We start from the raw sequence: 57,671 nt of genomic DNA on the forward strand, positions 1-57,671 counted from the left end.
GCGCATCCAAGTTATCCCCTAGTGAAGTTCTACGCATCTATGAGCTGTTATTCACTAAACAGGTATGCCAACACACGTTAGCCGAGGAATACGGCGTACACCAGTCCACGATTAGCGACATATGGCGACATAAACGTTGGGGATGGCTTACTGCTCCGCTTCGATACCAGTTAGAGGGGAAAGCAAGCAATGAGTAAGACAGGAAAGACAAGAGCCTATGTATTCACGCTTAAGGTGAAGAAAGCGCGCCTAGTGACGGTACTTAGATTTAAACACCAATGGTTAGCCTACATGGCCATCAAGCATCTGAAAAAGCGATTCTGGTTTGCTGAACTACAGTTTTGGCAAATCACGACTCTTAATGCGCTCTGGTACTTGTTTTTGATAAAGATTGGCTACTATGAAACACTCAAGAAAGCCACCAGCAAAAAGCGACAGAAACTATCTTTAAATGGGTAAAAATCACAAAATGAAATGCAAACTAATATTGTGATGTGTTCGGAATGAGTTTAGTATTGTTCCCATAGGGCAGTGACGGATACGACTTCCTATACGGTGCGCTTGTTTAATAAGGTTGTGCAAGCGTTGTAGGGTAAAACCTACAGGCTCCCAAAGAGGGCAAAGGGTTGATCTTCGAAAGAGGGTCAGCCCTTTGGTCTTCGGTATAGGGTTAATCTTTATCGAAGTCTTCGAGCTCTGCCTCTACACCATTCTCGAACCATTCATAAGTGGCATTATCTGTAGTCTTTAGAATGTCATCGAGGACAATGGCCTTGATAATATCCCTAGGAACACGGTATCTAAAAGCAAGCTTTCCTGACTCGTATGCTGCTCTCTTTATTCCATGCTCCATGCTAGCTACGTACGATGCATATCCAGCAATATAACCTACAGCATAACTCTGAGGTTTTTCGCTCATAGCAAGCCCTGATACAAGCGTTCCAGCTGAGTAACCATCCTTTTTCCCTAGCTCAAACTGTGCGTCGTCCATGCTAAATCCTTAATTGTTTCGGTTGAGATATTAGGCAATGCTATCACTTATCTATTGTTGCACCAATCGAAGTGCAGAGAATACATAATGTTACTCAAAGCATGAAAAGTAAGTAGAGAGGTGCCAATTTCAGCAACAAGCTTGTTTGTAAAGGTCAGCCTGGAAGCAAAATCGCTTGGGTCATTAGGATAATTAAGTATACTGCCCACAATGAGTGCCGTAGAAAAAATAACCTGATAAGCTCACGCTATTAACTAGATGTGGGCTGGTATGCAATGGAATTTTGAATACGTTCGTGCTTATTAAGGTAATGAGAATACAAAGAATAAAATGTGAATTAGCGTTGAAGCTAATTAAACGAGAGAGTCATGTTTTTCAACAAATCGCTTCAGAAAGAAAACCAAAGATTAAAGTAGGATTTACATAGCCTGCAACAGATCCATAGCAGCTTAAATGAGGAAATGCTTTGTTTAACACTCGATGGCAAAGGTTGTATTACTTCAATAAATACTAATTTACAGCAACAAATGCTGTTAAATGATGCTGATGTTTTAAATAAGTGCATTTCAGAATTAGTGCCACCTAACGCGCGAGGTACAGAGCACTTTCATAGGATGAGACGAGCTGTTCAAGATAAAGCGTTTTGGAATGGCGCATTACAGGTTCTTAAAGGTAATGGTGAGGAGTCGTGGCTGAGAGCGGTGATCCAACCTATTTGGGATGAGCATGAAAATGTGGAGAGTATTTTTGTATTTGCGACAGAACTTACACGAACAATTAAGTCATCTCATGAGCAAGTAGATATGCTGAACGCCATAAGTCGCTCTATGTCAGTGATTGAGTTCACATTAGATGGTCATGTCTTAAAGGCGAACGAGAATTTCCTAAAAATAATGGGCTACTCTCTTGAGCAGGTAGTAGGAAAGCACCATCGTATGTTCTGTGAACAAGAGGAAGCTGACTCTGAGTCTTACCGCCAATTTTGGCAGCGGTTAGCTGCTGATCACTTCGTTTCTGAGCGATTCAAGTGGCTCAATCGTTACGGTGACCCCGTATGGTTGGAAGCTTCATATAACCCTATCCATAATGATAGAGGTGAGTTGTATAAGGTCGTTAAGTTCGCTACGGAGATTACTCAACAGGTAATGCAAGAGCAGAAAATGGCGCAGGCTGCACAGTTGGCTAATGATGTTTCCCAAGAGACGGGGATACAAACACAGCAAGGGCAGCAAGTGATAAGATCTACACTCGATAAGATGAAAATACTGTCGGAGCAAATGCGCGAAGCAAACACTGCAATTGATGAATTAAAAGCTCATTCAGCACGTATCAGCGAGCTAGTAAATAGCATTAGTAGTATAGCTGACCAGACTAACCTACTTGCGTTGAATGCGGCGATAGAAGCAGCACGCGCAGGCGATCATGGTAGAGGCTTTGCCGTTGTTGCTGATGAAGTCAGACAGCTTGCTACAAGAACCAATGTAACCACCGATGAAATTGTCACAATGGTAAGTGAAAACTTACAGCGAACGGACAACGCAGTTAAGCTGATTGCAAAATGCCAACAGGAAGCGCTCGACACACTCGAATTATCAGAAAGTGCGGGTGTAGTTATGAATGAGATACAAAATGGAGCGAGACAGGTTGTTGATGCAGTGGAGCAGTTCAACCGAGTGCTGTAGTAATGCCTAGAGTTTGGGGTGTGTTAAATTATCATTCCGAACGTATAATTTTATATTTGGGTAAATTACATGGTTTCCATAGTGGCGGCTGTGTTTTCCTTTAAAAATCTTAGACAACTGTGCTCAAGCGCCTTTGGTTATTCCATTGGCGCTTTTTTCTTGATTTTTCGAGGTAAGTATCAATATAATTGCCTTGTTTTCGTGTGAAGCGTACAGCTTCGGCGAGTGATTCAAAGAAGGTTTGCAAAAGAGAGTTAAAGAGCTGGTAGAAATACTGGCTCTTTTTTTATGTGTCGCGTTTTAATCTATTGAAAAGGCGTTTTGAGTGTCCTATATTTACCTCACTCGCAAGAAAATGGACGTGGATACTCCAAAATATAGATGGCCAATTGATTGGTTATTGAATTACCTGTTATTGACAACTCCTCAAAATCAAAAGGCCACGGTAAAATGTGGCCTTTTTTTATGTAAAAAATGCCATTTTTAAAAAGTCTATTCGGAATTAAAAGGTCGTAAAAAGCCAACTAAAATACATGCTACCGAGAAAATGAATACGCATGTGATTCGCTGGTGGTTCCCCGAAGCGAATAGATTCAAACAGTACCTATCAAATGGGGTAAAAATCGGCACTGGCTGGCGGTTTAACACATCCCCAAGCCAATGCGACACACAACCGCATCCAAATCCACACAGAATCGCACCTAGAATCGTGCTGGTGGCTTTTAACGCCTCAATGAGTACGAATGTCTCCCCTATTGCCAAATGATAGCCATAAGCCGTTACAGCGAGCCATATCGAAAGGATGTGGGTGTAAGTTCGGTGCGGGATTCTGTCAAATTCAAGCCAGTCCGGTGCGCTCGAACCGCTTAAGCAACCAAGAAATGCCAGGATTGAATGTAGTGGTGTTGTGTCTGCCATTAAGGCGAGAGGAACGGGCGCAAAGCACAGTGCGCCCCAAGCGTGTCCTGTTCGGTTCATTCAGCTTCGCATCGAGCGCAATACGCATAGACGATAGCACTCATCGCTATGGTTCGATTGCGGTAGTTGGTGGCCAATTTCTCAAACGTCTTTGCAACTTCGGGGTCAATCCAAGGACTGATTTGGCGTGTCCCTACTAGGTCGCCCTCGATTATTTCGGGGTGCTTTTCTGGTAGTTGGTTTGGATCGGTGTTGTTGATGGCCAACTGATACAGCTCGGTCAGGGTAATCCCGTTCTGTTCGCATTGTTCGCATGCTTTTGTGTGAGCAAGGCGTGAAATTCGCACTTGAAGTAGCGCTAATCCCTTTTCCCGTTGGCGGGTTCTAAACATGGCTTGTCGTGCTTTGGTTTTGGCTTTGTGTCTGAATTTGATGCGCTCGGGTGCTTTCAAGGGGGTATTCCTTTCGTCACGTAGCGCGTTGTCTTGGGTATGGGGGAAAGGTGGCTAGTGAGATAACGCAGCCAATTACTATATCGTGCCGCAGAATCAATTGTACATGAGTAGCGTTACTCACTAGCAGGCCATGATTATATGCAGAAAATCGTTACTGTAAATACTATTTAATGTCGCGTTATAAATTTTTGCATTTAAAACCTTATTGACAATCAAATGATTGTTTTAAGTTGCCTCGTTCGTATTGTTGTTACCTGTTTAAACTATGTATTATTCCGAACGTAACAAAGTTTATGGGGTTTAACCGTGTCCGGCAAGATTGACTATCAGGCTCACCAACAGCAGTTTTGGGAGCAGTTAGAGAAGCAGCCGACTTTGACGCTGGCCGAGTATTGCGAAGCCAACGGATTGAAGTACGGCACCGCTAAGCGATATATAAAACGGCCAGCCAAAACGGGCGGCAAGTTCCAACCGTCCGTTATGCCAAAAATCAAAGCAAAAAAGACCAGTCAAGGCAATGACTGGCATTCCCTTTTGAAAGAATTTCTCGTGCGTGGCGCTCAAAACCCAACGCTCACGATGGCCGCTTTTGCGAAAGATAAAGGGGTGAACGGTGCGACATTGCGCCGCCAGTTTAATTCCATGCGATCGCTGCCCGAGTTTGATCGATTATTTGATCTTTACGATGAGCAATTAGCGAAATTTCAAGAAGCGAAAAACGACAAGAAGAAAAAAAGGGCTGATAAATCAAAGTCCAAAGAAGCGGGGGCAACTGCGCAAGCGCAAAGTGCGCAAGGCGATCGCGCGAAAACAGGGGGTATTGGATCACTGCGCAACCCGCGATCAGTTGAGGGACTTTCGCAGTATTCCAGTGCTCAAGTGGGTCGCCCTGTTGTGCATGGTGGTTATGCCCGTAGTGCGGGTATTACTGGCGAAATCATGGATATTCTCATGGATACCGATCCGCTTTCGGTTTGCAACGAACTGATTATTGCCCGTTCGCAGTATTACCGAATGAATGAGACGTTAGCTAAACGCCTTAAAGAGATCGATGAAATGGAAGAAAGCGGAGACATTCCGCTCGATGACGAAAACCAGCCAGTAGACATAAACGCCATGCGTGACCGTCTCATCTTTGGCTATGGCACCAGATTGCGTGAACTGGAATTGAGTATTTCCACGATGGCCAAACAAGAGGCCAAGCGCTACATCGATTTGCGTAAACAGGAATACGCTGAATTGATGATGCCACACTTACTGCCAGCGGAAGAAACCAGCCTAGTAATAGAAATGCTTTCTCTGCGCACTAAGAACAACTGGACAGCCTTAGAGACGTGTCAGCAAATCGAGAAGTTAGGCGCACGTCCACCAGCAACGCTATTGCATGAAGCTAAGGTAGAGCTAGCGAACCTAGAACCAGAAGTAGACGACACTGGTATCAGTGAGCAAGAGCTGGATGAGCTGTTTGATGACTACACGTTAGAGCAGATTGAGCAGCAAGATAACTGGCTACCTGCGCGCAAAGAAGAAGTAAACCGACGAATCAAAGAAGCCGAAGACCTAGAGAACGGCGTAGAACCTACCCTATCCCCATCCCAAATACAAAACGAAGCCGCTAAAGAGCAAGCCTATGATGACCTCGATAACGAGGGAGTGTCGGGGTTTGACGATGTAGACAGCTTCGAGGTACTTGGTGGCTAGACGAATAAAGAGCGTAACACAAGATCCCCGTTACCCTGCCCTAGTTAAGCGGTATCGCTATGACTGGAAACGCCTCGCTGTTGAGCTAGTCGGTAAGAAGCCGAGCTGGCAGCAGCGCAAAATCATTGATAGTGCTCAGCGTATTGGTGCGCGAACGACTGTCAGCTCTGGCCACGGTACAGGCAAGTCAGACATGACCAGTATCATGATCATTGCTTTCATGCTCTGCTTCCCCAATGCGCGTGTTGTGCTGGTGGCGAACAACGCGAGACAGGTACAAATCGGTGTATGGAAGTACCTAAAATCCAACTGGAACACGCTCTTACAAAAGCATGGTTGGTTACAGCAATACTTCACCATTACCGAGACAGCCTTTTTTGAAAACTCAGCAAAAGGTATCTGGCAAACCAGTGCTAAATCGTGCCGTATTGGTAACGAGGAAGCGCTAGCGGGTGAACACGCTAAACACTTGTTTGTTATTGTCGATGAGGCGTCAGGCGTCTCTGATAAGGCTTTTGGTGTGTTAGCGGGTGCATTGACCGAGAAAGATAACCGAATGCTGTTATTGAGCCAGCCAACGCGCCCTAGCGGCTATTTCTACGATACGCATCACCGATTAGCCGAGCCTAGTGGTCGATGGCGAGCCATCCGGCTTAACTCCGAGGAATCTCCGTTCGTAACCGTGGAATTTATCCTCGATAAGCGATTGGAGTATGGCGGTCGAGAGGCACCGGAATACCTGATTAAAGTACGTGGGGAGTTCCCAAGTTCCATTGCTGGCATGCTGCTTAGTCGGGATGCACTGGACAAAAGCGCAAGGCTCAACCTCGATATGCCCGATGGTTGGGGTTGGGCTGCGCTGGTGGACGTGGGTAATGGTCGTGACCGCTCGATACTCAATATCTGCAAGGTTTGGGGTCAACGCATGGAGCGCATCGTTAAGAGCGTGAAATTGCTTGAACAACCAAGCACGGTCGATCCGGTTCGGTTCGCTGACATTATCCATGCAGAGTGTAGTGAGGACTTGTACCCAAACATCACGATAGCAGTGGATAGTGACGGTGTAGGTTATGACACGGCGACTTGCTTAGAACGCTACGGACGGCGCGTACAGCGCATTCGTTGGGGTAAGAAGATGCACTCCACCAGCGATAATCAGCGTTTCTTTAACCAGCGTGCGTATGCCAATGTTATGGCTCGGGATGCGATAAACCAAGGCCGCATGCAGATAGATAAGAACGTCAAGACGGCAGAACAAGGCAGTAAAATACCTTGTGCAATCAACGAGTCAGGCCAATGGGTAATGATGCCAAAACCGATGATGAAAGAGAAAATGAACATCCCATCACCTGACCGTTGGGATACATACTGCTTTTCTCAATTGGTAGATTATGTGCCGCACGAAATGGAAGTAACAGAGAGCATGCTAGAGTCTCGCAGTTCCGTAGAACAATGGGTACTGGAAGCGCTTGAATCGGACGATGCTTAATTCCGTTGGCGCCAACATATAAAAGTAATATGAAAAGGTGGCGATACCGTTAAATATCGCCACCAAATCACCAATCAAAGCGGAACAACAATAATTTAGCTTAAAACCTTAGTTCACTAATCCATCGAACTGCGAACGTGCTTTGCTTTCGTTCTTGCTTCTAAGCTCTTTTCTGGCTTCACGAATAGCGTCAACTTCGCTTTCTATATACATATTAGCGTTAGGGTACAGTACCGACTTAAAAGCATTCGCTTCATCGAATATCGAGCGTCCCTCAGTGGTATTGTTCGTGATTAGCACATCGTGATCTTTACAAGAGCGATGCCTAATTAGAACAAGGCCACCAGCGTTAACGTGAACCTTTTTAGCTACGCGAGAAATGCCACCATTGTTGCCATCATAGGTATGGATAATAGCGACAATATCATTGTGTTCTTGACCGCGCTTTCTAAACTCAACGTCTGCATTGTCTTTGAAGTATTTCAATTCATTCAATGCAGTGTTTTTATTGTTAGTGAGCTGTTCTTTCTCATCTTCTGGAAGATCGTAGGAGAGTTTACGGTCGAGGTCGCGTAGGTATGCTTCAAGTCTTTTGGCTAGACGTGCACCAGTGACTTTCTGGCTGCTAGCTGCTTTATTAATTGTGATGTTAACGCGACGGACGTTCTCAATTACGGTCGTCTCTTTAAATGAGTTAGATGAGCTGTTGAAGTATTGAGGTGCGCGCTCTAAAAGCTCTTTATTGGCTGATTTCGCGGCCTCAATATACTCAAGTAAACGAGTGGTAGGATTACCACGTTTTACTACAGCTACGATGCGATCATTGAATAGTCCACTATCTTCCTTGCCATCTATTTGTTCGGAAAAAGTCGCGCGGTGCTTCAAGGCACGTTTTAGGCGCGCATCTGCCGTTTGTTTATTTGCAAGTAATTGATTAAGTGTTTCTATATCAATAGCTTTTAAATCTTTAATTTCAGTATTTTTTTTATTAATCATGGTGAACGGTTGCTCCAAATTACATTGGAGGATAAAGGTTACACTCCATCCCTGAGCGTATGCGAGTAACGAAAAACCCTACCTTTATCCTTGATGCGTAGCATACCGTTTTTGTGTTCGGAATTAAATAAAAAACGAACAGAAGGACGTTATAAGTGTTGCTTTTTAAGCGGAGAAGTGATCTCGAACGAAGTTTAATACGTCATCACGATTAATGGATGAATTGCATAGTGCGTTCGGATGCGATTGGATAAGATGCATCATGCAAATGTCGGTTGCGTCATCGAGGAACGAGCTGCTAAATACATCTAGGGACAGGTCACATTTATCTAGTATTTCGATTGGAATTAATTGATTCAACGTGCAGTGCATATCTATATCTCTTAAGCCAATTGACCGGATAGCCAATACGTATATAGCTCTGATTTGGAAAGAGTTTAGGGGATTCTCGCCAACCGAGCTGATGTTCGCGGAGTATTATGAGACTGTGATCTTTGATTGTCTAGATATGCAAAATAATGCAAACATATCGTTACTAGCAGTTAGGTTTTGAGAACGTGACCTATACCGCATAATAATTGAGGATATGCATGTTTGTTCGTGTCGCGTGACGGTGTAACACTGTCATTATATTGCCACAGACGGGTAATTGTCGTGGCGAGTTTCAAAAAAACCTCTTTTAGTTTCAGTTCTAAACAGAACTGAAACTAACTTATCCAATGTTTTGTCGCTGTTCATCGACACAAAAAGACATAAAATCCAATAAAAACAATAACTTATCAAATATCTAAGATTGCTTTCTAATCCTGGCATTTTGTGTGAATGAACCTAAATATTCCATAGGAATATTGATAAAAAATGGCTTCTTGCTGGTGGTGTTTTGAGCACTGTTGCGTTATTTGTCAAAAGTTGATTAATCGCCCGCTTTTGGAACTCTTTGTACTTTCAATATAAGAATTCCGAACAGGGTTGCAAAAAATATTCCGGTGGAATATATTATGTTCCGAGCAAACACTGGCATTTTGCCAAAAAAGGATCAGCAAAAATGTTTAAAAAAAATGAATTGGTGTCGCTTTCGGATGAATGGGCGAGCAAACGCAGTGCCATCCAAGAGCGTCATCATGACCTTATTCTTATCTCTCTGGATGAGCTAATTAATGAGTGTGGAGGGCAAGAGCAAGCCGCCGCTGTCATTCGCAACTTCTACGGCTTGCCTTGTGTGCAAGGCACGATCAGCAAGGCGCGAAAAGGTGCCAATGCCCTAAAGATTCGCTCTCAGCTTCGCTTTGCTATCAATACCATTAAAGAGCCTCAAAGTGTTCAAGCACAAACCAAGATGATTAACCACTTTGGCCGCCTACCTGTTCACCACGATTTTGTGTGTGTCGATGGGGAGCTCGGCTTGTTCTTGGGCTTTGGCTTGCTATCTCGAACCCTGCAAATTCAGGTATTCGTTGGTGGTGAGTTTAAGACGGTTAATGCTAATGAAGTGGAGTTGATCTAATGGCTGCTTTCCCTGCGCGTGACTTAGACGAATTGGAAAAAATCATCCGTTTAATGGATGACATAAACCCGCTTATCTCGATGATGATTGAAATGGAGGTGCGTACAGGTTTACGTTATTGCGACATTTCGAAGCTAAAATTCAGCGATGTGATGATAAATGGCGTGATTAGGTCGTCATTTACCATTGTGCAGTCAAAAGGCTTTAAAGGTCGTATGACCCGAGGTAAGAGTGAAAAGGCCGCTAAAGAAGCCGCCCGAATCACCATCCACGTTAACGCCGAACTGGAAGAACTGATTAAGCGTATCTACCTACACAATGGCCATAATGAGTTGATGTTTCAATCCAATCACCACTTGGCCAAAAAGGGCAATGCGATCAGCATCCAGTACATCAACCGAGCGTATAAGCGCATAGCAATGGAGTTGAGGTTGCCATACCAGCTATCAACACACTCGATGCGAAAAATGTACGCCATGCTACTGCTTGAAAAGAAAGCCTCTTTGAAAGTGATTAAGGACGCGCTTGGTCATTCTAGTGTTGCCGTGACTGACCACTACTTAAGAACGTTCCACGATGAAGCGAAAGAGTACACAACAGGCATTTCATTAAAACCAAAGGCAGAATAAAGGGAGGGGAAATTATGTGTAAAGCTCTGATGAATTCGAACTTGCGAGTGAACGAATTTAGGCTTCGACAACAGGAACTTTCCCGAACCCCGATTCCGAATGAGCTCAAGCCAAAGGTAAGAGAATTAATGAAGCAAGGATTCAGTAAAAAGGCAATCAAGCTAGTGCTTGGTTGCAGCTATGATGACCTAAAGACTACCAATCTGTCGCATTAATTAGGAATATAAAAAGCATAGTTACGCTGTAACGTTATTCATTTGGCCAAGAAAGGGCAGCAATGGCCAGTTAAATCCAACCGAAAGGAATCGCATGTTTTGTTTTTTTGAGGGTTATAGAGTGTCAGAGTGTCGTAACGCTTATGCTTATTTCGTATCTAACACAGGCTATCGATTTATCACCAAGAAAAAGACTTGCTACGCCGTTAGTGTACCTAAGCCGGAGGGTGGTTATATTCGTCGTTCTGTCGGGTTTGTTCGCATTGGTGAAAAGAAAGGACTACGCAAGGCAACCAAAATACGCAACCAAATCGGCAAGGAACTATGGGGGCGTTGTTGGGATCGCGTTCGCAAGCAATTCAACTTACTGGCGCGATTGCCGAAAAGTCTCGAACCACGGTTAACTACCATTGATGGTAAGCAATACTATGTGGCGCGGTACACCAAGTACGATGAGAACGACCAGAAGCGCGAGCATTTCATTAAGGTAAGTGTGAGCGCTCATGGGAAATTGGCGGCATGGACTCTTGCTAAGAGAAAGTTACTCAAAGCTCACAGCGATGTGATGGACGTATTGTTACACATTGAAAAGGTCAGCAGCGTACAACTTAAATAGTTTTGCTGTTGTCTATATAAATTCCGAACACGCATTGTAACTATAAACTCTATGGTTATAATTTACTCCTAATATAAAACGTGACGTTTTAAACATACCAAAACGACGAGTTTGCATCATGGCACATGATTACACCTATTAAATTATGTGAGTTCAAACGGCTGGTGGAACATGGCCACCAGCTCAATATCGTTGCTCAACAGCAAGCGAGCGGCGGTTTTTTGGAGGGGGCGCCCGTTTCAGCGAAAAGCCCAACAACTAGATAGTGCTTTTGACTCAAGAAACTACCAATCCGCATCACTTAAAAGTTAATTCAAAAAGGGGAAGAGCTTTGCTTGTATTGACCATAATAGGGAAGAATTTTACTTTAGAGAGGGCGACTTGTTGAAAAGTAAGTAGTTGCTGAACATCAAAGAAGGAAAAGTCGTTCATTTTCAGGAAAAGCTCTATTCTAATATGGTGCGTAGAGTTTATACGTTGAGGCTAATGCATGACCCACAATTAGAGCCATCCTGCCGGCCCCGAAAGCCGCAATAAAAAGCCTCGCACTTGGCGAGGCTAGTTGTTTTTACAGAACACATACTCGACATCAACCGATGCAACTACTTAAGAGTAGCGCTATGTATATACCATTTTGCGTTATGAATAACGGCTTTCCCTGCAGTGGGAGTTTCGTTCTTATCGGTTCGTAACTAGCAATCAAAAATACCAAACTTGCACCAAGCAGTTGTGCGATAGTGATAATGTCGAAATTTGTTAGCGCTATTGCCATCACCAGTATGTAGGTATTCAAATAGAACCCATCAAGGTGCTTTTGCTTTCTTGTTAAGAAGAAGTTAACGAACAAAATGATAGTGATAAGAGTCACACTCGTTAAGTTAAAATCTCCCACTACCTCCTCCTATACCGTGTTTGCTTTCTTCAGTATTGTCACAGTACGAAACGTGGCATGAAGCGCATATGCCTGTTAATGAGCGATTTACAGCCCATGTAGCCGCAGCTGCAACAATGAATCCCACGCCTCCTGGTAATGCTAAAGCCAAGCCAGCAGCTGCCGTTAATCCCCCAACAATGCCACCTCTTACAATGTCACCGCCACATGCTTTATCGCTATCCCATGCGTTGCCAGACCCTGTTGCTGCTCCAGTTCCTATGATTACTCCTGGTCCCACTGCCATTGGGGATGAGCTCGCTAACTGCAAACCTTTTTGTGAAAATTTCTCATTGAACGATCCAATAAAAATTGGAGCTTCGTAGCCGATGGTTTTTACTCGAAATGGCAGCACTGCCTCACCAGAGTCAAATGAAATGTTCTGCATCAAGGATTTATACCTTTCTTTTGCTGCGTTTGCAGAATTATCGTTAGCGATCACCAACTTTGTGAATATTCTATAGAACCGGACGTTCTCTTGTGAAAGGAAATGTACACGGCGAGAGAAGGCTAATTTAAATTTGCTTTCGCCCTGTACCTTTTTCACCTTCCCCTTTTGTGTGGAAACGTAAATAGGGGATTGAGTTAGGTTAATAACTTGGTCAAATACAGTCCCGGTTACACAATACTCATACCCAGCCGCACTCAAGTTCTTATCGTTCTTCCAGCCGGCATGAGATAAATTACAAAGCTCATTATTAAAAGCGTCTGCTCCGGCGTAACTGTTAAAGTTACACATTGATAAAACGAATAAAATTCCAACGTATTTTTCGTAAGACCCCACCCTAAAGCTCCATATGCTGACAAGATGTCAACATATAAAACCAATTACATAAACAATTCAATTTATATAAAATCAAACTAAAGTTTTAAAAGTGAGTGATAATCATTTTCATTTAAATTATTGACTTGAAGATAAAGAACGGTAATGGGAGCCGTCAAGAAAATAAGGGATTCTTGGGGCACTAACTATTTCAAAAATGGTTATGACACACTTATCTCAATGTTGCTTGCACAGCCTTCGTGGCAGATATTAATGTAAATTAAAGTGTCATGAAGATGCTTTTTCCCACACATCAATTTGTTCTAAGAGCATATCAAAATCTTCTCTGGTAACTATTTTCTCGCTGTTCTCATTCAACACGGTCACCATTTGACCGACGGGCGAATTTAATGCGTCTAGCTTTTCCGAACAAATGGACTAGGCGTGCATCGGTAGTAAAGTGACTTGCTTGTATGGCATCGTCACTCCTCCTTTTCTTTCTTAGCCCTCTGAAATACGAACATACGACAAAATCGCTTGGTGAACACACTTGTGAAATTGGCCTCGAAACTCAGTTTTGGACAATTGTGAGTTACGACCCATAGAGCATTCTGACTTTTCGGATTACTTCTAGTATTGCAACTATACGACCACCCTACATGTGGCTGGCTAAATTTCTCTTTCCCACTACAGTTAACGAGTTGAAGCAGGATGAGTTAACGTTTAAAAAGGAGAGTGGAACTCTAGTTCACCGTATTTAACATAGCGTTATTACCTTGGACTCCCCAACAAACAGATGATCAAGCCGTAACAACTGCTTTAGCCGCTGCCATTACTGCGATCTTAGTATCTACCTCGGTATATATATCTACATCGGCTTTAGGTGCCGCTATAGAAACGACTAATGCATAGCGTGCGTTAGATTCCCAACGGTTTTGTGTGGTACGAGTTTTCCACCATCCACTTGCAGGGTAGATAGCAATTTGACCGCGCTCGGCTAATTCAGCGGCACTTCCACGCCATATATCCTTATGAATAGAGCCCTTATGGCGATTATCACTCCCAATCCGCCAGTTCGAGTCATCTGTTGAGGTAGGCTTATCAGTTTTTGAAGCTCTGTTAGCCTTATTCACCCGTTTTTGAAAGTCATTTGCTGACTCTAATGGCCTTTTTACATCAAAGCGCAGTTGATGACTCGCATAGTTATACTTGTTTAGAATGTTTCGACTAGAAGGGTTAGGCTCTACAAAATAGGATAACGTTACTGTAAGTTCTACTTCTGTGTCACCCAGATCTAATAGAGCATCCCTTGGCCATGGAAGCTCATAAAGATGCATATCTTTTGTTTTAATAGAGCTACCATCTTTATGGAATGGTTGTATTTCATTCTGGACAACCATGGACAGAGAGTTATTAGCACTCCAAAGAGCCTTATCAAGATTAGGGACGCCGAAACCTACCATCCTAGTCAGATTTACCATATGACCCTTTTTGACTGATTTATCATTACGATCAACTGATATCAACTTGAACATTTCATCTGTCCAATCTGCTGAATGAATCATGAGAGCTCGGACGGTTTCAGGCCACAGGTCTGGGTAATGCGTTTTAACCTGTGCTGTAAATCGGGCAGCCAAAGCAGTAGCAGCACTAGTAGCATAACTAGTTTGATAATGTCTTTGAGAAAAATCGTTGTGAGTGGTCAAAAGATGCAAATCATACAAATCATCTCTGTAATCAAGTTCACTTTTCCCTATATTACCGCCCTCAAAAACAACCTCTGGCTTGACGGGAGCGTTACTTCTGTCCCAAGTTAAAGAAGTTGTAGTATGCGGAGATATTCCACCACTACTTGCTAGTGGATAGTGATCACCAGACTCCGTTAGAGTAGTTTTACTAGTATATGCGCCAACTGTTACGACATTCCAAGCTTGAGCTGGGTCTGATACCCCTTGAATTTGGTTGTACTCTGGATACGGATAATCATCAGGAGCGAAGCAATTAAATTGAGCATTGCCAGCACACACTGTAAACAAGCAAGGAGTATCCCCGCGGTTAAATGAGTCAGCAGCAAGGGCATCTAGAGCCGTAGACCAAGAGGATGCTCTTCCTCTATCTGAAGGCGTATTCGAAGATAGAGACATTGAAAACACTCTATCTCTTCCTGGATTCGCAATAAATGCTGTTGAAACAGCATCTGATGTTACAAGCCCTAGAGGTTTATCCTTATTGTCGCCATCATTATCAATTACTTTAACAGACTCAAGTTTATGATTTACTGATACCTCACCATCACCACTTAGAACTTCCGTGAGATCACCCCATATAGCTAAACCAGCCATTCCCGTTCCATGTCCATGGCTATCAACAGGAACTCTGTCATAAGTGACCGTAAGTTGATCAGTTGTATTAGCGAAAGGTGCCAATAGTGGGTGTTCTACATTGACTCCAGTGTCAAGAATACAAACATATGGCTCGTTACCATTATTTGACTGTTTTAGCCTGTCTAAAAGATCTTGTGACCACTGAGCTTGCTCAACAGGCGTAGAGGAATCGAAAAGCTCCGCTGTAACCCGAGGAGCTCGAATCTCGGCAACTCGACTTAATAGTAAAGTACTACCAGATAATTGAGACTTAGATGCTTTAACTTGGGTAATAGTATGCTCTGGAAATCTCAAACGGTATTGGGAAACTTCGACACCTATCTCCACTGCAATAGAAGTGAAATCAGCTAATATTTCTTCGTGAACGCTGGCGGTTTCTCTGCTTCGCTTCGGAGTCGATAGCCATACCTCCCACCATACTATATCCTCTTCGCTTTCGGGCAATAAGGTATCATCATCTGACCAGACTGATTTAAAGCTTGCTGTATGGATAGCTTGAATCGCATCAATCAATTTTTGATTATCTAAAGGTTTTCCGTGCCTGTTCTTTTTATAATTAACGTAATCTTCAAGCTTTTTTTCAAAGAAACTAAGCTTGCCATCTGGAATAAAAACAGTAGCTATCGTCTTAGTTTGGTCTTCACAAGGCAAGGTCTTAACGTTGTGCAAGTCGATACCTTGAGTGGCGTTAGCTAAGCTTTCAACTGATAGTTCAACTCCTGGATAACTTTCAAATTCAACTTGAACACCAATTCCCATTTGCAAAGAGATATCAACAGCACTCTCTTTAACATCGTCAAAACTAGCCGAAACAGTAGCTAAATCACCCCTCAGCTTTCCACTATGCTGAGGTCTATTTCTGAAAGGTATTTCAACGGAACCACCACCGCCACCGACTGGTGTAGTGAAGTTTTGTGATGTAACGGTAGAATCTAGAAAGAAATGAGGCTTATTGAAGACATGATTCGGCATTCAGCGTCCTTAATTATTGAACTGCTGGCTAATATGCTTCCTATCTTCAATTGCGAGCTTAAGCATCGATATGGAAATCGAAGCTTGATCATGTATTAACATCTCTTTGATAGCATCATTAGCAGCAAGCGTTATTTCTGCATTACTTAAACCTTCGGCTACCTGAGCTAACCTTTTCCATGAAAAGCCTTTAGCAACATAAGTGCGTAAACGAGACTTGAATAACGCAATAATTTCATCTTCTGACGGTAACTCGTATCGGATGACATCATCAAAGCGCCTAAACAATGCATGATCTAGTGCTTCAATGTGGTTGGTGGCACAAACAATCACACTGTTAGAATCGTCTTGCTCTATCATTTGCAAAAAACTGTTCAGGATACGGCGAGCTTCACCAACATCGTTTGATGAAGCGCGATGAGAGCCCAAAGCATCGAATTCATCAAAGAAGTATACTCCTCTAACTTCTCGAATTGAATCAAAGATTTGTCTCAGCTTAGCAGAAGACTCACCAAGATACTTAGTTATCACTGCATCCAATCTGACTTCAAACAGAGGATAATTCAATTCTCCAGCTAAAACTGACGCTGTAAACGTCTTGCCTGTGCCAGGTTTACCTGCGAGAAGGAGCTTTTTTCTAGGGGATAAACCATGATTTTTCAGTGTAACTAAGTGCCTTTGTTCTCGAACTATACGCTCAAGCTTCGTCTTAACACTTTCAGATACAACAAGATCCCCAAATCGAAGTTTAGGGTAGTGAGTAGTCAGTAAACCTGTTGAGTCTTTAACCCCACTTGCTATTGATATAGGCGAGTTTTCTAAACTCTTCTGACGAGCTTTATCAACCAAACCTTTAAGTTCTTGAGCAAGCTTTCCATGTCCATTTCTAGCTTCATGCGCAGCAACTTGGAGAGCAATAGATAAAAATCTATCGTCATCCTTATCAATATGCGACTGCATGAGTGCTTTTATGTGATTTGAACTAGCCATAGGAACTCTAAGTTATGTGGATTTACTTGCATTAATAGTATATCTGAAAGTCACATTAACTACTATTTGCTTGTGCGAAAAATAGGACTCAAGACGAATAGAGTAAACGTACCAGATCCCCCCAAGCCTTGAGGAGAAAATTGAATAAGCACGGTTAACATCGCCAAAACGTTGGGATCAGGTATTGTTTAGCAAATCATTAGTTCAAGTATTGCAAAAATCGTGTATTCAATCTGGGTAACGAGCGGTGCTGGCACGTTTTGGGGCACTTCTGTGCTACGAAGTGCCAACTGTGAAGGTTCTGGACAGAAGTCACCTACGGAAATTTGAATATTAACAAGCAATGAATTTACTAAAAGCATGCAAAGTAGATCGTGTTTGATAACACAGCTCAAAGTCCACTAGAGCTCTAGTTCAACAACATTGCTTAAGTGTGTCTATACACAAATGCAACTCGAAACTAACCAAACTCGCAAACATTGTGACATGGGCATATCAGAGGTTTTGCCAGTGCACTTTTCCCAGCGGTGATTACTTAGCTAGCTACTGTTCCACAAACGTTTCCCAATAACACATATCCGTCCCCCCAAAATTTCATCATTAAAGTCATAAAGTGGATTGTGAAGTGCCGCTCTACCGCATTCATCGACGCCATTAACAACTATGATATAGCAGCTTTTTACCTCGCGTTGCATTAAGGGGATCTCTTCACTATCAACGGATAACGCATCTAGAGTACATACATCTTAATTGAAGTGCCCCAACCCAAAGTATTATGATTTAAAACTAATACCAAAATTTAACTCCAGTTTTGGTATTCCACACTTTTCGTGTCGTATATTGAGCGCAAATACTAAAAGCAACGCTGGATTTAGTACATGTACTCAAAATGTGCATAAACTTTTGTTGTATTCCTGTACCTACTCAACAACATTATTGCCACCTTTAGCTGTCGCCAATGCTACCTTCTAGTTAAGTTCAGGAGAGTTGTTTCCACGTCTTTAAGTTATAATATGTTTCAATAATTCTAAAAGCCTGTCAAAACAGGTCAATAACTGAAAACCATGTTCGAAGATTAGGGCGACTTCTGTTAAGCCTTGTGCTTAAGCTAATTAAAACAAAGTTGAATTCTGGAGTTTGAGGTGATAATGGAACAAATATCAACCTAAACCTAAAAAACTTTACGACAGAACATTAATTTTAGAAAGTTCTATAACACGATCTGCTCGTTCGATAGTTTGCTTTCGATGTGCTATTACGACCTTAGTAACTCCAAGTTGAGCTAAGTTATTATTGACCGAAATTTCATTGTTTTCATCTAAATGACTTGAGGATTCATCTAAACATAATAACTTTGGTGATTTATACAATGCTCTGGCTAAAAACAAACGTTGCAACTGCCCGCCGGAAAAGGCGCTCCCCATGTCCCCTACTAAAGAGTGATATCCCATTGGCATTAAGTCTATATCATCCGAAATACAAGCCATTTTGCAGCAATCGAGCATCTTTTTTTCATCAAGGCTAGAATCAAACATCGTAATATTTTCTGCAATCGTACCGGATAACAAGCTATCATTTTGCATAACAGAACCAATACAGGATCGATACTCACTCAAGTTAAAAGTAGTGATATCAATGCCATCAAGAAAGATCTTCCCTTGAGTAGGCTTTAGTAACCCTAATAAAAGCTTCATCAAGGTGGTTTTGCCACATCCAGAAGGCCCTGTAATTGCGATACATTCACCAGGTTTTACATCGAAAGACACTGACTTTAAAACCCACTCTGTATTATCTGCATAGCGAAAGGCAAGGTTTTCCACTGTCAAGTGCCCTTGAACTTGTGTAGGTAAGACAGCTTTTGCATCGGTACTTTCTCGATTTTCTAGTGCTATATCGGAGAGCCGTTCAAGATGGAGCCCAAGTAATTTAAAGGAGATTACGTTATCAATGAATGCGAACATACTTGAAGTAAACTGTCCTTTGTAAGCAATAAATGCTAGAAGCATTCCAACTGTCAACTCGTTCGCCATTGTTGCTAATGCACCAAAGTACACAACCAATATTGATTCAAGTCCAGATAGTAGGTTGACCAACACTCCTTCAGAGATACGTAGCTTACCCAATCGAATGTCAGTATTGATAACTTCCGCGTATCGGTTGAGCCAATTGTTTTGCCTCACCGACTCATGGCTAAATAACTTTATAGTTTGAATCGCCCTAATAGACTCAAGAAAATTAGAATCTTCCTTCGCACTAGCAACAATCGACTCTTCTGTAACTTGACGGCAAGGATAGTAAAAAAAAACCTGAATAATAAACGATGTAAATACAAACCCTAAAACTAAGGTCGCTAACATAGGGTGATATAAATACATCATGATAATAACGACTATAGCCATGACACCATCAATAAATGTCTCGACTAAACCTGTCGTAAACAACTCTCGAATAGAATTGAGGGAACTAAAGCGTGAAACAACATCGCCGACATGACGTTTTTCAAAATATAACAAAGGTAAACGTATCATATGCTGAAATAGATTTGCACCCATTTGAATGTTAAGGGCACTACTGAGGCGAATTACGATCCAGCTCCGAAACGCACTGATTAGAATTTGGACTAGATTGAGTAATGCAAACCCAGAAGCAAGTACAAATAGCAGGGGTTTATCGTTACTGAGTAAAACATTATCTATCACCCATTGCATGTAATAGGGGGAAATCAATGCCGAAAATTGTAATAGCAATGAAAGTATCAATAACGTACCTAAAGTTCGTTTAAGGCCTGTCACCTTTTCCCACAACTGATTGATACGAATTGTTTTACTAGTATCATTTTTCTCAAACTTTGCGGTAGGAGTGAGTTCCAACGCTATACCCGTAAATGATTGACTAAACTGTGCGAGAGTGAGTTTACGTCGACCAAAAGCAGGGTCATTGATATAAACGTGCCTTGACGAGACTTTCGTAAGTACTACAAAATGATCAAGATTCCAATGTAGAATACATGGTAATGCAAGATGTGAGATATCTTCGGCTTCACATTTGACTCCGCGGCCCGCGAGATGTAGTTGGTCTGCTATGTGAATTACTTGCTTGAGATTCATTCCTTGTAATCCAAGCTTCATGTGACTACGCAGAGAGCTAACGTTTACTTTATGACCGTAGAACGATGAAATCATGGCCAAGCATGCTAAACCACACTCTGATACCTCTGACTGTAATATGATAGGTACACGCTTAAGACCTGAGAAAGAAAGTAGATCTAGGGATTGAGTTGTGATCTTGTCGGATATATTTGAGACTTCCATTAACCTAATTGCCCTTTAAGCGCGTAAATGGGGTCTAGAAGCCATTCTAGCAATGTTCTCTTCTCTAGTATAATGTCTGCATCAGCTATCATACCTACCTTAAGTGGAAATTCTTTTCCATAGGCGGTAACTGACTGCTGATTTATCTTTGCTCTAACACGGTACACTGCTTCATTAATTTTAACCGGTAGCACTTTGTCTGTTGGCAAGATCAATGCTTTATCTATATTCACAACCGCCCCCGTTATCAAACCAAATTTTTGGTAAGGAAAAGCATCAAATCGAACTTGCACTGTATCTCCATTCTGAACAAAACCTGCAGAACGTGTAGGAAGTAGTAATTCAATTTCCAACGATGAATTCTCAGGAATGATGCTAAGAATGGGAGATTGGTTATTTATACGCATGCCTAACGATGGATGAATTGCAGTTACCACTCCTGATTCTGGTGCCATTTTTACAAATTCATATTGGTTTTCTAACTCGTATTGCCTTGTCTCCAATTCGGAAATTTGTCTTTCTAATAGAGCTTTCTTTATTAACCTCTTTTCTGGCAAGCTTTCTAATTCAGACTCCAATTTAGATAAATCAACCATAGTTATTGCTATTTCTCTCTCAAAACGATCATTCGTTTCCTTAGTTTCGAGATATTCTTCTTGAAACATAGAAAGCTGTGTATCAGAAATATACCTTTTTTCAAATAGTTTTAAGTTTTTTAAGTATTGTTCTTCTTTAATAGTCAGACGTCTTTTATTCGTGGCTCTTGCTTTTTTCACAGAAGACAAACTCTGATTTAACTGTACAATCTGTCGCTCAATCCGTAACCGTTCATTTCTAAAAATTTTCTCTCTTGTCTTAAGCTCTACCCGAAGTGTTGATATCTGCTTACCGATTTCTTTACTTAATGCATCAGATAGTTCCATACCAGTTGCTAAACTTTGACTATTTCTGACCTTGATTAATGGTTGCCCAGCGGTCACGTATTCGGCCTCTTGAACATATAGTTCATCTACAACACCTTCTCTATCCGAGAACACTTTAACTAACCCTTTCTCTGGAATTAAGTACCCTTTAACTTTCTCTTTGCGTGAGTACTCAGAATGTGTGAGAAACATTACGACCAAAATAAATATCAAGAATATCATTAAAGAAGAGGTATAAATTGATATAGGCTGAACAATTATTATATTCCCAGTAATTCTGGTTCGCTTAGATTTAACAACCTCATCCCTAAACAGCATTGATTCCATTCCAAAATTATAGAATTTAGATATATCTATAGTATGCCCTAATCATATAAAGGGAATAGTGAATAATTCACAAAACATGTGCCAAGTGTCACATATCATAAATTTATGTAATAATTATGTTGAAATTCCTCACTTGAAGAGCGTATAAGTCATACAACAACGCAATATTTTATTAACAAAAAACTGGTTTTATTGTGTTGTTTGCAAAAGCACCGGCTTTTTAAGGTTACGCTAATATAAGTTAAATTGACAAGGATATAAATAATGAAGAAAGTGACTTGCTCTAAAGTTCAAACTTTAAGTGAAGAAGATTTAAATCAAGTTGTAGGCGGCTTTGATCCCAGAAATCCAAATGATTATACAAATGCAATAAATGAGATTGTAGGTAGTGCGTTAGGCGGTGGTCAGTATGGTGGTTCTGGTACAAATGCAGCAAACATTAAGAAAGGTAACGATATGGGTCAAAGCACTCCAATTCAAACCGGAGGCTGTAATACCCGAGCCAGTGGCAGAGGTCGAGGTTCAAGTAGCAGTTCGAGTAGCGGTTCTGGTCTAAATGTAATTCGCGTTTTCGCTGCTAAAGCATCTTAGAAACTTAAAACTAATAGCCAAACTTAAATATAACTGTACCATAACTTTCCATATTTTTACCAAATAAGGTTGTTTTTTGTTAATTATTTAGTTGATTTAGTTCTTTATATGAAAATGTTTCTCATTTCAAAAGCTACAAATCAAGTTTGGCTTATTCTATAGATTTTTAGGCTTTGGCTTATACTGCTTGGTATTAAGACTAAAAATTTTTTGGTTGACTGTACGGATTAATTATTAGTTAACAAATAGCTAATTATATTTATCTGCGTCAAAGTAATTAAACTTTAATAACTTTTAATATGACAAAAAAATCACTCTTCTTTTTGGGATTTTTTGCGTTATTGTTCTTCTTGTCGTGGTTATTGTTTTCTAACGCAAATACTTCTAAAGAGAATGAACTAGTAGTGCATAAATGCAGTAAAAATGATACATTAACCACCACTTTAAAGTTTTTCGTCGAGCGCTCAATTGATATGAGTGAAGACGAGATTTTACTCCAGATTTCCGAATTAGTGGCCACCTCCAATCAAGTTTTGCAACGTTCATGTATACCTATTGAACGTCTCTTGACTAGTGTGACTTTTGTTGATAATGCTTTCACTCCGCACAGTGCGAAAGAATTTTCACTTTTATACGATCGCCTGATAAACAATTTGTCTGACCAAGAAAAGCAAGAGCATCTAGGGTCATTAACTGACTTTATAGTTGTTGTCGTTAAGACTCTACCATCAGAATATAAAGGTTACACTTATCCTGGAGACGTTGCTCGAATGGCTGCTATTACACTAAATGGTAACCAATATGTTCTTGAACATGAACTAGGCCACCTTGCAATGGCAGGTCATGAGAAAGGTGGACTCCAATGGTTTCAGTCAGCACAATCCCAAGCGCACGCTTATCATTGCGGACCTTACCGTACAGTAATGAATGAGAACCTAAAAGATGGTTTCGTGATTGGTTTGTATTCGAACCCTGATATTAGTATTGGTGGTCAGCAATGTGGAGTGCAAAACGAAGCTAACAATAGTGAGGTGCTCAGGCAATGGGTTACTTTTACTCAAGAGAAGCAAAAATTGCTAGAGAAAGTACGAGGATAATTAATTGGTCGACTTATTTAAACGAGCGGTCTGCACGTTCGATAAATTTATAGATGAAGAGAACTATGATCTAATCAATGAGATTATCTGCAAAGAAAACATAAGAACGAGAGAACTTTCTAGCTTAAATATGTATGAAGTGCCAAATTCGTGTCATTTTATCTGGCTTGGTAACCTTAACCTAAATAGCTTGGATTACTTAAATATCTGGCAAAAAAAAACTTCATCTTTGACACTTTGGATAGACAGTCAAACACAATACTCTTCTTTGAGAAATGAATTATTGACCTTAATTTGCAATAAAAATGGTTGTAATCTTATAAAATCACAAAATATTCTATATCAATTTGCAATAAAAAATGGAATTTCAAGCTTAGATAAAACATTAGAATCATACTCTCAAATTTATTTCCCAGAATTAGTATTCAAACTTCAATTAGAGAAAGATAAATATAGTCATAATTTATCAATTTTGGAAGGTAAGTTTGAAGTCAAAGATATACGTGGAGATTTTGAAGCTATTTTTTTTGATGATGATTTCAAAAAGTTCTACTTGTATGAAACGATCTTAAGGGGTAATTTCGCAGCTGCAAGCGATATATTAAGAATATTGATCCTTAAGTTGTATGGTGGTGTTTATATTGATGTGGATACACTTCCTAAATTGGAATACAACTCCACATTACTTCAACATACAAGCCAACTGACCCCTTCTCTTTTAAATTTAGTTGATGTTGTACTTAGTCACACCGCCGCATCTCAGTTGCTAGGTAGCAATCCTAAGAATGAACCTCAGTTAGATGGTTGTATTGAGCTGCTCAATGCGCATCACCCGAAGGTCTTATCTGAGTTAGAACAAGTCATCTCTAAGGGGCTGCATTTTTCAATGTTTAAATATCCTGTTGTACACCGGCACCTTTTATCGATATCAGCTTCTAAGAACAGTTTGGGTGAATTTAATAATAATCTCATAGCTGCTCATCCAAACTCAAAAGCGCTGGGGATAGTATTGAGAGAAATGAAAAAACGCTATCGACACTGTGAAACTCACGGCTACATATTTGAGGCGTTATCTAATACTAGGATGAATGACGATGATTATTACCGAAGACTCCAGCACTATCGTTATGATGGACTTAAAAAAGGAGTTGATGAAGAAGTAACCCTTATACTAACTGGACCATCACTATTGTTAGAAGTCATGATTGGATGTGCTTATCAATTGTGCAAACTAGACAACGAAGCAAGCCCCAGTGCTATCTCCTATGCTTTTAAACTTAGACAGTTTGGTCTTTCTTATTCAGAGCAAACTATGTTCACCCTCAAACACATAAACTCTTCTTGGATGAATAAATGAGATTATTACTAATTTTGATATTTAGCTTCTCCAGTTATACGTATGCTAACGAAAAGTCCATTTTAGGCAGTTGGAAATGCATCAAAGACGGACCCGCCGCAGCCACTATTGATAAGACTATCTACAGCCAAGAGTCCTTTCAAAGTGATATATTCACACTACTATTAAAAGTCCCCGGTGGAGAGGTTTTACGATACAAGACAGCAGTAAAAGGGCAATGGAAATTGTTAGATAATACTGTGCATCACCAAATCCAAGAGATCCAAATTACAGCGCTCAATGAACTAGCATCTTCTTATGTCAAAGTACTTAGAAAAAAGGCAGATAATATCACTGGATACAGCTCAAAAATTCACAGTGTTAGTCCTCGCTTTATGAGTTTTTGGGTCTCTTCACAAAGTCTTAGCTACTGTTTTAAAATATAATGTGCTTTATTGCGTGGTTTAGTTTCAAAGCCAAGCGAATTTTTTGCGAAATTCAATTTGAGATTGAACACTAACAAAATTGTCTGCATTTTAAACGATATATTGAGTTTCAAGTATGCCTATTCCTGTTAGTTTGTTGAGTTATTTTATCATGGCGTATGTCTCCGAAAATTTAGAAGCGTTAGTGAAGCGCATATGTAGGAGAGGAATAAAGTTTCATACTAATTCCTACTACAAAGTCTGACTCACGCTACAATTGAGCAATAAAGTATCATACTGGTTGTCTTGAGCATCCACAGATTGAACGGTCCCATTCAAACATGTTTCTGGACAATTTCAAGTTAGGGATTGCGTTTCAGACAGCACAGTTCGGATAACTTCAGGTAGGGGGACACGAAATAGACGGCTTTGTTGTTCGAGAGCTTGGCTGCTAACGCAGCCAAAAGAAGACTATTGCCTATTGACCGGAGAAGGGCTCATATGTGTTAGGCTGGTACTATTTCAAGTTCGCGATCCCAAGGGCTATGTGCTCCTGATGGGAAAGGTCTACGTCCAGCAAAAGTCTGACTAGTTACCCTTAAGTTACTAATCCTGAACAAGTCAAGCCTACGCCATTCAGGCAACCCTCCGGAGCTACTTTGACCACCAGTTTGATAAGCTAAGACTTGAAAATTACCATTACAGACCCGAAGCACATGAGGTTCTACCACGCGTAGCTTATTGCTATATGTAAATTCAATTACTAACTTATTTTGAATTGCTCTTCGAACTTCTGATTCATTCCTCTTCGTACCTCAAAGAACGGCAATATGCCACTAGGCACATTACAAGAATTCGATACTCAAATAATTGAAGTTGTTGGAAAATCCATAATTTTCGCATGGGAAAATGCCTAACGCCTAAATCAGGTGCGCCGTAGGCGTCACCTGGATTTTCTTGTTAGGTTTTGAACTAGAATGATGCGAGGATAGCGTATTGATCAGCCATTGCATCATAGAGTTCATCGAACGTGTAACAAGTAATATGCTTGCTATCAATAAGAGATTTGCTTCTTCGTTGTTCAAAACGCTCATTGCAATCTCCTCGTGATAAGGAGCTTTGCCTTCCTATAATCAAAGCTCCTTTATATTTTATTTCATAGTGGCCAAACTCGGACTTCATGCTTTGAGTTTTGTTATGTACCGATAAATGTAGGAACCAATCAACAACTTGACTGTAACCTTTTTCAAATCTCGAAGCCCATGAATGTACCGATGTTTTTTTATTTACTTTCTTGTTAAATATTGAGTTATCTTTTGCATCTTCAAACTCTATAAACACAAAATCTTGCATGGATTCACTTGCCACAACAAAATCAGCTCTAAATTTTCCAATTAATGGCAACTCGTTATTGAATTTCTTTGGAGCATCGATACCTACTACACGCCCCATTAGTAGAATCAATTGAGGCCTACTTTTAAAAAAATCAAGTAGTTTTTCCTCATCTATTTCCGAGTAATTTTTAAGTAGACACTCAAATTCATCAAGTTCATTTTTACATTGAGTGCTTTTTAGTTGATCTGATTTTAATGAGATCATGCTTCTGACCTCATAATCTTGGAAATACCATCAATCTTAATAAAGTCAACAATAAGTATTTCTTTATTCTTCTTTGAATAGATCACTCTAAACTTATGATTTATTCTCCCAGAGTACAGCTTCCTATCACCTTTCAACACAGATGAGTGGATTGCCCTTTCGTTACCTTCTTCTAAAAGACATAGGGCTCTATGTGCTTTTTCCTGTATTTCTGTAGGAAGTGATTCAAAGGAGTCCATTGCCCTTTGACTGAATTTTATAACTATGCTCATCTAACTCTCAGCGATTACCTTTAAAGATGAAATGATTGCCCTGCATTAACCTAACAGCTTATTAGCGGGCAACTTACCCATTTAGTACAAATCCGGGACGACCGATTAGTCCGCGTACACTTGTGCTAGCTTACCATATGGCTGCTTAAAGTCAGTGAGTTAAACTTTATGGCTGCAATTTGAATGGGAGAAAACGAGCGTCCCGTACTAAAAACCGGCTCATTTTTACCATATACATTGCTCTGTTTATTTATGCTGATGAAATGCATAAGAGAAATTAAGACTTTGTGGGATGATTCGAGTAAGGACAGGAATCAGTTAGGCCTATTGCTCTAATGCGTTCAATTCGGATAACTGCAGGTTGGGCAAAGCGAAGTTGACGGCTTTGTTGTTCTAATGCATTGGCTATTGAGCGGAGAAGAGCTCATATGTGTTAATTATTTTATCCGTGGTCATATAAGGTGAAGTTATTATCAAACCACATGATATAGAATACATCGTTTTGTCTATAACCCACCATAGGACGCTTACCATGAAACCGAAATGATAAAAAGTGATCCACATCTGGAGTAATAAATTTTGGGATAGGAGCGCTAATTGAATTTCTGTCGATTTTCTCAAAGCCCAAGCCGTGACGAGGCATCTGTTTAATTTCACGCCACGTATTGTTCTTGCGACGAAACATCGCTTCCGCGAAAAATGCTTTACCTTCTTGGTCAAGACATTGGAGACAGAAGCTACCTGCTTGTAAGCGCTCTAAAGAAAAAATTGGAGGCTTGTCGTCATAATTAATGTTAACTTCTTTTACAGTGATTTTGGAGCCAGTATTGGCTTTTGGGTGTTTGATCTTCTTTTTTGCCATAAATTGAATTACTCAACTCTAGTGTCAAAATATGCTTTTAAATCTCGTTTTGAAATAACACCAGCATGTCCTTCATTTTCTATCCAAGGACTTTCTTCATGAGTCATATTTCTGAGTTTCCAAGCACTAAATTGACCGAAAACATCAAAAATTTCTTCGATATGTTCAATCTCACCTTTCATCAAGCGTGTATGAGGGTTAAATCTAGGATCTGAATCGATAGCTTCTCTGCCAAAGTCTTTATAATCATGGTAAAGCTCAGGAACCACTGGGCCATGTGCCCACGCTTCAATATCCGCGTCAAAAAGAGTTTCTTCATTCAAAGCAAGGTAAAAGCCTTGTGCATAATACACAAGCTTCTGAAGTTTCAAGTTCGAGATACCTTCATCATTTTCATCCGCTAAGAGAATAAAATACTTAGCTACGTCTTTTACATCTGCCATAGGCTTTGTTGCGTAATTCGATGGAACTAAATCAGGAAGTTACGATCTGATCGGCTACACCCATCAATCGTCGTAGCCTTATGCCGAAACCTCGTTACAAAACAACTAACTGGAAGCAGTACAATAAAGCCTTAATCAACCGTGGTTCTCTGACCTTTTGGATTGATGAGGAAGCTATAGCCGAGTGGAAGCAAAACAAACAAGGCAAGCGTGGTAGACCTCGCCGATTCAGCGACTTAGCCATTACTACCGCACTGATGGTTAAGCGCGTCTTCTCCATGCCATTGAGAGCGCTGCAAGGCTTTCTAGACTCAGTATTTAAGCTGGCTAACATCCCGCTTGTTTGCCCACACTACACCTGTATAAGCCGCCGAGCTAAGGAAGTTGAGGTTTCATTTAAAACCAAAACCAGAGGAGCAATACAACATCTGGCCATTGATGCAACTGGCCTCAAGGTTTATGGCGAAGGTGAATGGAAGGTCAAGAAGCATGGTACTGATGGGAAGCGCAGAGTCTGGCGTAAGCTGCATATCGCAGTAGATACAAGCACCCACGAAATAGTCGCAGCAGAGCTGAGCTTATCTAACGTAACCGATGCCGAAGTGCTCCCCAACTTACTCAAGCAGACACGTCGCAAAATCATTGAGATATCAGGTGATGGCGCTTATGACACAAGGAATTGCCATGATGCCATTAGGATCAAGCGAGCGGTTCCGCTTATCCCGCCACGAGAAGGGGCTGCCTTCTGGGAGCAAGGACACCCTCGCAATTTAGCAGTAGGTTGCCAGAAGCTCTACGGCTCCAACAAGAAGTGGAAAAAGCGGTATGGTTATCACAAGCGTTCGCTCTCTGAAACAGCCATGTATCGCGTGAAGCAATTGCTAGGGGGGAGGTTAAGCCTGAGAAACTACAATGCTCAGGTTGGCGAAACCTACGCCATGATTAAAGCGCTGAACAAGCTTACAGGGCTTGGTATGCCTGAAACTCAGTATATTGTTTAATAATCGCTCAATTTCGGGCGGTTTGGTTTTCTGTCCGAATTACGCAACAAAGCCCTTGGAAAGCTAGATTCTTGGAGCAACTTATAAATACGTTCCTCAATTTTCATTGTCAACCTTGTAAAATTAGAGCTATTCGTAGATCTAACCATAGATAGATAATTCTAGATATGCAGTTGATAACATTTATTAATTAAATTTCATAATAAATGAATCGAGCCACCAACATTACTCATGGTGGCTGATATGTATTTGTCAATCGCTGGTGGAACTAGAACAATTGCTGTTGTTCACTGCCGTGTTTCTTGCCATACCAAAGGGTGTAATTGTTTCTATCTCCGCTGGCATGAACTCCGTTGGCGTTCATCTTGTAAACCGTGTTCAATACAACGCCATGTATCCTGGCAAACTCCGAATTGCTTCGGAAATTTGCCTTAATAAATTCGTCCAATGGGTAGATCGTCAGCATCGTTAAAACTGTTCTGCGTACTGCTTTGTCATCTTCAGAAGGTGGCTAATATTGCGTAGCTGTTGATCTTGGGTTTCTTGCGTTTGGTCGCTATCCAAAATCAAAGAGTGAATAAGCACATCCCAATCAATGCCCTTTTTCTCTATCAAATAAACCGCATCGGTTAAGTTCGTTAAAAAATGATATTGAGAATCGCCTTCTGTATAACTTTCTTTGGCTTTAAAGGTGATTTCGTCAAAATAGGCGGCCAATGTCCCCCCAATGCGTCCCGCTGCTACTTGCTGTCGTTCTCATCACATAAAGATGGCCAACACGTAGTTTGCTGTCAGTGAAAAGTCGCTTTAGCTGGTGGGCGTATGTGCCCCTCTGCATTAGCACCATATCAGGGTTAATTAGTGGGTTAGTGCTGCAAAATCCGTGAATTAGATTCATTTCTTAAACTGCTACGATTGTTTGCTTTGGGCGTGATCTAATCCCATCCTTGGATTATGGCAACCCATCTTCATTCCGAACACGAAAATTTTATTGATTTATAAGTTTTTGATATTAAGACGCAAACTAGTAGTTGAATATCACATTTTCGTTATGATAGTCTTTTTCGAACATTCCGAACGAGGTGTATAAACTATCGACCAATGACCATAAAAACATTCAATACCAGCAAAGGCACTATTGTCCTGTCTAACCACGGAGCAACAGTATCGATGGCCATTAGCCGCAACGCTGGCGCGGTAGCGAATGTATGTGTGAGTTGGGTGTTAGGAAGTGCAGATGAGGTGAAAGCCTTTATCGAGGGCGCAGACGAAAAAGCGATAAGAAACGAAATGCCTCGCTTTTCCATGTGCGCTGATGTGGTTAAACAACTAGACAAGGCACTGGCCAATGGCAATTCCAAAAAACCAGTTGAGCCTACTCATAGAGCTTATGGAACGGTCTACGAAATGCCACCACAAGTAGAATTTATCCCACACGATGAAATCTATGTCGGCTTTTTCGATACGACCATCATTGACCACATGCAAGGGTTAGGAATTATCACGTTACTTGGAGTGCATGATGATGAGCGACAAGCCATCAAGCTCAATGAACGTGACGATTTTCTAGCAAGCTGGTCGGCGGGAGTGAATGAGGCTCGCAACGGCTCAGATCTGCATTATGCAGACTACAACAACAACCAATATGCGTTTACTGCCGGATACGAGCACTGGCATAACCGCAACAAAAAGGCGTTAAAGGGAAGACTTGCGCATTACTCAATAAGTAGAGAGTATCTATGTCATGGATTTATTGACGAGGATACGGGTGAAATTTGGCATCAATAACAAAAGGTAACTAACTATGACTTTGGGTAATCTACTTCTAGCAATTCTTGAGCAGAGAACACAAACAGGCTATGACCTAACAAACCGAACAATGCCTGAATCTGGCGCATGGCAAGCCAGCCACCAGCAAGTGTACCGCGAACTCGGTCGCATGACGGAAAAGGGTTTGGTGTCACACGAAATTGAAGCGCAAGACGGTAAACCAGACCGCAAGAATTACAGCTTAACTCAAGACGGCGAGCATGTTCTTAACCTTTTACGCAACAAATCTACATGCGATGGCCTGTCTATCATTCGTAGTCCTGCATCGGTGATGCTGGAAATCGGCAGCGAGGTTTACTTCAAGTCGTACATTGAAAAACTCAATCAAGAAATAACTCAACTTAAAGACAAGCTGAACGCGCACCAGAAAGAGAAAGGTGTGTTCTGTGACAACTTCACACTGCATGTAGAGCGCGACATTGATATGCGCAAAGCAGAGCTTAAGTTTGCCGAACGTTCACTATCTATGATCACTTCCTCAAACATTGCTACGTAGAATGCTACGTGAAACCTCGCAAAGCCGTTTATCTTTTAGTTGGCTCGCCAGCGCTTAAACGAGCCAAAGAGTGTTTAACTCGAAATCAGCCTTGGGACTACGAGGGCAAGCTCATGAAGATCGTCAGTTTGGGGCAACGGATGCGTAACGATGACGGCAAGCCATGCCATCGGGTTTTGATTGAGAGTTACTTTTGATAGGTACAAAAAAACCGCGAATAAACGCGGTTTTTTTGCGGCTGGCCTTAGCAAACAGTTCGAATCAGCAAATTCGAGTTACCAGCCTTTTCATGTTCCACCAGCAAATGTGAAACAAGAGCAAACAAATAGTAGGTGTTTTTAATGGCTTTGACAATAGCAGAGAAACTTCAAAGACGACGAGAGAAGCAAAAACAATCAATGGAACGGGCGCGCGCAAAGCAAATCGCCAAGATGAATGACCCCGAGGAACGGGAGAAGCGCTTCAAAAAGCAATTACAGTAACAAGAGCGTCAGCGCCAGCGACAAATCGAGCGCTTAAATGATCCCGAATACCAGAAAAAGCAGCGTGACAAACAACAACAGCGTATCGAGCGCCAAAAAGCGAAGCCTGTAGCGAAGAAACCGACCAAAAAGATCGCCAGTAAGGGATTGAAAGGTCGAACGCCTACGGCAGAGGAAAAGCGCATTATGGATGCCATTGGTGGCTTACCGTGTATTGCGTGTTGGCTGCATGGCCGAGAGAATCCGGTGATTTCCATGCATCATGTGTTTGGTCGTGTTGGAGAACGGGCGCATGCGTATGTATTACCCTTGTGTTGTTATCACCACGACACGCTACTGGAAGCGGATAAGCGCGCTCAGTATCCCGATATGATACCTATCCACGCAAAAGGGAAATACGGCGGCAAAGCGCAATGGAAGATCCACAACGGTACAGAGACAGAGCTGTTATTTAAGGTCTATAAGCTGGCGGGATTGCCACTTGAACTGATCGAAAACATTTACCCACAACATTCCGAACATTAATTAATATAAACACTATTAACAGGGCTATAAAGTCTAATTAATGGTGTTAAACTGACCAAGACTCCCCATCTTAAAAAGCGCGCTTAGAGGTCACAACATGGCACGAACGCGCATAGCTGTACTTACTCTATCATCTGGCCAGCCACGACTTATGCTTGCTGGTGTAGATGATGGTCAACTCCATATCATCGAATGCCAACAATTAGAGCGCTCATTGATGAGCCTTAAGCTGACTTTGCCCGAGAAGTTAGAAAAGCTCAAAAAAGGCGGTTTTATTGTGCTGGTGGACGAGGTTACGCCCTACTTTTCGAAGTATGGGCGCGCCGTTCGCCTGTCCGAACTGGACGCAAAAGGCAGACCGATCATTGTGTCGGCAATGGAAGCCTATAACTATCTCACATCCCTAAACGCTATCACTTACCCGCCCAACGCTGGTGGCCGCTTCGAAGTGTCGCCATCCATCGTGGAAGAAGTACGGGGAACCGATGGTAAGCCAACGTACAACATCGACTGGTCAGAACTGCGCCCTGACACCTACGCGCTCATGTTTGTGGTCTATGCAGCCACACAAGACAGTATTGGCGACACGGTAACGCTTAAGAGTTTGTTTGACCTGTTACGCAAACCTAAGAAAGAGCCAGAAATGGCCTCGCGCGCAATGGGACTGTTCAAGGCTAAAACGGGGCTAATCGCAGACGGTAAGTATCGAATGGGAGGCGATGATGAGTAAGTTATCCCGCCTCTCAGCAGAGAACATCGAGGACGATATTCTACGGGCGCATTTCTTTGCCATCGTCATGGAATACGTCAACCGTTCGGGCAATACCGATCTCTTTGAGTACACCATTCGACTTGATGAGGTTTATCGTGCGGATCTCGTCTCTTACAGAGCTTACGCCACGGTTGAGCTTGATTGGTTGGTTAGTCTGGTCTGTGACGTAGACGACCCAATGAATCCGCTACCTGTTGGCGAAACCATCAAACTGCCACCAGCATCTTGGGTGCGTCGTTCCATGCGTCAATTCATGGACGAAATGGGACTGTAACTTATGCCGAAGAAGTTTGAAGCGGAGAAACGGGATAACGGCTCATTTGCCAGCCTTGGCCTCAATGGAAAGCAGTTCAACCAGCTATTCAACAAGATTGAACAGGCGCAAAAGAGAAACCGCCGTAATGCCAAGCGAACGCTGACCGCCTCAACGCTGGCCAAGCCAACTAATAAGGCATTAAAAGCGCTAGGCGAAAAGGCGAAAGGGCAACTGTTTACCAAAGAAGACCTGATCAAGTTCGACAAGGCTCGCCAGCGACACAAAGAGGTCTATGACAGCAAGACAGCGGGTATCACCTATGCCTTTTTGGTGAAGAACTCGCGTCAAATCGACGTAGACCGTGCAAACAACCGTGTCGATGACGGTACAGGCATTCACAAGGCCACGTTAATCGGTATTAAGAACAATATCGCGCTTATTCGTGTCCGAGCCTCAAGCGTATCGAAACATGAGGAACACCGAGTAAAGGTGCGTTTTGAGCAGTGGGATGAACTACTACACGAACCGCCTAATGGAGATTACAACCAAGCGGTGCAACTGGCGTGTGCTGGCCGTATTTCCTTTGATTGCGACTGTGGCCGTCACCAGTATTGGTATCGATACTTGGCCACTATGGGTAACTACTGCATAGCGCCGCCTAAAGAGTTTGCGTTCCCGAAAATCCGAAACCCTGAATTGTCCGGTGTGGCATGTAAACACGTTTTGAAAGCAACAACCATGCTGCAATCGCTGGCATGGCAACGCATCTTGGCCAACCAAATGAAGCAGCAAGCGCGCCGTGTTGGTTTTGGCTCAGATAACAAAACGTACTTGCTCAACGAACGCGAGAAGAAAGCTGCCGCACGTAACCGTAAAACGGTGGTGGATAAGGCCGCCGCTACGCGAGAACACGCGAAATACCTACGCGCTCAGAAAGCAATGGAAAAACAGATCGCCAAACAGAAACGGGAAAGCGAAACCATCAAGCGCCAAGCGCGCAAACTGCGTAAGGAGTCCAACGAAAAGAAAGGTTATATCGATATGATTAAGGTCGGCTTCCAGAACTTCCATGACGGCTACAAGCTGCAAGGAAAGACTAAGGGTGAAGCGCTAGCCGACTTCGCAAAATTGATGAACGTAACACCAAGCAGATTAGAGAGAATCATCAAGTGAGTGACGTAGTTAAACCTGTAGTAAGAAAGGTTCGATACCAAGGCCATGAGCCCTTTAATCGCGTTTTAAGGGAGGATTGGATTAAGGCTATCAAACTATCACCTGATCACTTTGAAGCGTCCCTGTATCGCCCTGTTGAGCCAGAATCGGCACCAACGGATGAGAACTACCAAAGCGAGTCAGTATTAGAGCTAGAAACCAACCAAGACACGCTTACTTATAGCGATCCCGAGCTGGTGGCCGTGTTGGATTGTCCAGATGAGCAAGAGAGCTTTTTCATGATGGATGATGGCGACGAAAACCTTGGCGAGTCCTTAGAGCCGCTAATGCTGCGTATTGCTTCGCACCATGTGCCTATCGGTAGTGTACTGGAATGGGATGAAGAAACCGCCGAGGGATTACGAACCGTGTGGTGGTACGTACATAAGGCCGTTGGCTATGGTACGGCGAACGTGGGCGTGATTTATATCTGCATACCAATGCGTGATTTTAACCAGCCACCAGCGAACTTACCGGAATTACCGGATAGTTCGATTGAACCAGAACCTAAGCCAGAACCGGAGGAAGATTTCTTACCAGAACCGGAAGAAAACTTACAAGACGGTGAAGTGATCGAGCTTTAACGTTAATATCAGCCCTATTCCAACCCATCCTTAAAGCGCCGCTCCAATTTTGGAGTAGGCTTGACCCCATCTTAAGCACCTTGTTATATGCTTGTACTGTGCCTATAATTTATGCGCACACACAATACGCATAGGTTACTGTTATGAGAAACGCATATAGTACGCAAGCACCCAAGAAAGCTACAAACTTAAGCTTAAATAGTGAGTTACTTGCTGAGGCTAAGCGCTTAAATATTAATCTTTCAGCAACAATGGAAAAGGCACTTGAGAAAGAAGTGAGTCAACGCCTGAAAGCTGAATGGTTAGAGCAAAATGCTGATGCCATTAATGCTTGCAACGAGCTAACTGAAAACCACGGACTATTTTCTGATTCTTACCGAGTATTCTAATGCCGCAATTTTTGCTATACAAAAACAACGATAAGAGCACTTCAACCGCATATCCATACTTTGTTGACGTTCAAAGTGAACTGCTTGATACATTGAACACTCGATTAGTTATTCCGCTAACGCCTACTGAGTTGTTAGAGAAAAAAGCGCCCAGTCATCTATGTCCGGTAATCCATATTGATGAAGGTGACTTCGTAATTCTGACTCATCAAATGGCAAGTGTACCAACCAAAATTCTAAGAGAGCCTGTAAACGATCTAAGCACTTTTAGAGACGAGATCATCTCTGCCATCGACTTTCTGATTACTGGCATATAACGTCCTGTTAAGGTGTGAGCAACGCATTACCGAATGCCGCCGCATGCACCTTAAACATCAAACGCAACGCAATTGGCTTGAGAGTTCACAAGATGTATTTGATGCGCATTACATTTATATGCGCCATTTTGATTATTTAGGGTTAATCGCGTCGAGGTGTATAATTTGCGCTCAAATCAGCCCTAGTCCACCCCATCCTTAAAGCGCCACTCCAATTTTGGAGTGTGCATGACATTACAGACTAGCCGAAAGCAAGTGCCAGCCAGTGCCAAGCGCCTTAGCAGACTTGCGCCTAACTGGTCATACGCGAACAACATTCTTAACTTTGGTTGCGGTAAGTTTCCCGACCTAACAGAAGAATACCTCACTAACTACCACAAGCAGATCATGACGGTCACTCACTATGACCCGAACTCGAAAGCGAAAGGCGTAGTAAACAATATTGCCGAAATTGACAGCTCAAAACGCCGTTTTTGCGTCATGTTATGCGCGAACGTACTTAACGTGTGCAAAGATCTCGATGCAGCGATCGCAGACATGGCCAAGATTGATTTTGATTGCGCGGTCATTCAAATCTATGAGGGCAACCGATCCGGTAAAGGCCGCAAAACGCGAGACGGCTACCAACGCAATGAGCCAGTATCGGCTTACCTCCCTATCCTAACGAGCAACTTCCACAAGTTCGATGTGACCTTACACCGAAGCGATAAGTGCATCACTATCGTGAAAGGCCGTAAGTATTACGAGCTGGACGATTTGGAGGACTAATCATGCAACTGGACGATGCGTTCTTTGAAATTCCATGCGATGTAGTGACATTCGATGGCAAGGTGGAACACACAGAGTTAACCGACATTGACCGTGCGGTGGCTGCCTTTTTCCAGAACGTGCTTGATTCCTTAGTTGTGACTGACACTAAACGGCGAGAGAACAGTGAGTTTTCTCGCTTTGTTGGCCGTGATAAGTCGAGAAAGATTTACTACGGCAACTTTAACGATCCAGTGTCATTCCTATCTAAGTTAACGGCAAAGTTGGGCGACAAGGTGAAAGCAAACCGTAATGAGCTTTTACCTGTTTGCTACATCACGCGCGATCCGGTGATTGGATTTGTTGATGGCGCGGAGTACGTCGATATTGCTGACTATGGCGAACTGGCCAATGAGCAAGGCCAGCCTTATGCCGTGATTAATAAGTCCTTTGTCGCGCTTACCTACCGCATTAATGCCCTAGCTTGGAACCAGTCTACCCTTAGCCGCCTAGCGCTAGGTTTAATGGTTTGGCTACGTCATACCAAGGGCAAGCGTAAGCATGTATTCAGAGCGAAAACCATGCTTGCTGGTGCTGAAATGGAAATCAGCATCGAGATACGTGGCCGTAAAGATGCGATGACCGAACCCGCCGAAGTAGACCATGAAAATACTCGCCTGTTTGCTTCCTCAATCTCTTTTGAAGTGATTGCAGAGGTTTATGAGGCCGAGTCGATCACTGTCCGTCAGGGCGCGATTGGTGTGGGAGGTCGAGTCATTGAGTAACAAAGAATACTTTCTCGCCCAAAAAGTTGTCACCAACGGAAATGACATCACCATCGAGGACGTTCACTCGTTTACCTACATTGAGTGCGCTTCGATGGACGGCAATAAGCTGGTAATGGAAATCATGGATCAGGCTGCCGTTTATCGGGATGACTACGGGATTAAGCGCGGTTCAGAGATCGAGGTCACGATGGCCGATGTGAACGAGCGAGGCGATCAGGTTTGGATTGAAAAATTCATTGTGGCCAAGTCCACCAGCGCTGACGGCATGCTAACGGTTCAAGCGTTCCAAAAGGATGCGCACCTACTTAAAGAGCCAGTCACAACGCCTCGATTCTTTGTCGAAATGCAGCCTAGAGACATTCTGGCCGAGCTATTACCCGACCTAAAAATCGAATGTGACATCTTTGAACGTGGCGCTACGTACCATTTAAACGCTGGTGGCACTAAGTCTCGCCTAATTCGAACAATGGCCAGAGATTACGGCTCAGCGGCGTTTATCTGCCGTGGTGTTATGCACTTTAAGTCGCTCAAGAACATGGATATGAGCGAGCAATTCAAGCTGGAACAGTCGAATCCAGAGGAAGCAGAGCACAGCATTGCGAACTACTCCATTATCGGAGAGGAAGCCCTGTTTGAGCGCGTTCTTAACCGTAACTATGCCTCTTGGGATACCGTCGAGGGCTTCCAAGGCGGTAAACGTTCGGGCGCTATGGTTATGGTTAGCGTTCCACAAGCCAAGGCGCTGAATAATCAACACATGGCCATCATCCCTATTTTGGATGTGGAGCTCACCGGAAATACTGCCTTTACGCCTCTTTCGGTGTGCTCAGTGCTATTCCATAAACGGCTACCCGCTACCGAGCTGGATGAATCCATGCCAGAGAAACAAATCATGAACCGTGTCGCCCATTGCCAACGTGGGAACCGGTATCAGTGTCGTATCGAGTTAGGAGTGCGAAATCTATGAGTGATTCGTCAGAGAACAGAACACGCACCAACGTCACTAACCGCTTGTTTGGTAGCTATCAGGCCGAGGTGGTTAATCCTGTCCATCCGAAAGGCTTGTACATGGTATCCGTTCGCTTGCTTGGCTATTGGGATGCTATCCCCGATAAAGATCTCCCCTTTGCCGAGTTTCTACTGCCATTAGGTGCAAAACCGAGTTGTGGCCAAGTCGTGCCAGTGGAAAAAGGCGATCTGGTTTGGGTGGATTTTCCTCGCAATGGCGATACCCGTTATCCCCGTATAACCGGATCGCTTTACTACGCGCCTAACTACGAATCGTACCTACCAAGCGAGGTGAACGGCGAAGCCTATCAGCCTAAACGAGCCGAGGGTGAACCCGAGCCACCAGCCTATGACCGCAAAGATGCGCTCTTTGTGCGATTTGGTTTGCGCGAGCTCATCACGCATCAAGGCGGCTACTCAGTAACGCATACCCAAAGCGGCACGGCCATTGAAATTACACCAGATGGCCAATGTGTTATCCACGTCGAGGGCAATGCGTTTCGCAGCTCAACAGGGAACACATTGGAGCAAGTCGGTGGCGCACTAACTATCAAAGTGAAAGGCGATGCAAACATCGAGGCGGGTGGTAATGCGACCGTTAAAGCGTCCGGTAAAGCCAACCTAGAGGGCAATGAAGTGACCATTAAAGCGAGTGGTAACGTCAATATCGACGCTGGTGGCCAGTTCGCTGTTAAAGCTGCCGCAGCTCCATTTACATTAGGGTAATGCACTATGCCAGCCGTAGGAATTGTAGGGAGTGTAGATAGTGGTCATGGTGGCTTTAGTCCAGGTGTTTTTGTTTCTGGCCAGCCACTACTGACCGTGAATGGAATCAATGTATTAGGTACGGGTGATATATCCGTCATGCACGTAAAACCAGATAACCCGCCGCACGTAGGCGTTATTACTGGTAGTTCAAAACTTACTGTTAATGGCGTTCCGGTCGCCGTGGTAGGCGATGCCCTTGGGTGTGGCGCTACGCTGGTGAACGGTAACGACTTAATGACGATTGATTGAGGCAATTTGATGTTAGACACACAAGAGCAAATCGAGCAGTTTCGCCAGTTTTTAGACTTAGGCGGCCTCAAGGAAGCGGAGAACCTTACCCGAGGCAAATCCCTTAAGGTGAAGTGTGAAAGCTTGTCAGAGAAGCTATCAGGCTGCGTGAGCGAGGATATTGAGGACTACCAAGGCGCATCAAAGCTAGTCGCAACGCTTAAGGGTTTGAATGGCTCAGTGAGCGCAACCGTGGCCACGTTAACGCAATGGAATGAGCACCTAGTGTTGATCACCGACCCAACCGACCTAGAGCAAGTGTCTATTGGTGTGAACGTCAAACACAAGGTAGATGGCACAGAGGACAACGTACCCGCTCCGAGTATCTTGCCAATTACCAGCAAGGAAGAACTGAAAGCGCTTGAGGCAGTGATCAACGGTCTTTCTGGCCATGTTGATGCAGCCGTATCCCTAATGGCGCAAATCAATGGTGCGTTAACGCCACCAGCGCCACCAACGGGCGGTAGTGGCTCAGATGGTGGTGCAACCTTACCGCCGCCAGTCTTACCGCCAGAACTGGCCAACAAGGCCGATGCACTAAATGAGGTAATGGCTCCCCTTGCTGGTGGTGTGGCCAGCTCAAGCAAAGTGATTGAGGCAATGATCATTGCGTCGAGAGAGGAACGTACTTTAGCGCTGGACTACTTCACTAAGGCGATTTCGTTTACCATTTGTAGCAACCAGACGAAAAAAACGAGCATCAAAGACGCGACAGCAGAGGTATTTCCCCTGTAGAATAGTTTGGTATTTTGTAAATTTCCTATTCGTACATAAAAAATAACAATATGAGCTATTCAATTAACCTTAACGCATACGAGCTATGCGGATTATTGTCGCTCCTTATAGTACTGGCGATTAACTTAGTTAAAGTCCGTAACGAGCTTAAAGCGACCAAGGCGCGCCTATCCTTTGTGATACGCAAAAGCCTTAGCGTCGATGGCGAGTACATGTACGATGGATGCAGAATGAACGTGATATTTGATGCGGTACGATACAACGGAAATCAGTTTTACTTGATGCGCAACGATCAGGTAATGGCCAGCTTCCATGTAGAGCCGTATCGAGTAAGCCCTATTATTGATTACTTTAAATCAAACAAGATAGAGCCAGTTCAAAACCGACCATAATCCAAGTAAAGCCAGCGTTCGCGCTGGTTTTTTTCTATGCGACAGGCAAAAAAAAAGCCGCGACAGTGAGATGGTTCGCGGCAAGTGCAGAAGCTAAATTACAGGCTTGTAAAGTTGAATGAAGTTAAAACACTCATCCAGTGTCAATGACCGCAGCTCGACTAGGACAACGAGCTGACCTAAATAATATATTTCCTATTCCGAACAGAGTCAACCCCTAACCCTATGTTAGTTAACTTGAGTTTGGAAATCTGAAAATGAAAAAAGTCTGTATTATTGTTGGTCATAGCTTCAAAGATGGTGGCGCATACAATGAATCATTCGGAATGAATGAATACACATACAACCATCCCCTAGCCAGCTTATTGGCTGCCGAACTGCATAAGCGCGACATTCTTCCAGTGATCATGTATCGAGATACCTACTCACGCATGATCGATGACGTGAACGGTTCGGGCGCTAACTACGCCATCGAGTTACATTGTAACAGCGTGGCCAATAAGGACGTTCAAGGCTCAGAGACATTGTACTGGCACAAATCCGCTAAGAGCCAAGCGCTCGCGCAGTGCCTACAAAAAGCGGTGGCTGGACTTATCGGACAGCGTGACCGTGGCCTTAAGCCTATCTCGAACACTGGTACTGATACTCGCGGTTGGCGTTTCTTGATGAAAACCAAGATGCCAGCCGTGATTTTGGAGCCGTTCTTTTTGTCTAACGATGAATCGTTGCAAAAGGGATTGGAACTGCGCGAAAAGCTAGCCGTAGCACTGGCAGAAGCGTTCGCAGAACACATTAAAGAGAGCAACTAATGATGGGACTAGCAAAAGTGTTTACAAGTAGTCTATTTAAGAGCGCCACCAGCGAGAAAGTAGGTGGCATTATCCACGAACTGACCGAGTTTGGTGATCGTGTGTTTACCAGTGACGAAGAACGCAAAGAGTTTGCCTACAAACTGGCAGAGCTTGAAGCGGCCAGCTCTAACACATTGGTACGTACTGGACGCGCCGCTATGATGTGGAGCATCGCGCTGGTGGTCATTTATCAACTCATTGTTCGTGACTTTTTGGCCGTTTTCTATGGAGTTGAGCTTCCAAGCTTAGAGACTGACACACAAGAGCTACTAAGCAACGTGTTCGGCTTTTTGGCAGGAACCCTATAACAACTGAAAATTTTTTAAAATTTTTTTAGATGCCCTTTCCTATCCCCTTTTCTCTCAACAAAAACACACGATCAACGACATAGAAATCCCCTGTCGTTACCATTCCCACAAAAGCGCACAAAAAGACACAAATTCATTATATAACAATAAGTTAAACGAAAATTTACCCCTGTTTTTTTCGCAATAAATCTTAATTACTATCCGAAATTGAGCGAATTTTTACCGCTTTTTTGCGGCTTAACGATTCCGAATACAATCAATTAATAACTAAGGTTTATTTACATGGCAGATAAACGTTCTAACTTCAACAAACGCATTGAGGCGATTCATTTAGGCGCTCAAGCAATGCGTAATCTGTGTATCGAATCCCAATTCGATTCACAAACAGGCATGTTTCTAACTGACGACAATTCTCGTGGCGCGGCTATTTTGTCAGCCATTGCGAATGAGCCTATGTTCGAGTCAGTGTCTCAAGAAACAGCGGTTGGCATCGTATCAGGCATGCAGTCTGCGGTACGTGAATACGAAAAGACTTACGGCCACCTACCTAGCGATGAGCTAATGGCATCAGCTCACGCAACTATGCGTAACATGATGACGCTAGAGGGCGCTAAGCGCGATGGCTCAACAGGCGCAATGATGCTTGAGTCTATCAACCAGTCTCTATCAACATCAGAGGGTGTTGAAATCCGCGCGAAAATGGTTGGCCTAGTGCTGCCTGTTCTTCTAGAAACAGCAACACTTGACGCTGTAACCATGATCCCAGCGGGTGCGAACGAAGTTGAGATCTTCAAAGTGTACCGCCGCACTGGCTCAAACTTTGGTGACTTCGCTGCGGGTACTGAAATCGACCAAGCAACGGTTGGCCAATACTCGTCTATGCGTCAGCGCTACAAGTTTGTCGCTGAACAGCAACCAGACGGCACTAAGACAACTCACGTCTTTGACTCTAAGACTGACCTACAACACACCAAGTTTGAAATCCCATTCACGAAGACATCTGTTTCCCTATTTATTAACCATAAACGTGTGGCTCGCGACCTAGACAGCAACGGTAGTCAAATAATGACAGGTACTCACAATGGTATGGTTATTAACTGTCAGATAGACCATGCAAAAGGCAAAGTTACCGTCACTCCAACATCAGCCCTATCAGCAGGGACGATTCTGCACATCGAGTTCGAAGTAGACATTGAAAGACGCCCTGACCTGATCCCAACTATCGATCACGACATGGACTCTCGCACGCTACGCCCACGTCAAAACGCAATCGCAGCAGACGCGACTATCCAAGCGATGTTCACAATGCAACGCGAGTTTGGCCAAGATCTGAAATCTCTACAGATGAGCCACATGCGCAACACATTGGCATCGGAAAAAGCGACTCGCCACCTAGTAGATATGGACTTTGCTTGTACGCGCGAAGAAACATTCAATATCTACGTAGCAGCTGGTGAAGATTGGCGTCTACATCGTGAACGTCTAAACGAAGTTCTTCTAAACGTTTCTACGAAGATCCTACAAGCGACTCGCACAACTGGCATGACAGGTATCTTTGCTGGTACTGGCGCGTCAACAATCCTTAAGTCTCTTGGTGCTCCGTATTTCGTTGCTCCGGCTAACTACCAACAGAAAAACGCTATCCACTACGCGGGTAAATTGTTCGGTATGTGGAAAGTGTTCGAGTGTCCAGTAGTTATCGGTACGAACGACATGCTTTGTTACGGTCGCGGTTCTTCTCACTCAGAAGCGGGTTACGTAGCGGGTGATGCGATCGCAGCAACCATGTATACACATCCAATCGGCAAAGGTCTAGTAGCGTCTAACACGCTATACGAATTGGCCTACGGCGAGATCCATCCATTCGACGGTGAGAACTACTTCTACCGTGTGAAACTTATCGACGAAGCTCCTGTAGCAGCAGCGGCATAAGGCAAGTAAGCGGCAGTCTTACGGGCTGCCGCTCTTGGGGGATTCGATGAAAGAAACGATCGTTTTAATCACCAACCACACACCAAAGGAAATCACGGTACAGGGTCGCGTCATGCCACCACTGGCTAAAGATTTTCCTCTCTCAGTTTTCAACGTGAACCGCTTCAAACACGAAGTGGAAGCGGCCTATCCAAACGGCCTTGTTTCGGTTCGCCTTGAGCCAACGGTTTTACCAGAAGTTCAAAAACAACCAGACACAGCCACCAGCGACAAAGGCACAGCGCTATCAGCACTTGAGCTAAGCGCGAGCGTTGAAAAAGCACTGACTAACCACGGTGTAGCAACGGTTGAGCAACTAACCGAAATGACGAAAGAAGACGTGATTGCGGTGAAAGGTATCGCTCAAGCGGGTTTGCAAGAAATTGTCGGCCAGCTTGCAGCACAGAATCTAACGCTGAAAGAGACAGAGAATGAGTAAGATTGAATTTTCAATGGATAACGTCTCACAAGTTGCGGTTGCGCCAATTAACGCTGACTCGACAACTAAGCAAGGCACTGGCTCTAACCAGCTAGTGTTTGGCGGTGTGATTGTGTCTCAAAAAGGTAAGCCGTTCGAAGTGATTCCGGTAACGGCGGCTAACTTCCTAGACAAGCTAGGTAAGCCTTACCACTCAAGCCTTGGCAAATTGGCTGACGGCATGCGCGTTCTTGATGAAGCCTTGCGCGGCGGTAATGGCCTTGTGGTTCGTGTCGTACCAAAAACGGCAACCTATCCAGCTATCAAGCTAACCAAACCAGCAGACGAAGTGACGATCACTAACGAAGCGATCAACTACTCGGCTGACCTGTCACTTGAAGATGGCGAATTTTTAGCGATCGCTATCAAAGACGGTGCGCAATCCGATAACCGCTCTATCACGCTTGCGAAAGCAGACGAAGCGACTTACGGCGCTGGTATGTTCACTCTTACCCTAGAGGAAGAACAGGCGGCTGGTGGCTCTGTAGTGCTAGAAGAATGGGTTGTATCCCTAGAGCCTACAGCAGTAGACCAAATGGGTAGCGCTGCGTTTATCGAGACTGTTCTTGAAGAACGTTCGCAGTACCTAACTTGTCGCATCGATGCAGAAGTAGCGAAACGCGAAGTTACTGCAATTGCTAAAACCAAATTCACTGGCGCGACCAACGGCAATATTAGCGATATTACGGCTGAAGATTACCAGAAAGCAGTGAAAGCACTACGCACTACCGTTTACAGCTACAACTACGTTTGTGGTTTGGGCTGCTACGAAACAGCGGTAATCACTGACCTAGCGCAAATCTGTAAAGACAAACGCATTTCTGGCTACTTCGATATTGATCCTCGCCTAACGCACGAAGCGGCATTGGAGTTCAAAAAAGGTCTGAACTTCAACAACCATCGCGCTTCATTCGTGCATATCCCTTACCAAGCTAAGTGTCGTTTCTACGGCAACATGGCGGTATGGGGCGGCTCGGGTATCGGCTTTGCAGCTAAAGCGCTTGGCGTTGCTAAGACCTCTCCGGTCGGCGGTTGGCACTACACACCAGCGGGTGTTGAACGTGCTGTTATCCAACGTACTGGCCTAAAACCAATCCAAGGTGCTGGCGAGCCTAACTACCAAGAAATGTACAAGGCACGTCTAAACAAACTAGGCACAGACGAAAACGGCAACCTGTTCATTGATGACTCTCTAACGTCATCTGCGGCTGAAAACTACCTACGTTTTGAGCAAGTCGTGTCTATTGCTGACGCTATCTCACGCGACTTCTACGCACTAGGTAATCGCCTAAAACACCAACCTGACGGTGCAACGCTTGAGGGTCTAACTGACGGTATGGCCAGCATCCTAGAGGGCTATGAAGCCGTTGGTACGCTAGTGACACCTCGTAATCCAGAGCAAGACGGCGAGAACGCTTGGACGCTGGAAGTTAAGCAAGTCGAAATCGATTACTGGAAAGTCACTTGGGCGTTCTGTCCAACTGGCTCTGCACGTCGAATCCTTGGTGAACCTGTACTAATCCGTTAATCAACATAAGAGCAAGAATAGAATGAAATCAATGTTTTCTGAGGGTTCTGTTCTTGCTCGCCCATTTGTGATGCCACAAGTGGCCGAGCAGGAACAAACTGAAACTGCATTTTTTGAGTCTGTCACAGAAGGTCAACTTCTTGAGTCCATCAATCGTGCATCAACCATCATGGCTCGCCAAGACGCAGCAGCGGCTTGTGTTCAGTGGGTTAACGGTGGTGAAAGCTCAATCGACAACCTAGACGCAATGCTATTTGGCATGGCTGGTGGCGATGACGATACCGAGCTAACCGATGGCCAAGCAGCACTATACGAATCGCTACAGGAAGCGGCTAGCGAGTTCATTGCTCAAGTTGGCCAGCCGAAAGAGGGCGACATGCTAGAAGCACTGGAAGATCCAGAAGCAGCAGATCGCATTTTTGAATCTCTAGAACGTGGCCTAGACAGCGTGGACTCAGACGAAGCGATCGCAGAGTTCGCCGTTCGTGAATCCATGATGCTTGAAGCGCTTAAGAAAGTGATCCGTGATGGCAAGGTAACTTATATCAAAACGAATCGCCGTAAGCGCCGTATGAGTGCAGCACAAAAAGCAGCACTTAAGAAAGCGCGCGCGAAAGCTCACAGCTCATCGGCTAAAGCAGCTCGCAAAAAGGCTAACCGCATGCGCGATTCTCGCGGTATGGACAAGTAAGGATAAGCAATGGCTGTAATTGTCGGCGTACCTAATGATGATGGCGTGTCTATCCACAATAAATGCGCCATTACACAAGTCATAGGCGGTCAAGAAATTACGGTCATTGGTTACATGACTGATGAGTGTCAGCTTGCCTTTAGAGCGATATGGGAAGCGCCGTTTGAGGGCGATTCCGTGGGTAACATTAACGCCCTAGATAAAACGTCCTCAATCGCGCAAACCGTGTCGGATAAGACGAGTAAAACACTATGGAACAGTCAGCAAGTTTGGCAAGGCAACGAACCGCCAGAGATAACCGTAACGCTTAAATTTGTCGCGTTCACCAATGCCAAAATAGAGGTTAATGATCCCATTAAATACTTGGCTCAGATGATAAGTCCAGAGCTGCAAAATACTGTTCCAGTCAGTTCCGATGGCCTTGGTGGCCGTGTTCCAAGTGATGCGAGATTCAAGATTGGCAAAGCGCTCAATCTACCTATGCGAATTAGCGAGGTGAGTTATGACATTAACGCACCTAAGACGCGAGACGGGAATTTCGCTTACAACACGGTAACTATTACCGCCGCTCCTAAGCAAATGATTAATCAGTCACAGATTCCTAACCACTTCCAATAGAATAGGTGTAATTATGGCCGGAGCATTTAACGCAAAAGGCGATATGAATTTCTTGAAACAGAAATTCACTAAGAACGTCCAAGCTGGCGAAAAGATGATGGGTACAGAGTTCGAGATGAAAATCGAAGAATACCCAAATATCAGCGTTTTGGTTCGTTCAACTCAGTTTCCTGCAATGGGACGTGCAGACGTAGAAGATTTTGGTCAAATGGGCTTGGGCTACATCCAAAATGGTGCGCTTGAGAACAAAGGCGAAATCGCGGTGACGTGTGTAGAAACTATCACTGGTACAGTGCTAGATATGCTACGTGAGATCGTTCGTGAAAAGAAAATGGTCACGGTCGTTATCGAGTCTACGCCAGAATCGACTAAAGGTAAGGGCGCTAAGTCGCATCGATTCCGCTTAGAGCACGTAAAAGTGCGCTCAGACGTGATCGACCTATCAACAGAAGATACAGCAGCACTTGTTAAGCCAGCTATCACACTGCAATACAACTGGGTAGATTTCTAATCGCCAACCTGTCCTATTCTATTCCCTACAAAAAGGCCGCCAGTTTGGCGGCTTTTTTGATGCTCTTAAGCTTTGGTTAGTCTCTGTTTCAAGTCGGCTGGTGCAATGTAGGTATTCTCGTTGCCATCCTTTGATTTGAACAATAACTTCAGCTCCACCAGCCTTTCAAGATACTTGCGCGCAGCGGTATGAGACACGTCAAAATCAGACTGAATTTCCTTAACTGAAAAGACACGTCCGGCTGTTTCTAATCCCTTGGCCAGAATCACAACGTGTGGCAGTTTCAATACGCCCTTAAGCTTGGAGTCGTCTAGCAGCTCGCGCACCTCTCTCGTATCTTCAATCTTAGATTTGATGTACTCGTTAAAGCGCTCAATCGCATTGATGATGACCGTTAGCTGGTAGTCCACAAAGTGCGTTAAGTCGTTGTCGTCCGTTTCGGTGTAAACGTAACTTCTAACGTACTTGGTTGGCGCGCTCTTAAGTGGCGCAGAGATCGAGACGTACTTAAAGTTCTCATAGCCATGCTTAAGGATGAACCAGTAGAAAAGCGCCCTAGCCGTTCTCCCGTTGCCGTCCATAAATGGGTGAATGTAGCCAATCATGAAGTGCAGAATACAAGCCTTAACGATTGGGTTAATAAAATTGGTGCTGGTGGTATGGTCGGTGTTGGCGAAGTCACATAGTTGCTCGATGAGCTTCAAAACGTGCTCATGTTCTGGCGCTTCATGAATAATATCGCCAGTGGCCACGTCTCTAACCATGACTGCATCCGTTCTGTATTGGCCAGCAACGTGCTCATTCTCTAACACTCCATCGGTGGCGATGCCATTAAACCCGCCAATCAATTCTGGTGTGAGCTCTACATCCTTAAGTTCATCGGCCATCATGATCAAACGCCAGTTATTGATAATCATCCGTTCGGAGTCATCTTTAGGCTCACGTTCCGTTTCAAGCATTTCCTTGGCCACTTTGCGCGTTGTGGCCGCTCCTTCCAATTGGGCGCTGCTAATGGCTTCTTCCATCTTCACGCTTTTCACTAGGTGTGCCTTTTTATCTTGCGCAGATAGCGGTAAATCTTCTAGTTTGAGCTGTTTGTCGATGTGGAATAGCTTCGCATCGAGACTGGCGGCGCTAAGTTGGAACGGATTGCCGTTTTCATCAACAAGCGAAATGTCGTTAAGGCCACGTCTAATTTTTAGGGCATGCCAAGCGTAACCCTTTTGATCGCCTTTAAACTCTTTTGAACGGTACTGAAAGTCGTTCCAATGCAAGTAATTACCGCTGCTATCAAATCCGTATTTAATTGGATCTAGTTTGCGAATTAGAGAGGCAACTTTACTGAAATCGGCTGGTAATTCTGGTGGGATGCTGACTCCCGCTATCTTTTTGCTCATACCGTGAAACTTTTTTAAAATGTTTAATATATCTAGTATTGCACACAGGCAGTGGGAGTCAATCGCTTATCTACCTAGGAGTTGCAAGGGGTGTAATGCTTTACTGAATACTTTCAATAATACAGTTGTCCCCTTAACTTCCATCCCAATCGATCAATATTTTATGCCAGTGATCAACAACTGTCGGTAGACAGTAAAGTTCAAAACCTTTCGAATAGTTGGCTTTTCAGGAAGTCACTCTCAAATTCACTTCGTAACACTTATAAGTGCCCCAAAACGTGTTGGGGCTGACCTCGGCAACAACGCCTTGTCACCGAAACAAGTGATGAACCAAAGTATGAGCATAGATTTTCTGTTAACTTTTATATGCAAAAAGTAATGCTGGTCAAAAGTTAAGAACTAGCGCCTATTAACCTAATCAAACATTTATATTTACACAAATAAAAACTAACTACTAAGTAAGGTAGATAATGTCACGAAAAAAATTTATGGAATCCTACGGCGCAACTAATCGCAACGCTCGGTATGGCTGGGCCTTTGTGAATCACGAAAAAAAGGAAGTATATTTTGGTGCGTGGGATGTCAATACAAACGGAAACAGAGCGTTGATTTTTTCAATGGCCTGGGAGTTCAATAACGAAGGGCGTAGGGTTAATGCATTTGGCGAAGCTCTTGAGTATATAAAACTAGTAGAGAATGAAGGTTATTCATTAAGAACATTCCCAATAATATGGGATGAAGATAACGACGGTTACGCAGATACAGGCAGCGCCAAGATAAAAGAGTATATTGAAGAAGTCTCTGACATGTCTCTAGATATTGTTGGCGGTGATTACTATGCGGTTGGTAACCATAAAGCAAAGCACTCTAAAATGCCTTTACCCAACGTAGCACAAGACATCGATGGTATATTCGGTACTACTACAAATAAGACTGAGCGCGAAAGCTTAGTACTTTCTCGTGTTGGACAAGGGCAATTTAGACAAAACGTCATCAACGTTTGGGGTAATGGTGAGAGCTGTGCGTTAACCCTTACACCGGTGCGCGAGATATTAATTGCATCTCATATAGTGCCTTGGTCTAAATGCGAAAGTGATGAGCAGAGGATTGATGGGGCAAATGGTATTCTACTCTGTGCTCATATTGATAAACTCTTTGACGCGCACCTGCTAACCTTCACAAAGAAGGGCTCGAAGTACATATCTAAGTTATCACCCAACCTTGATACTTCACTGTTAAAAGGTTTGGGAATTCAAGGTGGTGAGGAGCTTTGTTCTGAAGAGATCAGTGAACAGCATCGTGACCGATTCGAAAAGTATTTAGAAGTGCATAACAACGAGTTCAACTTCAAGATCTCACAGACTCGCTAAACTATCACTATCTCGATCATTTGGAGTTTAAGTATTCTAATTAAAGAGCCCTACGTGATTCGTCGCGGTGATTGCAGTTAGGTGGATTTGCCAGGACGTCATCGCACGATACAGATATATTGATACAGATATATTGATCTAACTAACTCCTGCCCCAAAATCATTTGGCATTCAACACCAGACCACTTTCTTATGTCAGTTCTTGACCTACATTTACTAATAGCAGACTATGAGCCTAGTTGAGCAATTATGATTATACAGACATGTTCTGTAATTTATGAGTGGAAGGAAGAATAAGGCTTATAGAACAGTATGTTGCTGGTATGGTGTTTGTATTTTCTAAAAATATTATACAGACAGTGTCTGCTGAAAAAGCACTGTTATGTTTTAGGTGAATTATGTGGTCAAAAATTCAAATGTGGGCTTTGAAAAAAGCATTTGGGAAAGTCGGTCCATCACCGATCCCCATGTCAGGTCCAGAGTGTGAAAAGAATAATTTCTATTCAACTAGAATTAAGCTTGATGGGGTTTCAGCTCTAGTTCGCGAGTTGGATATGAATAAAGTCAAAGTACTAAAGTACAATCCAGCAACTGACACATGTGATATAGAACTAGACATCGATATTGCCAATATCAATGTAAATACCGTTGAAATCACGCACTACTTGCATAATTACTACACAACTTATACAGGTATTAACTCATTTATACTTCATTGCCTTACAAAAAAAGATTACATAAAGGTTAAGTCAAAGCGAATATTGAACAAGGTTTCACAGTCCCTATTTAACAGAAAAAAACTTCAGCTAAAACCAAGATATGACCTGTTAGACTATCTTATTGAAAATTATGGCATCAGTCGGAAGGAGTTTAGTCTAACATCACTAGTTTCTGATATGTATTCTCTGCGTTTTTTTAGGCATCCTGACAAAGAAAATTGTCAAAATAAGCTACGTATGTATGTAGATTCATTTGTGGAATCAGGCGAGGTCAGTAAGGTAAAAGGCGGGGGGTACAAAGTAAATGGAAAGGCTATTGTAACACTTGAAAAGTATCAAACAGAAGAACGGCGCCATAAAGATAGCGTGATACTACAGTACAGTATGGTAATTTTAACGTTTTTATTGGCAATTCTGGCATCTATTCAGGCTGGATTAATTAAATTAAAGCCATTTTTAGATTTGACGCAATAAACATACAAACAATCAAGGAATCAACATACTTTTCCTATTCTGACAGAAACGCTGTAGAGAATCAGTTCTAAAACACTTCTGTCCAGAGGTATGCCAGCGCCGATCACGGCAAACACAGAAATGCCCCAAAGTTTGTTTCGTCAAAAAGAACAGGATTGTTAGTGGTTGAATTTTGACCAAGTATAACTAGTACGAAAAATGGGCATCATTGTGCTGTTCTTGTTTCAAGCGCACTCGCTGACTTTTGCCCTGTAAATCAAGTTCAAAGTGTCACAAGCTTTCAAAACGTTAGGTATAGATTTCTTATTAAAACCGTTGCTAACGCTTTCTAGGTAACAGGAAGCCTGATTTTTGATAGCTAACTTAAGGATTTACCATAGTAGGAATAACCTGCACTTAAAAAAGCCTCCCGAATGGGAAGCTTTTTGGTTGTGATAGCTCATTCGTAGCAAGCTACTAGAAGTTATATCTCATACCAACTGTCACACCTTGAATGTTGATATCTACACCATCAAATTCAGCAGACCTGTATCTGTAGCCGATAGCAAGGTCTACATTGTCAAGCATGTAACCTACTTCCAATCCTGCTTGATAAGAGAACTTGGATTCTGATTCAGATATACCGAAGACGTTGGCTTCGCCCTTTAATGAACCAACGCCAAGAATGAGTGCGCTATATAATTTATTACCTTTATCTATAAACTTAGGGCGTGCGTTAATATAAAAGGCATCACCTTTAACACTGGCATCTTCATTAAATTCAGCTTCACCAAAATGTTGGTATTCTAACTCCACACCTAAATCTACATTAGGGTGAACTGCAAAATTATAACCAGCATACACACCTCCACCTAAGTCGTTGCTTTCATCAATAGTTGCAATACCAGCATCTAACTCAGTATTGTGACCTACAAGTAAATTGCCGCCGACATAAAAATGGTCTACCTCGTTTGCACTTGCACTTGCACTTAAGAGTGCTAGTAAAATCAGTTTTTTCACTTTAAGTCCTTATAGTTGATTTGGAGATATTATGCATGCATGGGAGTATCGTTAATAGCGAATATTTAACGTAACGCTCGTTGTGCGCATCAAGCCAAAGCCTAATCTTGAGGCAATCCTTTTAGCTAGCGCTATCTTAACCGAAGCGCTAGCTCTCCCAAACTCACTTTGCCATACAAAAAGTAATTTATGAATTGCTAATTTAAGTAGATGCTCTAGCTGATTTCTGTCCAAAAGCGAGTTTCAAACTTTGTTGTCACACTTTCGTTGGATAGCCACATTGATTGAGTCTAAGTGTCGATCTTTATTGTCAGTATTGGGTTCTTTTAGCCACGATAGTAACGCACTTCGGAAATAGAAAAGTTTCAAACTTTAATGTCCTCCGACAATAGCAGGGATAAACAATAAAGGGCCACTGACAACCCTTTATTGAAGCGTTACATTTGGTGCTCTACCCATGAATGCCAACAACTCCAAATCGCTACGGTAAGCATCTAGCAAAGCTTGTTTCGCTTTCGTGTAAGCCCCTAATTTGCCATGTTCAAGGCAACTGTATCTGCGAGCAACTTTTACTGGCTTTCCATCCTCATATTTCATCCAATTCGCAACGTATTCGTATACAGGGCTTTTCTTGTCAGGTGAAAGGCGGTATTTAGGCTCTAGGTTGCGTGGCAATCGAGATAGCAAGGTTCGATCAGATAAGACGCGAGGCCAGAACTTTCCCCACTCTTCTTTACCAATACGGTCCCGCTCTTTGACGGCGAGTTTTATAGCTTCCTCTATTCCAATTTTGTTAAAGCCTACTGAGCGAAAACGGCGAGAACCTTCTGGTGTCGGCACTGTTACTTTAATTGCTGTCTTGCCTTCTGAAACAAAACGTATGGGGGTCTTACATGAACTCATAAAATTGATCCACTAATAGTCGCATGAAGCAGCAGCATCCATATTATTCATTATCTTCTCACACCAGAGCTTTCTTTCTTCCACAGATATAGGTTTATTCATAGGTGTACTTTGTGGATAGATACTGAATGTAGTTAAACGAACGGCATCAGAAATATCGCCAAATTCGACGTTACTACCAAACTTACTGCTATCAAAACTGTACAGTTCACCAATCTGAAAAACGTCAATAATTTGCTTTCTCAGAGAAAGGTATTCATTCACATCAATCAGTTCAATAAGTTCCATAACATCTGACACATAGCCAATAACAACTTCCATTTCTTCTACTAAACCAAAAAATAGCAGTGGTTTAGGTTGTAATTTACTCATGAAAAACGCTCCTACTATCTCTTAATCCGATTAAATAGATTATCCGAGTTGCGGTTTTTTACTTTCAGAAATCTAATCCTACGAGCAACGATACACGCATATCTAACACCAACCAGGACAAGAAGGACAGGCGCGACAGTTACAGCAAGCTTTAGACTATCAAGCCAAATGCAAATGATTAGAACAGCCGTTAATACAAAAGAAGGCAGCTCTAATATTTTGGATTTTTTAAGGAGCTTCCTTAGATTTGGTGTCATGCTTTTTGCTTCCTTCTGAGCCAAGTAGTTGCTTGCCATGCACCAATAAACAACCCGACTAACTGAATCGTCCCCCAAACTATAGAGTAACCAAACGCCATAGAACCTATTGCACCGACACATAAACAAAAACCCGATGCGAAATAAGGTTGTGAACACCTATCATTCACATACAATCCAACCTGAATGAGAAAACCAACAATAATTCCTATGTTTACAAAAAACATAATTAATCCTTTTCGGTTAAAAATACACAAAGGTTATCAATGGCCGAATAAAAACAAACCACAGACACGCCAGCAGACAACCCATAAATCAAGCTGATCAGCTCACCATACTCATTGAAACCTTCCATCCCTCCGGTCATGAATATGAACACCATAAAAGCGAAGAACGATACGGTTGAAAACCGCTTAAATGATTTCAAAGACCCTGGAGCCGTCACTTTCTTGTTGCTAACTTTAGTTGCTTTGGAATTAGACACTATTACCCCTTAATTTCTATATGTGGTGTACCGGCAGCTGAGAACCAACACTACATGTAGTGCTTCGCTACCTGCTTTCTTTTGGATGCAAACTGCCAATCACGATAGAGTGAAAAACGTGTGAAGTTCTAACGTAAATACAAATTTCACGATCAATTTTTCGCCTGTCTAACTTAGATAGGCACTGCGCCGGATAAACAGAGAAACCGTCATAACCAACCTTTCCACTATCAATGAAAGCTTGAAGCCTAGTGATGGATAGCCGCCCCCTTACGATCCCTAAAAAACAACCAGCGATACCAATTAACCAATTAAGCACAATGAAACTAAAATAGGTTCAACCATGATATTCCTCTATTTCTGGTTTGGGTCGTAAGCTTCATCAATAAAAAATGATGCGTTAGTTTCGTCACCTTTAGCAAGAGAGTTAATGTGCTCTTGGTAAGCTCTAAATACTTGTTCTGGGATCTGTTCCTCCTCGCTGAGATACAGCTCAACAAGCGAGATAGGCCAGCCGAAAAAACGAGGTTCTTGATAGGTAAGCGTTCACCGAGGTATCTTGACTTACCAGATCTGAAGAAACATATGCAGTTTATAGATCAAAAACGTTTGGGTACGGTCTCTTCGTCACAACAGCCGTGATGATTTCACTCAACACTGACATTGCCGATAAGCCACGCTTTTTGCAGGTTTCGATGAGGGTATGTATCCTACTTCGGAATTTATCACCTGCATCCGAGGTCGTTCCGAAGCTGATTTTCCTTTGAATGACAAAACCTCTAATACATCGCTCAGCTTCATTATTGGTTAAGGGGATTGACGTTTTCTTGAGGAAAACCCACAAGCTCTCTCTATGTTTAAGCAGTAACTTGCATCGCCCTCTATACCGCTTGACCATCACACCTGTCCCTTTGCTCAACCAATGATCGAACGATTTTTGTAGCCTGTGCATTCGCCGCAAGTACCGTGAATAATCCAATTCACCTTGCTCATAACGATGCCGAGTATGGAAAATGGCGTTCGTCAGCAAACAAAGATGTTTGCCAATATAAGCGGTGTGGCCACCGCCACTATAATCCGCCATTTGCTGAAGATTGCGCTTCACATGTGCCCAACATAACTGATGACGGTCTGCGGCTATCCAGTTATAGCTTGGGCATTGGTCGCTAACCACAATGCCTGCATAGTCTTCATCGATGACCTTTTTTGCTGAGGAGGTTGAGCGTGAATAGAGTATTTGTTCATAGACAAGGTCATCACTGGCCACTAACCAACACCAACGAAGGCTCGTTTCATCATTTCGGTGATGAGAGGTTTCGTCAGCATGAATCAAAGTCGCTTTCTTTAACGCTTGTTTTATCGCCTGATGCAATGGCGTTAGCATTGAAGCGACCTTCGTTTGCGCTTCGCTAATCGCGCCGACCGAAAAGGTTGTGCCAAGCTGTTCTTTAAGTAGAGATTGGATTTTCCGAACACTGAGGTGATATTGCCCTGCAAGAACTCCAATGTAACTTAATAAGTTCGGCCCTATAATCCCTTGCGATGCATCGTCAGGCTTTTGAGCCTTGACGGTTTCTTTACAGTGCCGACATTGGCCTGAAAATAAACGGTATTCGGTGATATCGACAGTGGGTTTGGGAATATCGAAGACCTGATGGCGGTAGTAAGGGCCACCTTGAACATCTATATCAGACTGGGCACAGCAAGGGCACACTTCAGGAAAACAATCGATAACTACATCCGTTGCTTTCAGTCGTGAGAGTTTTCGTTGATGCCCTGTGTGGCCTTCTTTAGCTCCTCTCGAATTGCAACCACTAGAGCTTTGATCTTTTTTCGCTCATGCTTGTCCTTAGGGTTGTCAGACGAAGGTGGTTTCGATGAATTTTTGGAGTTAGTAGCTTGTTTATCGGTAAGGTGGCGCAACTGTTCCCACAACTCTTCAATCAGTGCGTTTGCTTCGTTAAGGTCAGAGGCTACGGGCGGTTCCTCTTGATATTTAGGGGCTTTCTTTCTGCTCATAACAAACAGGATGAAGCACTGGAATGATCACTCAATAGCCAAGAATGGATCAAGTGCTGAGTGTCACACTTTTTCTGTCAATAGGGGCTTGGTGAACACTTACGATGGTAACACCACCCTCATCGGTCTTTGCCGTGAGAACGAGGCGTACTTTAAAGGATAATAATCTTAGGTCAACAAAAAATATTTTATTTATCAACTGAGTGGAGATAAATTCACCCATTTGTATGAATTAATATCAGAATTGTCGATTCCTACTCCATTTTTGTACTAGCAATTTGTTGCCTGCAAACATATCGTAAACGCATACCGCTATCTTGGGTCTATTGACCTTTCGCGGTGATTTTTTTCAGCTATTTGTGGGTTCTTTATACAAGGCAGAGGCTTTGAAGTATAGCTAGCCTACATGAAGAGCCGATAACGTCATAGAAATGAGCCACAAATGCTGCCCGAAGGGTTCAGCTAAAAGCGTTTTATCTCGAACAAAATTTAACCACGAAAGATAAAACAGTCCCTCGTATGTCTTTCATTCTTCTTTCGCTAAAGCATCGAAACCTGCTGCTAGTTTATAAATCAGACATTTACAATAAGTAAAATATTCATTATTCGCTGACTTTTAACCTCAATAAATACAACTTGCTTTATATCAACCTATTGCGAAAAAACGGACTCATTTCTTTTAACCAAACTCATACCAAATCTCCTACTT

The 57,671-nt window shown here is 43.0% G+C and carries 60 protein-coding genes and 1 pseudogene (1 of these 61 only partly in view); 40 read left to right on the plus strand and 21 right to left on the minus strand.

Going from position 1 to position 57,671, the window contains the following annotated elements:
• Together R7P36_RS18815 and R7P36_RS18820 are read left to right on the plus strand one after the other, a co-directional pair.
• Positions 1-197: the final stretch of a hypothetical protein gene (locus tag R7P36_RS18815; RefSeq protein ID WP_169628922.1), read on the plus strand. 289 nt of this gene lie to the left of the window's left edge; only the last 197 of its 486 coding nucleotides appear in the window; its start codon lies off the left edge, out of view; it ends in the stop codon at positions 195-197.
• Positions 190-459: a hypothetical protein gene (locus R7P36_RS18820; protein ID WP_169628921.1), complete on the plus strand. Its 270-nt coding sequence runs from the start codon at positions 190-192 to the stop codon at positions 457-459. Before R7P36_RS18815 ends, R7P36_RS18820 begins: the two co-directional genes overlap by 8 nt.
• A 211-nt stretch (positions 460-670) precedes the next feature.
• Here the strand turns inward: R7P36_RS18820 and R7P36_RS18825 are convergent, their stop codons facing one another.
• Complete coding sequence (locus tag R7P36_RS18825) at positions 671-991, minus strand: DUF2623 family protein (protein ID WP_169628920.1); 321 nt, start codon at positions 989-991, stop codon at positions 671-673.
• Positions 992-1,419: 428 nt separating this feature from the next.
• Here R7P36_RS18825 and R7P36_RS18830 point away from each other — a divergent pair, with 428 nt between their 5' ends.
• A complete protein-coding gene (locus R7P36_RS18830) occupies positions 1,420-2,673 on the plus strand; it encodes a PAS domain-containing methyl-accepting chemotaxis protein (RefSeq protein WP_318072014.1) in 1,254 nt (417 codons plus the stop codon).
• Positions 2,674-3,165: 492 nt separating this feature from the next.
• Here R7P36_RS18830 and R7P36_RS18835 read toward each other — a convergent pair whose 3' ends face one another.
• Both R7P36_RS18835 and R7P36_RS18840 read right to left on the minus strand, forming a co-directional pair.
• Positions 3,166-3,651 carry a metal-dependent hydrolase gene (locus R7P36_RS18835; RefSeq protein WP_318071997.1) on the minus strand — a complete coding sequence of 162 codons (486 nt, stop codon included), beginning with the start codon at positions 3,649-3,651 and terminating at the stop codon, positions 3,166-3,168.
• On the minus strand, positions 3,648-4,043 hold the full coding sequence (locus tag R7P36_RS18840) for a hypothetical protein (RefSeq protein WP_318071996.1): 396 nt from the start codon (positions 4,041-4,043) through the stop codon (positions 3,648-3,650). Before R7P36_RS18840 ends, R7P36_RS18835 begins: the two co-directional genes overlap by 4 nt.
• 309 nt (positions 4,044-4,352) lie before the next feature.
• On the opposite strand from R7P36_RS18840, the gene R7P36_RS18845 reads away from it, so the two are divergent.
• Both R7P36_RS18845 and R7P36_RS18850 read left to right on the plus strand, forming a co-directional pair.
• Positions 4,353-5,747, plus strand: a complete 1,395-nt coding sequence (locus tag R7P36_RS18845) for a hypothetical protein (protein ID WP_169628916.1) — start codon at positions 4,353-4,355, stop codon at positions 5,745-5,747.
• Positions 5,740-7,236, plus strand: coding sequence for a terminase (locus R7P36_RS18850; RefSeq protein ID WP_318122258.1), 1,497 nt, complete (start codon positions 5,740-5,742; stop codon positions 7,234-7,236). The genes R7P36_RS18845 and R7P36_RS18850 overlap by 8 nt, the downstream gene beginning before the upstream one ends.
• Before the next feature lie 108 nt (positions 7,237-7,344).
• Here R7P36_RS18850 and R7P36_RS18855 read toward each other — a convergent pair whose 3' ends face one another.
• Positions 7,345-8,232, minus strand: a complete 888-nt coding sequence (locus R7P36_RS18855) for a hypothetical protein (protein WP_017634088.1) — start codon at positions 8,230-8,232, stop codon at positions 7,345-7,347.
• 1,045 nt (positions 8,233-9,277) lie between these two features.
• On the opposite strand from R7P36_RS18855, the gene R7P36_RS18860 reads away from it, so the two are divergent.
• The 3 genes from R7P36_RS18860 (at position 9,278) to R7P36_RS18870 (ending at position 11,196) form a co-directional block, all read left to right on the plus strand.
• Positions 9,278-9,736 carry a hypothetical protein gene (locus R7P36_RS18860; protein WP_064369724.1) on the plus strand — a complete coding sequence of 153 codons (459 nt, stop codon included), beginning with the start codon at positions 9,278-9,280 and terminating at the stop codon, positions 9,734-9,736.
• Positions 9,736-10,365: a tyrosine-type recombinase/integrase gene (locus R7P36_RS18865; protein ID WP_054866453.1), complete on the plus strand. Its 630-nt coding sequence runs from the start codon at positions 9,736-9,738 to the stop codon at positions 10,363-10,365. Before R7P36_RS18860 ends, R7P36_RS18865 begins: the two co-directional genes overlap by 1 nt.
• Before the next feature lie 309 nt (positions 10,366-10,674).
• Positions 10,675-11,196 carry a hypothetical protein gene (locus R7P36_RS18870; RefSeq protein ID WP_064369722.1) on the plus strand — a complete coding sequence of 174 codons (522 nt, stop codon included), beginning with the start codon at positions 10,675-10,677 and terminating at the stop codon, positions 11,194-11,196.
• 878 nt (positions 11,197-12,074) lie between these two features.
• Here R7P36_RS18870 and R7P36_RS18875 read toward each other — a convergent pair.
• The 5 genes from R7P36_RS18875 to R7P36_RS18895 form a co-directional block, all read right to left on the minus strand.
• The gene (locus R7P36_RS18875) at positions 12,075-12,911 is read right to left on the minus strand and encodes a hypothetical protein (protein WP_318122263.1); all 837 of its coding nucleotides are present in this window, start codon (positions 12,909-12,911) and stop codon (positions 12,075-12,077) included.
• Positions 12,912-13,690: 779 nt separating this feature from the next.
• On the minus strand, positions 13,691-16,246 hold the full coding sequence (locus tag R7P36_RS18880; protein ID WP_318122264.1) for a S8 family peptidase: 2,556 nt from the start codon (positions 16,244-16,246) through the stop codon (positions 13,691-13,693).
• 9 nt (positions 16,247-16,255) lie between these two features.
• Entirely contained in the window at positions 16,256-17,236 is a 981-nt protein-coding gene (locus tag R7P36_RS18885) for an ATP-binding protein (RefSeq protein WP_318122266.1), read from the minus strand.
• Positions 17,237-18,417: 1,181 nt separating this feature from the next.
• The gene (locus tag R7P36_RS18890) at positions 18,418-20,547 is read right to left on the minus strand and encodes a peptidase domain-containing ABC transporter (protein ID WP_318122268.1); all 2,130 of its coding nucleotides are present in this window, start codon (positions 20,545-20,547) and stop codon (positions 18,418-18,420) included.
• The gene (locus R7P36_RS18895; RefSeq protein WP_258495960.1) at positions 20,547-21,797 is read right to left on the minus strand and encodes an HlyD family efflux transporter periplasmic adaptor subunit; all 1,251 of its coding nucleotides are present in this window, start codon (positions 21,795-21,797) and stop codon (positions 20,547-20,549) included. The genes R7P36_RS18890 and R7P36_RS18895 overlap by 1 nt, the downstream gene beginning before the upstream one ends.
• A gap of 264 nt (positions 21,798-22,061) precedes the next feature.
• Between R7P36_RS18895 and R7P36_RS18900 the strand changes: the two genes are divergently transcribed.
• The 4 genes from R7P36_RS18900 (at position 22,062) to R7P36_RS18915 (ending at position 25,267) form a co-directional block, all read left to right on the plus strand.
• Complete coding sequence (locus R7P36_RS18900) at positions 22,062-22,388, plus strand: hypothetical protein (protein WP_258495961.1); 327 nt, start codon at positions 22,062-22,064, stop codon at positions 22,386-22,388.
• A gap of 299 nt (positions 22,389-22,687) precedes the next feature.
• A complete protein-coding gene (locus R7P36_RS18905; RefSeq protein WP_318122272.1) occupies positions 22,688-23,485 on the plus strand; it encodes a hypothetical protein in 798 nt (265 codons plus the stop codon).
• Positions 23,486-23,489: 4 nt separating this feature from the next.
• Positions 23,490-24,842: a TcdA/TcdB catalytic glycosyltransferase domain-containing protein gene (locus R7P36_RS18910; RefSeq protein WP_318122273.1), complete on the plus strand. Its 1,353-nt coding sequence runs from the start codon at positions 23,490-23,492 to the stop codon at positions 24,840-24,842.
• Entirely contained in the window at positions 24,839-25,267 is a 429-nt protein-coding gene (locus R7P36_RS18915; RefSeq protein WP_318122275.1) for a hypothetical protein, read from the plus strand. Before R7P36_RS18910 ends, R7P36_RS18915 begins: the two co-directional genes overlap by 4 nt.
• 485 nt (positions 25,268-25,752) lie before the next feature.
• Here the strand turns inward: R7P36_RS18915 and R7P36_RS24825 are convergent.
• From R7P36_RS24825 to R7P36_RS18930, 4 genes and pseudogenes are all read right to left on the minus strand, one after another.
• A pseudogene (locus tag R7P36_RS24825) lies at positions 25,753-26,028 on the minus strand (hypothetical protein); the annotation flags it as partial.
• A 190-nt stretch (positions 26,029-26,218) separates the two neighbouring features.
• Positions 26,219-26,845 (minus strand): Shedu anti-phage system protein SduA domain-containing protein, encoded by a 627-nt coding sequence (locus R7P36_RS18920; protein ID WP_318122277.1) that lies wholly within the window; start codon positions 26,843-26,845, stop codon positions 26,219-26,221.
• A gap of 714 nt (positions 26,846-27,559) precedes the next feature.
• Positions 27,560-27,979 (minus strand): hypothetical protein, encoded by a 420-nt coding sequence (locus tag R7P36_RS18925; protein WP_318122278.1) that lies wholly within the window; start codon positions 27,977-27,979, stop codon positions 27,560-27,562.
• 8 nt (positions 27,980-27,987) lie between these two features.
• Complete coding sequence (locus tag R7P36_RS18930; RefSeq protein WP_285378366.1) at positions 27,988-28,422, minus strand: Panacea domain-containing protein; 435 nt, start codon at positions 28,420-28,422, stop codon at positions 27,988-27,990.
• A gap of 80 nt (positions 28,423-28,502) precedes the next feature.
• Between R7P36_RS18930 and R7P36_RS18935 the strand changes: the two genes are divergently transcribed.
• On the plus strand, positions 28,503-29,423 hold the full coding sequence (locus tag R7P36_RS18935) for an IS5-like element ISVal1 family transposase (RefSeq protein ID WP_055467070.1): 921 nt from the start codon (positions 28,503-28,505) through the stop codon (positions 29,421-29,423).
• Positions 29,424-29,891: 468 nt separating this feature from the next.
• Here the strand turns inward: R7P36_RS18935 and R7P36_RS18940 are convergent, their stop codons facing one another.
• Positions 29,892-30,140, minus strand: coding sequence for a hypothetical protein (locus R7P36_RS18940; protein ID WP_169629028.1), 249 nt, complete (start codon positions 30,138-30,140; stop codon positions 29,892-29,894).
• Positions 30,141-30,524: 384 nt separating this feature from the next.
• Here R7P36_RS18940 and R7P36_RS18945 point away from each other — a divergent pair, with 384 nt between their 5' ends.
• The 25 genes from R7P36_RS18945 to R7P36_RS19065 all read left to right on the plus strand — a co-directional run bounded on the left by R7P36_RS18945 (position 30,525) and on the right by R7P36_RS19065 (position 47,968).
• Positions 30,525-31,211, plus strand: coding sequence for a hypothetical protein (locus R7P36_RS18945; RefSeq protein ID WP_169629029.1), 687 nt, complete (start codon positions 30,525-30,527; stop codon positions 31,209-31,211).
• A 16-nt stretch (positions 31,212-31,227) separates the two neighbouring features.
• Entirely contained in the window at positions 31,228-31,749 is a 522-nt protein-coding gene (locus R7P36_RS18950) for a PadR family transcriptional regulator (protein WP_169629030.1), read from the plus strand.
• Between the two features lie 341 nt (positions 31,750-32,090).
• Positions 32,091-32,231 (plus strand): hypothetical protein, encoded by a 141-nt coding sequence (locus tag R7P36_RS18955; RefSeq protein WP_212668994.1) that lies wholly within the window; start codon positions 32,091-32,093, stop codon positions 32,229-32,231.
• A 147-nt stretch (positions 32,232-32,378) separates the two neighbouring features.
• Complete coding sequence (locus tag R7P36_RS18960; protein WP_212668995.1) at positions 32,379-32,756, plus strand: Ref family recombination enhancement nuclease; 378 nt, start codon at positions 32,379-32,381, stop codon at positions 32,754-32,756.
• A gap of 97 nt (positions 32,757-32,853) precedes the next feature.
• Positions 32,854-33,486, plus strand: a complete 633-nt coding sequence (locus tag R7P36_RS18965) for a hypothetical protein (RefSeq protein WP_169629031.1) — start codon at positions 32,854-32,856, stop codon at positions 33,484-33,486.
• Entirely contained in the window at positions 33,479-33,802 is a 324-nt protein-coding gene (locus R7P36_RS18970) for a hypothetical protein (protein ID WP_024703879.1), read from the plus strand. The genes R7P36_RS18965 and R7P36_RS18970 overlap by 8 nt, the downstream gene beginning before the upstream one ends.
• 3 nt (positions 33,803-33,805) lie before the next feature.
• Positions 33,806-34,957: a phage tail protein gene (locus R7P36_RS18975; RefSeq protein WP_169629032.1), complete on the plus strand. Its 1,152-nt coding sequence runs from the start codon at positions 33,806-33,808 to the stop codon at positions 34,955-34,957.
• Positions 34,954-35,580, plus strand: coding sequence for a hypothetical protein (locus tag R7P36_RS18980; protein ID WP_169629033.1), 627 nt, complete (start codon positions 34,954-34,956; stop codon positions 35,578-35,580). Before R7P36_RS18975 ends, R7P36_RS18980 begins: the two co-directional genes overlap by 4 nt.
• A 143-nt stretch (positions 35,581-35,723) precedes the next feature.
• Positions 35,724-35,969, plus strand: a complete 246-nt coding sequence (locus R7P36_RS18985; RefSeq protein WP_017420672.1) for a type II toxin-antitoxin system CcdA family antitoxin — start codon at positions 35,724-35,726, stop codon at positions 35,967-35,969.
• Complete coding sequence (locus R7P36_RS18990; RefSeq protein ID WP_169629034.1) at positions 35,969-36,286, plus strand: CcdB family protein; 318 nt, start codon at positions 35,969-35,971, stop codon at positions 36,284-36,286. Before R7P36_RS18985 ends, R7P36_RS18990 begins: the two co-directional genes overlap by 1 nt.
• A gap of 228 nt (positions 36,287-36,514) precedes the next feature.
• Positions 36,515-37,054 (plus strand): hypothetical protein, encoded by a 540-nt coding sequence (locus R7P36_RS18995; protein WP_069497720.1) that lies wholly within the window; start codon positions 36,515-36,517, stop codon positions 37,052-37,054.
• 2 nt (positions 37,055-37,056) lie between these two features.
• On the plus strand, positions 37,057-37,818 hold the full coding sequence (locus R7P36_RS19000) for a hypothetical protein (protein ID WP_169629035.1): 762 nt from the start codon (positions 37,057-37,059) through the stop codon (positions 37,816-37,818).
• A complete protein-coding gene (locus R7P36_RS19005) occupies positions 37,811-38,788 on the plus strand; it encodes a hypothetical protein (protein WP_169629036.1) in 978 nt (325 codons plus the stop codon). The genes R7P36_RS19000 and R7P36_RS19005 overlap by 8 nt, the downstream gene beginning before the upstream one ends.
• The gene (locus R7P36_RS19010; protein ID WP_024703862.1) at positions 38,785-39,555 is read left to right on the plus strand and encodes a hypothetical protein; all 771 of its coding nucleotides are present in this window, start codon (positions 38,785-38,787) and stop codon (positions 39,553-39,555) included. Before R7P36_RS19005 ends, R7P36_RS19010 begins: the two co-directional genes overlap by 4 nt.
• A gap of 6 nt (positions 39,556-39,561) precedes the next feature.
• Positions 39,562-39,846, plus strand: a complete 285-nt coding sequence (locus R7P36_RS19015) for a PAAR domain-containing protein (protein ID WP_042522745.1) — start codon at positions 39,562-39,564, stop codon at positions 39,844-39,846.
• Positions 39,847-39,855: 9 nt separating this feature from the next.
• Positions 39,856-40,620: a hypothetical protein gene (locus R7P36_RS19020; RefSeq protein WP_169629037.1), complete on the plus strand. Its 765-nt coding sequence runs from the start codon at positions 39,856-39,858 to the stop codon at positions 40,618-40,620.
• Positions 40,621-40,670: 50 nt separating this feature from the next.
• The gene (locus tag R7P36_RS19025) at positions 40,671-41,012 is read left to right on the plus strand and encodes a hypothetical protein (protein WP_139124107.1); all 342 of its coding nucleotides are present in this window, start codon (positions 40,671-40,673) and stop codon (positions 41,010-41,012) included.
• 257 nt (positions 41,013-41,269) lie between these two features.
• Positions 41,270-41,821, plus strand: a complete 552-nt coding sequence (locus R7P36_RS19030; protein WP_169629038.1) for an N-acetylmuramoyl-L-alanine amidase — start codon at positions 41,270-41,272, stop codon at positions 41,819-41,821.
• The gene (locus tag R7P36_RS19035) at positions 41,821-42,171 is read left to right on the plus strand and encodes a hypothetical protein (protein WP_042522741.1); all 351 of its coding nucleotides are present in this window, start codon (positions 41,821-41,823) and stop codon (positions 42,169-42,171) included. Before R7P36_RS19030 ends, R7P36_RS19035 begins: the two co-directional genes overlap by 1 nt.
• Before the next feature lie 282 nt (positions 42,172-42,453).
• Positions 42,454-44,103, plus strand: coding sequence for a hypothetical protein (locus tag R7P36_RS19040; RefSeq protein ID WP_169629039.1), 1,650 nt, complete (start codon positions 42,454-42,456; stop codon positions 44,101-44,103).
• 46 nt (positions 44,104-44,149) lie between these two features.
• Positions 44,150-44,581 (plus strand): DNA-directed RNA polymerase subunit alpha C-terminal domain-containing protein, encoded by a 432-nt coding sequence (locus tag R7P36_RS19045; RefSeq protein WP_169629040.1) that lies wholly within the window; start codon positions 44,150-44,152, stop codon positions 44,579-44,581.
• Positions 44,574-46,148, plus strand: a complete 1,575-nt coding sequence (locus R7P36_RS19050) for a hypothetical protein (protein ID WP_169629041.1) — start codon at positions 44,574-44,576, stop codon at positions 46,146-46,148. The genes R7P36_RS19045 and R7P36_RS19050 overlap by 8 nt, the downstream gene beginning before the upstream one ends.
• A gap of 22 nt (positions 46,149-46,170) precedes the next feature.
• Positions 46,171-46,839: a hypothetical protein gene (locus tag R7P36_RS19055; protein ID WP_169629042.1), complete on the plus strand. Its 669-nt coding sequence runs from the start codon at positions 46,171-46,173 to the stop codon at positions 46,837-46,839.
• Positions 46,840-46,848: 9 nt separating this feature from the next.
• Entirely contained in the window at positions 46,849-47,457 is a 609-nt protein-coding gene (locus R7P36_RS19060) for a hypothetical protein (protein ID WP_169629043.1), read from the plus strand.
• Between the two features lie 13 nt (positions 47,458-47,470).
• A complete protein-coding gene (locus tag R7P36_RS19065) occupies positions 47,471-47,968 on the plus strand; it encodes a baseplate protein (protein ID WP_169629044.1) in 498 nt (165 codons plus the stop codon).
• A 65-nt stretch (positions 47,969-48,033) separates the two neighbouring features.
• On the opposite strand, the gene R7P36_RS19070 is transcribed toward R7P36_RS19065, so the two are convergent.
• Entirely contained in the window at positions 48,034-49,365 is a 1,332-nt protein-coding gene (locus tag R7P36_RS19070; protein ID WP_318081575.1) for a Fic family protein, read from the minus strand.
• Between the two features lie 470 nt (positions 49,366-49,835).
• Between R7P36_RS19070 and R7P36_RS19075 the strand changes: the two genes are divergently transcribed.
• Both R7P36_RS19075 and R7P36_RS19080 read left to right on the plus strand, forming a co-directional pair.
• Positions 49,836-50,735 carry an HNH endonuclease gene (locus R7P36_RS19075; protein ID WP_140203481.1) on the plus strand — a complete coding sequence of 300 codons (900 nt, stop codon included), beginning with the start codon at positions 49,836-49,838 and terminating at the stop codon, positions 50,733-50,735.
• A 398-nt stretch (positions 50,736-51,133) separates the two neighbouring features.
• On the plus strand, positions 51,134-51,928 hold the full coding sequence (locus R7P36_RS19080) for a hypothetical protein (protein ID WP_025594096.1): 795 nt from the start codon (positions 51,134-51,136) through the stop codon (positions 51,926-51,928).
• A gap of 456 nt (positions 51,929-52,384) precedes the next feature.
• On the opposite strand, the gene R7P36_RS19085 is transcribed toward R7P36_RS19080, so the two are convergent.
• The 6 genes from R7P36_RS19085 to tnpC form a co-directional block, all read right to left on the minus strand.
• Positions 52,385-52,927 (minus strand): outer membrane protein, encoded by a 543-nt coding sequence (locus tag R7P36_RS19085; RefSeq protein WP_240431951.1) that lies wholly within the window; start codon positions 52,925-52,927, stop codon positions 52,385-52,387.
• 426 nt (positions 52,928-53,353) lie between these two features.
• The gene (locus R7P36_RS19090; RefSeq protein WP_169629052.1) at positions 53,354-53,830 is read right to left on the minus strand and encodes a Fe3+-citrate ABC transporter substrate-binding protein; all 477 of its coding nucleotides are present in this window, start codon (positions 53,828-53,830) and stop codon (positions 53,354-53,356) included.
• Positions 53,831-53,842: 12 nt separating this feature from the next.
• Entirely contained in the window at positions 53,843-54,202 is a 360-nt protein-coding gene (locus R7P36_RS19095) for a hypothetical protein (RefSeq protein ID WP_169629053.1), read from the minus strand.
• A 253-nt stretch (positions 54,203-54,455) separates the two neighbouring features.
• The gene (locus R7P36_RS19100) at positions 54,456-54,686 is read right to left on the minus strand and encodes a hypothetical protein (protein WP_169629054.1); all 231 of its coding nucleotides are present in this window, start codon (positions 54,684-54,686) and stop codon (positions 54,456-54,458) included.
• A 2-nt stretch (positions 54,687-54,688) separates the two neighbouring features.
• Positions 54,689-54,943 carry a hypothetical protein gene (locus tag R7P36_RS19105; RefSeq protein ID WP_169629055.1) on the minus strand — a complete coding sequence of 85 codons (255 nt, stop codon included), beginning with the start codon at positions 54,941-54,943 and terminating at the stop codon, positions 54,689-54,691.
• A gap of 592 nt (positions 54,944-55,535) precedes the next feature.
• Positions 55,536-56,962 (minus strand): IS66 family transposase gene (tnpC, locus tag R7P36_RS19110; protein ID WP_405543002.1). Its coding sequence is split into 2 segments (ribosomal slippage): positions 55,536-56,767 and positions 56,767-56,962, totalling 1,428 coding nucleotides; the frame shifts between segments, so codons are not numbered across the junction.
• Positions 56,963-57,671: the final 709 nt, after the last annotated feature.

Origin of the sequence: Vibrio sp. 397 (genome assembly GCF_033339395.1) — a bacterium.
GTDB lineage: Bacteria > Pseudomonadota > Gammaproteobacteria > Enterobacterales > Vibrionaceae > Vibrio > Vibrio alginolyticus.

Coding starts and splice junctions, on each gene's coding strand:
- R7P36_RS19065 (WP_169629044.1), top strand. CDS start 47,471: ATGGCCGGAGCATTTAACGCAAAAGGCGATATGAATTTCTTGAAACAG.
- R7P36_RS18865 (WP_054866453.1), top strand. CDS start 9,736: ATGGCTGCTTTCCCTGCGCGTGACTTAGACGAATTGGAAAAAATCATC.
- R7P36_RS18975 (WP_169629032.1), top strand. CDS start 33,806: ATGCCGAAGAAGTTTGAAGCGGAGAAACGGGATAACGGCTCATTTGCC.
- R7P36_RS19040 (WP_169629039.1), top strand. CDS start 42,454: ATGGCAGATAAACGTTCTAACTTCAACAAACGCATTGAGGCGATTCAT.
- R7P36_RS18860 (WP_064369724.1), top strand. CDS start 9,278: ATGTTTAAAAAAAATGAATTGGTGTCGCTTTCGGATGAATGGGCGAGC.
- R7P36_RS19035 (WP_042522741.1), top strand. CDS start 41,821: ATGATGGGACTAGCAAAAGTGTTTACAAGTAGTCTATTTAAGAGCGCC.
- R7P36_RS18885 (WP_318122266.1), bottom strand. CDS start 17,236: ATGGCTAGTTCAAATCACATAAAAGCACTCATGCAGTCGCATATTGAT.
- R7P36_RS18915 (WP_318122275.1), top strand. CDS start 24,839: ATGAGATTATTACTAATTTTGATATTTAGCTTCTCCAGTTATACGTAT.
- R7P36_RS19050 (WP_169629041.1), top strand. CDS start 44,574: ATGAGTAAGATTGAATTTTCAATGGATAACGTCTCACAAGTTGCGGTT.
- R7P36_RS19090 (WP_169629052.1), bottom strand. CDS start 53,830: ATGAGTTCATGTAAGACCCCCATACGTTTTGTTTCAGAAGGCAAGACA.
- R7P36_RS18955 (WP_212668994.1), top strand. CDS start 32,091: ATGGCTTTGACAATAGCAGAGAAACTTCAAAGACGACGAGAGAAGCAA.
- R7P36_RS18820 (WP_169628921.1), top strand. CDS start 190: ATGAGTAAGACAGGAAAGACAAGAGCCTATGTATTCACGCTTAAGGTG.
- R7P36_RS19045 (WP_169629040.1), top strand. CDS start 44,150: ATGAAAGAAACGATCGTTTTAATCACCAACCACACACCAAAGGAAATC.
- R7P36_RS18990 (WP_169629034.1), top strand. CDS start 35,969: ATGCCGCAATTTTTGCTATACAAAAACAACGATAAGAGCACTTCAACC.
- R7P36_RS18870 (WP_064369722.1), top strand. CDS start 10,675: ATGTTTTGTTTTTTTGAGGGTTATAGAGTGTCAGAGTGTCGTAACGCT.
- R7P36_RS18900 (WP_258495961.1), top strand. CDS start 22,062: ATGAAGAAAGTGACTTGCTCTAAAGTTCAAACTTTAAGTGAAGAAGAT.
- R7P36_RS19010 (WP_024703862.1), top strand. CDS start 38,785: ATGAGTGATTCGTCAGAGAACAGAACACGCACCAACGTCACTAACCGC.
- R7P36_RS19060 (WP_169629043.1), top strand. CDS start 46,849: ATGGCTGTAATTGTCGGCGTACCTAATGATGATGGCGTGTCTATCCAC.
- R7P36_RS19000 (WP_169629035.1), top strand. CDS start 37,057: ATGCAACTGGACGATGCGTTCTTTGAAATTCCATGCGATGTAGTGACA.
- R7P36_RS18970 (WP_024703879.1), top strand. CDS start 33,479: ATGAGTAAGTTATCCCGCCTCTCAGCAGAGAACATCGAGGACGATATT.
- R7P36_RS18895 (WP_258495960.1), bottom strand. CDS start 21,797: ATGGAATCAATGCTGTTTAGGGATGAGGTTGTTAAATCTAAGCGAACC.
- R7P36_RS19070 (WP_318081575.1), bottom strand. CDS start 49,365: ATGAGCAAAAAGATAGCGGGAGTCAGCATCCCACCAGAATTACCAGCC.
- R7P36_RS19075 (WP_140203481.1), top strand. CDS start 49,836: ATGTCACGAAAAAAATTTATGGAATCCTACGGCGCAACTAATCGCAAC.
- R7P36_RS18855 (WP_017634088.1), bottom strand. CDS start 8,232: ATGATTAATAAAAAAAATACTGAAATTAAAGATTTAAAAGCTATTGAT.
- R7P36_RS18825 (WP_169628920.1), bottom strand. CDS start 991: ATGGACGACGCACAGTTTGAGCTAGGGAAAAAGGATGGTTACTCAGCT.
- R7P36_RS18905 (WP_318122272.1), top strand. CDS start 22,688: ATGACAAAAAAATCACTCTTCTTTTTGGGATTTTTTGCGTTATTGTTC.
- R7P36_RS19025 (WP_139124107.1), top strand. CDS start 40,671: ATGAGCTATTCAATTAACCTTAACGCATACGAGCTATGCGGATTATTG.
- R7P36_RS19055 (WP_169629042.1), top strand. CDS start 46,171: ATGAAATCAATGTTTTCTGAGGGTTCTGTTCTTGCTCGCCCATTTGTG.
- R7P36_RS19100 (WP_169629054.1), bottom strand. CDS start 54,686: ATGTTTTTTGTAAACATAGGAATTATTGTTGGTTTTCTCATTCAGGTT.
- R7P36_RS18945 (WP_169629029.1), top strand. CDS start 30,525: ATGACCATAAAAACATTCAATACCAGCAAAGGCACTATTGTCCTGTCT.
- R7P36_RS18880 (WP_318122264.1), bottom strand. CDS start 16,246: ATGCCGAATCATGTCTTCAATAAGCCTCATTTCTTTCTAGATTCTACC.
- R7P36_RS18950 (WP_169629030.1), top strand. CDS start 31,228: ATGACTTTGGGTAATCTACTTCTAGCAATTCTTGAGCAGAGAACACAA.
- R7P36_RS18930 (WP_285378366.1), bottom strand. CDS start 28,422: ATGGCAGATGTAAAAGACGTAGCTAAGTATTTTATTCTCTTAGCGGAT.
- R7P36_RS18835 (WP_318071997.1), bottom strand. CDS start 3,651: ATGAACCGAACAGGACACGCTTGGGGCGCACTGTGCTTTGCGCCCGTT.
- R7P36_RS18935 (WP_055467070.1), top strand. CDS start 28,503: ATGCCGAAACCTCGTTACAAAACAACTAACTGGAAGCAGTACAATAAA.
- R7P36_RS18925 (WP_318122278.1), bottom strand. CDS start 27,979: ATGGCAAAAAAGAAGATCAAACACCCAAAAGCCAATACTGGCTCCAAA.
- R7P36_RS19095 (WP_169629053.1), bottom strand. CDS start 54,202: ATGAGTAAATTACAACCTAAACCACTGCTATTTTTTGGTTTAGTAGAA.
- R7P36_RS19030 (WP_169629038.1), top strand. CDS start 41,270: ATGAAAAAAGTCTGTATTATTGTTGGTCATAGCTTCAAAGATGGTGGC.
- R7P36_RS18995 (WP_069497720.1), top strand. CDS start 36,515: ATGACATTACAGACTAGCCGAAAGCAAGTGCCAGCCAGTGCCAAGCGC.
- R7P36_RS18920 (WP_318122277.1), bottom strand. CDS start 26,845: ATGATCTCATTAAAATCAGATCAACTAAAAAGCACTCAATGTAAAAAT.
- R7P36_RS19020 (WP_169629037.1), top strand. CDS start 39,856: ATGTTAGACACACAAGAGCAAATCGAGCAGTTTCGCCAGTTTTTAGAC.
- R7P36_RS18965 (WP_169629031.1), top strand. CDS start 32,854: ATGGCACGAACGCGCATAGCTGTACTTACTCTATCATCTGGCCAGCCA.
- R7P36_RS19015 (WP_042522745.1), top strand. CDS start 39,562: ATGCCAGCCGTAGGAATTGTAGGGAGTGTAGATAGTGGTCATGGTGGC.
- R7P36_RS18985 (WP_017420672.1), top strand. CDS start 35,724: ATGAGAAACGCATATAGTACGCAAGCACCCAAGAAAGCTACAAACTTA.
- R7P36_RS19080 (WP_025594096.1), top strand. CDS start 51,134: ATGTGGTCAAAAATTCAAATGTGGGCTTTGAAAAAAGCATTTGGGAAA.
- R7P36_RS18890 (WP_318122268.1), bottom strand. CDS start 20,547: ATGGAAGTCTCAAATATATCCGACAAGATCACAACTCAATCCCTAGAT.